Here is a 47,582-nt window from a genome sequence, read left to right on the forward strand (position 1 = left end):
TTGCAGTACCCAAACTGTTGTGGCAGTGCCCAGACCGTGGTGGCAGTGCCCCGACAAAGACCCCGACCCCGCCCCGGTAATGAAGAAAAGGCCGGGATCCATGTCCCGGCCCTCCCCATCAGCTGTGCAACGCGAACTCCCGGCGCGTCTCCTCGTGCGTGAGCACCCAGATCGAGTAGGCCCCGAACGCCGCGCCCCACGGCCACTTGAATAGGCGGAACGCCGACACCACCAGCATCACGTAACGCGCCCAGTTGCGGTGGTTGAGCAACGCGAACCCTGCGATCAGCCCGAACAGGCTGACCACGCCCACCAGCACCGCCGCAATCACACCCGTGACGGTGCCCACGATGATCGCGATCGGATTGAGCGTGGAGAGCGCTCCGAAGAGGCTGCCGAAGAGGACCCCGAGCGCGGCCAGCATGCCGAGGGCGCTGTAGAGCAGATTGACGAGGCCGACGACCTTGAGGTGTGTGCGCATCTGCGGGCTCCTGGTGAAGTGAGGACGCTCCCCCCTACGGCGCCCGTACCGGCAGGATTCACGGCGCGTCGAACGGGTGGAATCGACCCACCCCCTCGACGGCGTTACCCCGTTGCCCGCCGGCGCGCGTCCACGAGGCTCACCAGCGCCACGCCACCCACGATCACCGTCATCGCCACCCACGCGAGGCGCGGCAACCGCTCCCCGCCCAAAAGCACCCCCAGCAGCACCGCCACCACCGGATTCACGTAGGCGTAGGTGCCCACCGCGGCGGGGCTGGCCACCTTGAGCAGCCACATGTACGTGCTGAATCCAATCAGTGACCCGAAAGTGATCAGATAGAGTAGCGACAGAATACTCGTCAGCGACACCTCGCTCGGATGCACCCGCCCCCACTCGCCCATCGCCAGCGAGAGGATCGACAGCAGCACCCCCCCCGTCAGCATCTGCATCCCGATCGCGAGCCCCGCCGGCGTGGCCTGTTTCGCCGTGCGCGAGTAAAGCGACCCGACCGTCCACGACAGCGAGCCGAGCGCCAGCACCACCGCGCCGATCGGGTCGACCGCGGTGGATCGGGCACCGGCCGCGCCGGCGGCGGGGAGCACCAGCAGCGCCACCCCCACCAGCCCGATCGCCACCCCCACCACCTGCATCACCCGCGGCCGCTTCCCCTGGTAGGCCTCGCACAGCACCAGCCAGAGCGGCACCGTCGCCACCAGCACCGAGGTCAGCCCCGAGCTCACCCGCTGACTCGCCCAGCTCACCGCACCGTTCCCCACGAACAGCAGCAGCGCCCCCACGATCGCCGAGTCGCGCCAGGCGCGGCGCGTGGGCGCCGCGGCCCCTCGCCACCGAGTCCACGCGTACAGCGCCGACCCCGCCAGCAGAAAGCGTACCGCCCCCATGAAGAAGGGCGGGATCGTCTCCACCCCCCACTTGATCGCCAGATACGTGGAGCCCCACACCACGTAGATGATCAGAAAGCCGCCAATCAGCTGCCACCGCGGAACGGCAGGGGCAACGGCAGCACCGGAGGTTGGGCTCAACGACGGTCCTTGGCGCGCAGCGCCGCGCCGGCAGCAGACGTCTGATCGACCTCGCCCACGGCATCGTCTCTGACACCGGAGCGTGGGCGCAGTGCCCGCAGCGCGGCATCTCCGGCCGCGAGCCCACCGATCAGGATGTACAAGTAAAACGTATAGAAGCGCCACCACAGCAACGCGGCGGCAAAAATCCCCGCGGGGATCGCGGTGGAGAGCGTAGCCGCGAACGCGCCCTCGATGAAGCCGCCGCCACCCGGCGCCGGCACCACGACGCCCCCATAGAACAGGGCCAGGGGCCACAGCACCAGCGGCGCCAGCGTGTCCATCGTCACCGGAAACGACGGATCGCCAAGGAACACGAGCAGCGGCAGCGTGGCCACTTTGAACAGCACGTGCAGTACCGAGCCGCCAAAGGCGAGCCCCATCAACCGCGGGTTCGCATGCCGCAGCGACTCCACCGCCCCGCGCAGGGAGCGAAGTGTGCGCTGCACGGCGCGCCACCGGCCGCTCTCCATGCCGACACGCCGCGCCCACGACGGCACCGGCCCGTTGGCGTTGCGCCGCGAGAGGAACCAGCCGATCGCACCGACACCGAGAACCAACGTGCTGTACCCACCCACCAACGCCAGCAACCCGCTCACACTCGCCCCGCGCCCGCGGAACGCAATCGCCAGCACCGCGCACACCAGCACCAGCGACCACATTTCGAGAAAGAGCTCGAGAAAGAGCACCAACACGCGCCCCGCCGCATTCGTGCCACTCTCCGCCAGCACCAAAAAGCGCGACGGCTCCGCGCCCGCCCGCGCCGGCGTGATGGCGGCCGCAAGATCGCCCGCCAAGCACACGCGCAGTGCCGTGCCGAACGTCAATGGAATACCGCAGGCGCGCGCCGACGCCTGGATCTTGAACGCCCGGGTGCAGAGCTCCGCCGTCACCGTGGCCAGCGCCGCCGCGTGCACCGGCCACGCCAGCCACGGCATCCCCGTGCGTGGCCAGTGGCTCGACACCACCCACGCGGAGGTGCCGAACATGAGTGCAAACGAAAGGGCCGTGACCAGCCAGCGTTGCCAGGACATGGCGGCAAGATAGCCGCGTCCGCTGGCGAAGCGGACGCTCCGGGTGTCGATTATGCCCGTCGTCCCCATCTCCAACCCTTCGTCACCTCGAGGCGCCCGTGAGCTCCGTGTCCCGTCGTCAATGGCTTCGTACAACTAGCCTCGGACTCGGCGCCAGTGTGGCGCTTCCCGGTCTCCTCCCCGCGTCGGAAATGTCGCGCGTGCTCGGCGGCGGCGTGTCGTACGCCACGATGCTCGACCAGATGGAGCGCGACGTGACCGCCGCGCGTCGCGCCGCAGGACCCATCCGCCTCCACTTCAACGAGAACCCGTTCGGCATGTCGCCGAAGGCGAAGGATGCGCTCATGGGGAGCTGGGCGCAGCATACGTGGTACATGCCGCCCATCCGCGAGGAGATCCGCGAAACGTTCGCGAAGTATGTGGGCGTGCCGGCAGACCACGTGCTGGTGACGCAGGGCTCGAGCGAAGTGCTGTCGATCCTCGCACTCGCCTACAACATGCACGGCGGCGAGATCGTGGCGCCGTGGCCCACCTTCGAAGACCTGCCGCGCTGGGGCGAAACGCTCGGTGCCACCGTGCACAAGGTGCCGCTCGATCACCGGATGGATCACGATCTGTACCAGATGGAGCAGAAGATCAACGGCAACACCAAGCTCGTGTTCGTCTGCAACCCCAACAATCCCACGTCGAACCTCGCCGACGATCAAGCGCTACGCGAGTTCGTCACCAACTCGGCGCGCCGCAGCACGGTGATCGTCGACGAAGCGTACTTCGACTTCGTGAACGTGCCGGGGCACAAGTCGATGGTGGACCTCGTGCTCAAGGGGCAGCCGATCATCGTGTCGCGCACCGCCAGCAAGCTCCACGGGCTGGCCGGCTTGCGCTGCGGCTTCGCTGTGGCACGCCCCGACATCATCGCCAAGCTGCAGCAGTACGTGACGGGCGACCCCAACGTGTTCGGCCTCGTGGCTGGCAAGGCCTCCCTGCTCGACACCGAGTATCAGGCGTTCGTGAAGGCCAAGAACGCGGAAGGGCGCACCATGCTCATGGATGCGCTCAAGACGCTTGGCAAGAACGTGGCCCCGTCGCAGACGAACTTCGTGTTCTTCCAGGCCGGACGCCCGGTCGAGCAGATGCAGAAGTACTTCCTCAGCAAGGGCTTCGTGATTGGGCGCGCCTTCCCGCCGTACACGGACTGGTGCCGCGTCTCGATCGGCACGCCCGACGAAATGAAGCAGTTCGTGGCGGCGTTGCCGGGGGCGTTCGCGTAACGGCGACGCGCGGAGGAGGGGCCTACGTTCCCCGCGGCTTCGCTCTTCGCGTGGCCTCCGCCGTGAGCGGATCATCGGGCCACGGATGCCGCGGGTACCGCCCGCGCAGTTCCTTGCGCACCTCGAAGTAGCTGCTCGTCCAGAATCCCGCGAGATCGCGCGTGACCTGGACCGGCCGCTGCGCGGGCGACAGGAGATGCAGCGTGATCGGCACGCGCCCGTCGTACAGCATCGGGGTGGCGGTCCAGCCAAAGACTTCCTGCAGCTTGACCGCCAGCACCGGCGCCGCCGGCTCGCTGTAGTCGATTGCAATCCGTGAGCCGCTCGGCACCTCGAGATGCGTGGGCGCGAGGCGATCGAGTGCGGCGCGCTGGCTCCACGGCACCATCCCGGCAAGCGCCTCGTGCCAGTCGACCTGCTCCAGCTGCCCCCACGTGCGCACACCATCGAGGAAGGGGCCCAGCCACTCGGCACGCGATGCAACGAGGGCCTCGTCGCTCACATCGGGCCACGATGCATCGTGGTGATGCACGAACGCCAACCGCTCACGCAACCGCTGCGCGCCCTCGCGCCAGGGCCACGCGCTCACACCCATCCGTGCCAGTTGCTCCAGCAGTGCCGCGCGTACGAGCTCGGCGTCGGGGTCGCGCTGCGGTTTCTCCTCGAGCGTGATCGCGCCCAGCATGGTGCGCTCCACCGCCTTCACACCGCGGGGGCGCTCGTCCCACGCCACGACGGATTCGCGCACGATCTGATCACCGAAGTCAGCGCGGATCTCCTCGAGCTTGAGCGGCGCTGCGCGGGCAATGCGGTACTCCGGTGGTTGCCCCTCCAGCTCGGCCACGGCGAGATACGGTGCGTCATGCAGACTGTCGCCCTTGGGCAGTACGGCGCCGCTACCGTTGCGCAACAGATAGCGCGGTTCGGCGCCAGCGCGGCGCTGCGCCACGCGATCGGGGAAGGCGAGCGCGAGGAGCGCACCGGTTTCGGTATCCTCCCACGGCTGCAGGCGCGCGCTGTGGTCGATGCGGCGCACAAGATCCTCAGCGCTCTGCTTCACACGGCGCACGCCGTCGCGATCGGCATGCGCACCGTACATCGACAGCGCGCCCCCATCGCCGCCACGCTGCAGTAGCTCCGTACGCAACCGCAGGTCGGCCGGCGTGGTACCGAAGCCTTCACCGCGCACCACGTCGCGCTCCTCGAGCAGCGCAGCAATCGCGGCGCCCAGTGGCAACTGTCCGCGCGCCTTCGCGATCAACCCCAGATGCGCCAGCCGCGGCTGCAGCGGCAGCGATGCCATGCGCTTGCCGTGTGGCGTGATGCGCCCCTGAGCGTCGAGTGCACCGAGCTGCGCGAGGAGCTGCCTCGCCTGCGCGAAGGGACCCGGGCGCGGCACATCGAGCCAGCGGAGCTGTGTGGGATCGGCAATGCCCGCATCCGCCAGCTCCAGCGCGAGACTCGACAGATCGGCATCGATGATCTCCGGACGCGATGCCGCAAGAAAGCCATGCTCCTCGTGCACGTCCCACAGCCGGTAGCATGTACCCGGTGCCGTACGCCCGGCCCGCCCGCGCCGCTGGTCGGCCGAAGCACGACTCACGCGGACCGTGTGCAGCCGGGTGAGCCCGGCCACCGAATCGTAGCGTGGAATACGCGACCAGCCGGCATCCACCACCACGCGGACCCCTTCGACCGTGAGGCTCGTCTCCGCCACGCTCGTACTCAGCACCACCTTGCGACGCCCCGATGGGGCGGGTGCGAGCGCTGCATCCTGCTCGGCGAGTGGCATGCTGCCGTGCAGCACGTACACGTCTACGTTGGGCGGTACGCTCCCCTCCAGCCGTTCCGCCGTGCGACGCTGCTCACCCATCCCCGGCAGGAATACCAGCACATCCCCATCGCACGCGGTAAGCGCATCGCGCACGACGCGACTCGTGGCCGCCTCCATACGCTCGTCGCTGCGCGACGCACAATGGTGCGTGGTAATGGGGAACATGCGGCCACGGCTGCGAACCACCGGCGCCGCCCCTGCCCCATCAGCGATCAGCTGCGCCACGGCATCACCGTCGAGCGTGGCCGACATGACCAGCACGCGCAGGTCCTCACGCAGCTGCTGCTGGGTTTCGAGCACGAGGGCGAGACCGAGGTCCGCCTGCAGCGACCGCTCATGAAACTCGTCGAAGAGCACCGCGCCGTAGCCGTCGAGTGTGGCGTCGGCCGAGAGGAGGCGCGCCAGCACCCCCTCGGTCACCACTTCGATACGTGTCTCCTTGCTCACCCGCGTTTCGCCGCGTACGCGATAACCCACGGTGCCGCCCACCTGCTCGCCAAGGGTGCGCGCCATGTATTGCGCAGCGGCGCGGGCCGCGAGGCGCCGCGGCTCGAGCATCACGATCTTCTGCGTGCCCAGCCACGACGCCTGCAGCAGCGCGAGTGGCACGCGTGTGGTCTTGCCGGCGCCTGGTGGTGCCTCGAGCACCGCCACGGAGCGCGCCTGCAACGCCGCCTGCAGTGCCGGGAGCGCCTCGTCGATCGGCAACGCCCGCATCACGTAGCCCCGCGCGGTCGTGATGTCACCGCCGCCGCCGCGAACCGTCGAGCTGCTGCACGAGCCACTGCTGGGCACGATCGATCACTTCGTCGCTGCCACTGCGGTAACTGCGCAGGGTCATACGCGCGTCGATCAGCGGCGTCATGCCGATGCGCTGCCACTGACTGCCATCGGCACGGCGTAGCTCAGCCGCGGGCACACTCAGCGTGAGTCCGCCCGGCAGCGGAATGTCCACCGCCTCCGCTGGCGAACCCGCCGTAGCGGTGCCGATGAAGGTGAGCTCTGTACTCGCTTCGAGCGTGGCGGCGAGCCGCTCCATGGCACCACTGGTGCGTTCGTCGACCAGCGCCACGAGGCGCCCGGCAAAACCGCCGGCTGTGTCACCACGCACCACACGGGAGCGCCCCTCACGTTCGTCGGGGCACTGCTGCGTCGCCTCGCGCAACGTTGCCGCGAGGCAGGGCGCCGACTGGTACCGATGCAGTTCGCGCGCCACCACCGCTTCGGCACGCGTGCGCACGGCACGCAGCACGGCGGTCGCCACTCGGCTGGTGTCGGCAATGCCGCCACGCAGGTCGAGGATCCACGCACGGGCACCCCGATGCCGCTGCAGTTCGGCCTCCACCGTCTGTTCGGTGAGACGGTCCACGTCCAGGTAGGCGATGCCATTGGGCAGGGCCAGCGTGGCCGGCTGACGCGCCCGCTCCACCTGGGGCAGCAGCGCGGCATACGCCGCCGTGCGCGGCACCGGAAACTGCCGCTCACGCCCGGTCACATCGCGTACGCGGAACAGCGACGTGCCCGCGCGACCGCGCACCATGAGGTCCATGAGCTGGTGCTGGCGGGACCATTCATTGGGCGCCGACACGCTGCGACGATGCTCCAACATCCACGCCGGCACCGGATAGCCGTCGGCTGCCACCACCTCCTGCCCGACCGTGAGCCCCAGTGCGCGGGTGACCGAGTCCACAATCACGTCGCTGATGACCACGCGCCCGTCCACCCAGCGCACCCGGAAGGGCAGCATCGCGGTCCCGCGCGCACCGTCCACCGTGGCGCCCCGCAGGGTGACCTGGGCGTCGTCGAATGCACTCACCACGCTCATCATCACTGTCGTGTACTCACTGGCGGAGCGCGCCGCCTCGAGCCGGGGCAGCGCCCGCTCGAACACGCCGTCGATGTCCTCGTCGTACAGATCGCGGTGCGCATGGCGCGCGCGCATGGCGCTCCACGTACGTGCCCCCGCCAGCACGCGCGAGCCCAAATAGGGATAGGGATCGGTGTCGTAGTAACCCGGCAGCACGGCGCGTGGCCGCACCCGTGCCAGCCGCGACGCACGCACGAGGCGACCGGTTCGCAGCATCGCTATGGCCACGCGGATGGCCGGGGCACTGTCGGACGGCATGGCCCCACCTCGCCCTGCCACGAGCGTATCCGCCACGAGCCCGCTGCTGCCGTCAGCGTGCATCAGGTCACCGGTGCGGATGCGCGCCACAAGCCCCGCCCCGATCGGCACGCGCACGCTGGGCACGAGCGCCTCGTCGCTCACGCCGTCCTCGGCCACGAGCACGGCCCGACCGGTGGCGAGCAGTCCCATCACACCGCGCGGCATTACGGTATGCACATTGGCCAGCACGACGATGCGACGCGGCACGGGGGACCGCGGTTGCACCAGCGCACCATCACGCCCGAGCCACGCATCGTCGAAGGTCCAGCCAGTGGGGAGTTCACGCGCGCCCCCCACACGACGCACCCGGACGCCCGTCATGGTGAACGGTACGGATGCCAACTGCTCGACCAACTGGGTACGGGCCGCAAAGGCGTCCACGCTGTCCGGATCGGCGCCGGCAGCGGTCGTGCGCAGGTCGAGAATCACACGCGACGGCACCGTGCGCAGCGCATCACGCACGCCCACCGCCGCGCTCTCCTCGTAACGGCTCGACGACGGCAACTGCAAGACGAGAATGCTGTCGCGCGTACGCTCGGCGTTCACCGTCATGACGACCGGTGGCGGTGCGGAAACGGCCGCATCGGCCCGTTCCACGCGCGTAAGCGGGTCGTTGAGGGCAGCGAGGAACCGCGCGTATGCCACCTCCAACAGCGCCGGATCGCCGGCTCGGCGTACGAGCGTGACCGCACGAATGAACGCCGAGTCGAGCGGCGCCCCGCGTACCGCCACCGCGGGGTGATGGAGCGACGCGAGATGCCACACATACGCCAACCGCATGAGCCGCGCGGTGCCCGCCGAGTCCGAGGCCGCCGGTGGCGGCTCGGGATCGTCCGGAGCGGGCGGCATGCGCACGGCGGTGACCGGTGGGTCGACCTCGCGCGTATCCCCGGCGGGGAGCGGCGTGGTGCTGACCGGGAGGCAACCACCCATCCCAGCCAGCAGTACGCCGGTGGCCAACAGCTTCGGCAGGGCCCGCGTCATATTTGACGTCATACCGCACAAGATATCCCGCCACGGCATTCTTACCGAACCCTCACCGCCCCTGCATGTCCCGCGTTATGGCCACCACCCGCCTCTACTACGACGACGCCGTGCTGGCCGACTTCAGCGCCACCGTGACGGCCACGACGGATGGGGGCCGGGTGGTGTACCTCGACCGATCGGCATTCTACCCCACCTCCGGCGGGCAGCCGCACGATCTGGGGACGCTCGCCGACGTGGCGATCGTGGACGTGGTGGACGAGGAGGAGCGGGTGGCGCACCACCTCGCCGAGCCGCTGGATCTGGCCGCTGGTTCCATGGTGGTGGGACAGGTAGACATGGCCCGCCGGGTGGATCACATGCAGCAGCACACGGGCCAGCATCTACTCTCAGCGTTGCTGGCCGACGAATACGGCTGCCCGACGGTGAGCGTGCACTTCGGCGCGGACTACAGCACCGTGGACGTGGCGGGTACCGCGCTCACGCCCGACCAGCTCTCGGCGATTGAAGTGCGCGCCAATACCCTCGCCCTTGGCAACCATGCGGTGACCGTGTCCTATGAGGAGGCGGCGACGGCCACAGGGCTCCGCAAGGCGAGTGATCGCGCCGGTCTGCTGCGCATCGTGACCATCGAGGGGCTCGATCGCAGCGCCTGTGGTGGTACGCACGTGGGGCGCACCGGGGAGATCGGCGCCATCCTGCTCCGCCGGCTCGAACGGACGCGCGGCAACACCCGCATCGAGTTCCTCTGCGGATATCGCGCCGTGCAGCGTGCGCGCCTCGACGCCGAGCTGCTCGCGCGTTCGGCACGCCCGCTGTCAGCAGCGCCGTCCGATTTGCCGGAGCTGGTGGAGCAGCAATCGGTGCGCCTCACAGAGCTTGAGCGCGATCGCAAGCGGTGGCAGCAGGAGCTGGCGCGGTACGAGGCGCAGGCGCTATGGCAGTCCGCGGCGGTTGACCGCACCGGGATACGCCGGGTTCGCGTGACGGCCGTTGGTCCCGTGAAGGAGTCCGAGCCGTTGGCGCAGCAACTGATCGCCCTCGGACCGTGCACGGTGCTGGTGACGCACCTGGACAGTGGTGGGGCGCTGCTCGCCACGTCGGCCGACAGCGGGCTCGAGGCGGGGCCGCTGTTGCGCACCGCGCTGCAGGCGGTGGGTGGCCGTGGTGGCGGCTCACCGCGCGTGGCCCAGGGGGCGGTGAGTGATCCCACCTCGCTCGAGGCACTCGCCCATGCGCTCGGATTCTGACCCGTCCTATCTTTCGGCCATGCCCATTCATCGCCCCGATCCCACCGAACACGCCCCGTACGCCATCACGTACATCAATGCCACCGCCGACGCCCTTGCCGCTCGCGGCAGCGACGACGTGCTGGCGCTCCTCGAAGCACAGGCCCTGGAGTGGCCGTCGTTGCTGGCGGGCGTGGCCGAGTCGCGGGCGGCGTATGCATACGCGCCCGGCAAGTGGACGCTGGCCGAACAGCTGGTGCACGTGACCGACACGGAGCGGGTGTTCTCGTACCGGTTGCTGCGCGTGGCGCGCGGCGATCGCACGCCGCTCCCGGGCTTCGAGCAGGACGACTGGGTGCCGGAGAGCCGGGCGGCGCGCCGCGCGCTCACTGACATCCTGAGCGAACTGCTGGCCGTGCGCACGGCCACGCTGGCCCTGGCGCACTCGCTGGATGCGGAAGCGCTGACGCAGCGGGGGATCGCGAGCGGTCAGGAGGTCTCCGCCCGCGCGCTGGTGTGGATGATCGCCGGCCATATGGCGCACCACCTCATGCTGACGCGGGAGAAGTACCTGGGGTAGGACAATTCGTGCGCCGAAGGTGCGCCGTCCCTCCAGAAATCGGCTAGATTTCACGGCGGTGGCGCACCGTCCGCGCCGCCTCCTCGCCGAACTCTCCGGAGCGATCCGTGTCCGCTGCGTCACCCCTTGCTGCTTCCGCGTCGCCCGAGACCGTGCGTCTCGCGATCGACACCGTCCGCACCCTGGCCATGGACGCGGTGCAGGCCGCGGAGTCGGGGCACCCCGGTACGCCCATGGCGCTCGCGCCACTCGCGTACGCGCTGTACGCGAAGCACCTGCGCCACGATCCCACGGCGCCCGACTGGGCCGATCGCGACCGGTTCATCCTGTCGGTCGGCCACGCGTCGATGTTGCTCTACGGCACATTGCATCTTGCCGGCTACGACCTGCCCCTCGACGAGATCCGCAACTTCCGTCAGTGGGAGAGCCTCACCCCCGGGCACCCCGAGGTGCACCACACCAAGGGGGTGGAAACCACGACCGGCCCGCTCGGCCAGGGTGTAGCCAACGCGGTGGGCTTCGCTGTGGCCGAAGCAAGTCTCGCGGCGGCGTTCAATCGCCCCGGTCACCACATCGTCGATCACTACACGTACTTCATCGCCGGCGACGGCTGCCTCATGGAAGGCATCTCGCATGAGGCGGCGAGCTACGCCGGCCACATGCAGCTCGGCAAGCTGATCGGCTTCTTCGACGATAACGGCATCACGATCGACGGCAGTACCGCGCTCACCTGCAGCGACGATGCGGCGAAGCGCTTCGAGTCCTACGGGTGGCAGGTGCTGCACGTTCACGACGTGAACGACATGGCGGCTATCGACGCCGCGATCGCCGAGGCCAAGGCCGACGCCACGCGGCCCACGCTCGTCATCACCAAGACCCACATCGGCTTCGGCTCGCCCAACCGGCAGGATACCGCGAAGGCGCACGGCGAGCCGCTTGGCAAGGACGAAATCGCGCTCACGAAGCAGGCGTACGGCTGGCCGTCCACCGAGCCGTTCTTTGTACCCGCCGACGCGCTCGCGCACTGGCGTGAGCAGACGGCGCAGCGTGCCGCCACGCACGCCGAGTGGCAGACCAAGTGGCAGGCATATACGTCGGCGTACCCGGAGCTCGCCGCGGAACTCGAGCGCCGCATGCAGGGCGACCTTCCCGCGCAACTCGACAGCGCGTTCCCCCTGTTTGACGCGAAGAGTGGCAACGTGGCGAGCCGCGCCGCGAGCGGCGTGGTGATCAACGCCATCGCGCCCGTCGTGCCCGAGCTGCTTGGCGGCAGCGCCGACCTCACCGGCTCCAATCTCACCAACGTGAAGGGCGCGCAGCCGTTCAGCGCGACCGACCGCAGCGGCCGCAACTTCCACTTCGGCATTCGTGAGCACGCCATGGGCGCCATCATGAATGGCATGGGGCTGCACGGTGGCGTGATTCCGTACGGTGGCACCTTCCTGGTGTTCAGCGACTACATGCGCCCCGCCATCCGCCTTGCGGCGCTCATGGGTGTGCAAGCGATTTATGTGTTCACGCACGACTCGATCGGCCTCGGCGAGGACGGTCCAACGCACCAGCCGGTCGAGCATCTCGCAGCCCTGCGCTGCATTCCCAACCTGCTCGTGCTGCGTCCCGCGGATGCGGATGAAGTGAGCGAGGCATGGCGTATGGCGCTCAAGCATCGCACCGGTCCGTCGGCGATCATCCTCACGCGCCAGAAGCTGTCCTACTACAACGAGCCGTCGCGTGCCCGTGACGGGGTAAAGCACGGCGCGTACATCGTGGCCGATGCCGCCGGCCATGTGCCCCACGTGGTGCTGCTCGCCAGCGGTAGCGAAGTGGAGATCGCCCTCGCCGCACGCGAGCAGCTCTCGGGCGAAGGGATTCACGCGCGCGTGGTGAGCTGCCCGAGCCTTGAGCTGTTTGCGCAGCAGCCGGTCGAGTACCGCAACCATGTGCTTCCGGCTGGCGTCCCGCGTGTGGCGGTGGAAGCGGCGCATCCCATGAGTTGGTACCGTTGGGTGGGCGATGCCGGTACCATTGTGGGCATCGACACGTTCGGTGCGAGCGCGCCGGCACCGGTGCTGTACGAGAAGTTTGGGATCACGGCGCAGCACGTTGCCAAGGCCGCCAAGTCGGTGCTGCGCTAAGTCGCGGCAAGGCAGCAGGCTGTAATGACAAGCGGGCTCCGGCAGTTGCCGGAGCCCGCTTGTTCATTCCGACGTCTCGATTACTTGAGATTCGTGTTGGCGCCGATCTCTTCGAGGCTGATGGGCACGCAGGTGCTGCGTCCCTGCAGCGCCGTATTGCGGCCCGTCGCCAGCCAGCGACGGAGGTCCCACAGCCGACGCCCTTCGAGCCACAGTACCGCCCCACGCTCTCGCATGAGGATGGTCCACCCGGCATCCACCGTGGTGGCGGTCAACGCCGGCAATGTGGACACCGCACGCGCCTGATTGATCAACAACATGGCGTTCGTCACGTCGTTCGCGCGCAACGCGGCCTCGGCCCGGATGAGCAGCATTTCGGTGCCGCGCGCCAGCGCCACCGGGTCCCCAAGCGCGATGTACTTCCGCTGACGGAAGAACCGTGTGGCACCGTCCTGACCCGTCTGGAAACCGCCGGTTGCCGTACGCACCGTGTCGTACGGCACGCGCGGATCACGATCTGCCACCCACACGGTGTTGAACACCGTGACTTCGCGGCGATTGATCGTCTGGTTGGCGAGATCGAGATTCTCCCGCGCGGTGTTCGTCGAAAACACCGCGTTGTGGCGGAACGTGGCGGGAACCAGTGCGGCATCAGCCACCGCGGCATCCCACTTGTTCTGCCACGCCAGCACCTGGGCTCGTCCCGACAGCCCAGCGTTGAGGAGCGCCGTGTTGTTCTGCGCGCGCGCGAGGGTGATGGCCCGCGTGAACAGGCTCTCCGCGCGGACAAAGTGCTCCGAGCTGGGCAGCTTCGGACCACCATCGATGGTGGTCTCACACACGTTTTCGCCAAGGAAACGGTTGGCAAAGCCGGCGTAGAGATAGGCGCGAATGGTGAGCGGGTTGGTTTCGAACCCTGTACCCAGCACCGTCCGCATGCGCACCAATCCGTTCTCCGCCACCCAGCGGCGGTGTGCATACGGGCCCAATCGCCGTTCACGTCTTCGGGGCGGATGACGCCCGTGGCAAACTGACGTTCGGCGGCAAAGTTCCCCGAATGCTGAACTTCGAACGCGGCCAGCGAACCACGAGTGAGATAATTGCCAATGGCGTTGGAGAGATCGCCACCCATGCCGTTCACCAGCGCGGGCATGGCCGAGGCGTTGTTCAGATCGTCGTCGAGCAGCGGTCCCGGATTGGTGACCGTAAAGTCGCAGGCCCCCAGCACAAGACTGGCACCCACGGCCGCGCTGATGGCGCGTCGGGTTTTCGTGAGGAGTGTCGGCATCAGAAGTTCGTCCTCACGCTGAAGAGGAACGTGCGGTAGGGCGGGAAGTTGTAGTAGTCGCGACGCGAGAACGTGCTGGTGGCCTGGTCGGCGACTTCCGGATCGGTGCCGGTGTAGTTCGTGCTGCGGAACAGGTTGCGACCGGCGAAGGAGACCGTCATGCTGCGCGCGCCCGGCGTGAAGCGCTTCGGCACGTCGTAGGCGACGGAGATGTTGCGCACCTTGAAGAAGTCGGCGCTTTCTACCCAGTAACTGTAGTCACGCTCCGCTGCGGTGATCGAGCAGCGCATACGATCGCGCGCATTCACCGACGCGAGTGCGGAGGCGTCGCCGGCGGCAGCGGCGCGCAGTGCCTTCTGCGCGGCGAAGCACGGTTGCCAAATGCCGAGCCCCGCGTTCTGGAAGCCGTTCGCATTGAGCAGATGGCCACCGCGCTGGAACTCGCCAACCACTTCGAAGGACAGGTTGTTGAACAGCGACAGCGTCAACGACGGGTTGATGATCTTGTCGGCAAACGTCTGCCCCAGGAACTCGCCATCCACGACGACCGGTGTCTCGAAGGCGTCCGGGTTCTGCACCTTGCGACCGACGTACGCGGGCAAGGGCAGCCCTTCCTGCACGTAGCTGCGCGACAAGGCGTCGATGGTCAGAATGCGACCGCCGAGGTCCACCGCTTCACCCTGCATCTTGGTGAACTGCACACGCGCTTCCAGCTTGGCCCAGCTCGTCAGGTCGAGGTTGGTCGTGGCCTGCACTTCAAAGCCGGTGTTCTTGATGGACCCGACGTTCTCCGGCTGATTGGCGCTGAAGCCGTTGGACGGCGGATAGGCGACGTTGATGATGGCGTCGTTGGTCCGCGCGTTGAAGTAGGTGAAGACGAGTCCGAAACGACCGTTGAGCAGACCGGCGTCGAAACCCACTTCTGTTTCGCGGGTGCGCTCGGGGCCGAGGTTCGGATTGCCGAGCTGTCCCGGCGTGAACGCCGACAGCCCGCCTTCAGCCGCAATCGGGTTCCAAGTACGGGTCGCGTCGAAGGCGCCCGGGGCCTTACCCGACTCACCGATCGCACCGCGCAACTTGAACGTTTCGATGAGCGACGTGGGCCAGAACGACTCTTCGGAGAGCACCCACGAGCCGCTGACCTTGGGATAGGTCTGCAACCCGAAGCTTTGACCGAAGGCGCTATTGCCGTCCACGCGCGCGCCGGCCGTGATGAACAACCGATCGCGCCAGCCGATCATCTGCTGAGCAAACAAACCGGCGTTGATCACACGCTGCTGATTGACATCGGTGATTTGCCGCAGCGACGCCGACACAAGCGTGGGGATGCCCGGTCCGGCAAAGTTGTCACCGCGCAACTCCGTCGAGTTGAGACGGCTATCGAACAGCTGAGCGCCGAACGACGTGGTCCCGACAAAGTTCTTCGAGTAGGTCTGCTTCCACGTGGTCGCGTAGTCCACGGTGATGAGCTGACGATTCCACAACGTCTGGAAATACTGACCGGTCGGCGTGCGCGGATACCCGAACGGGTTGATCGTGCGCTGATCCGTGTTGTTGTAGTCAATACCAACGGCGAGACGATTAGTCAGGTTCTCGAAGGGCGTCCACGTGGCGGTTCCGCCGACGATGAAATGATCACCGCCAATGGTGTTCGCCTTGGAGAACATCGTGTCGTTCACCACGCAGGTCACCGTGGGGGTGCTGCAGCCGCCGCCACGAAAGTTCGACCCGGGCCCACGCGAGATGTTAAGTAGAATCGCATCGGCGCTATTGCCGTCGGAGATCATCGCCGTGTTGCGGCGCTGCCAGCTGCTGTTGAGCGCCAGCGTGACGGTCTTGGTTGGCGCGAACCCGAGATTCGTACGCAGGCCCCCCGTGCGGTTGTTGCCCACGCGCAGGACGCCTTCTTCATTTTCGAGATTGCCCGAGATGGCGTAGTTGATACCACCGCTGGCGCCGCGCACACCGAGGGAGTAGCGGCCCAGGTAACCGTTCTTCAACCACGAGCCGCTTTCGGGGCAGGTGGCATCTTCAAAGGGCACGCCGGCCGCATCCACCATGTTGGGGCCGCGACACTGCTTGAGGAACATGCCGGTGGGGTCCGACGCCGGCCCAAAGTCACCCATGCTATTGATGCCGCCCGACGCATCAAGCGTCCAGGACGCAGCGCCATCGCGACCGCGCTTGGTGAAGATCTGGATCACACCACCGGAGGCTTCCGTGCCGTACAGCGTGGTAGCCGCCGGCCCCTTCACCACTTCGATGCGCTCGATGTCCGAGGCCGGGATGTCATTCAGTGGTGAGACCGACTGACGCGAGGACACGCCCGTAGGGGAGTTGCCATTGAAGATACGAATGCCATCCACGTAGATCAGCGGACGATTGCCCTGCGTGATGGAGTTCACGCCGCGCAGGCGAATCGTGCCACCAGCGCCCGGCGTTCCACCGTTCTGCAGCACGGTGACACCGGTCGAACGCCCCTGCAGGATCTGCTGCGTGTTGCCGACGCCGGCCTTTTCGAAGTCCTTGCTGCTGACCGTCGTCACCGCGTTGCCGACTTCCTTCTTGCGCTCTTCACCGGTGGCCGTGACAACCAGGCCGGCGAGCGAGACGCTGCTCTTGGCCAGTGCGAAGTCCACCGTCACGGTGGCATTGGTCCCCACCGTGACCGTTCGCGACTGCTGCTGATATCCAATGCGGCGAACAATGACGGTCCGGGAACCGGCAGGAATACTGGAGAGCGAAAAGCGACCATCATCGCCGGTGGCGCGGCCAAACTGCGTACCGCTGATGGTGACCTGGGCGGCGGCGATGGGCTGACCGTTGTCGGCATCGACAACGCGGCCGGCAATGGCGCCGGTGCTCTGCGCCTGAGTGGTGGCCGCGGTGCCGATCAGCAGCGCACATGCCGGCACGGCACGACGCACGACCGATCGCCACGCGTCGAACCGACGAGGAAGGAATGCGATCACGGGAGGGGAGAGAGGGAGGGGAACGTCGGCCTGCATCGTTCGCGACACGACCGAGGGAAGGTAGAATCGGGACCGGGGGATGCACGAAGGCCGCGAACTTGCGTTCGCGGCCTTCGGCGTGCCTGAACAAGATCGGTCTGCGTTACATGCTAACCGCGGGACTGGGCATTGTCAGGGGCAGCGGGCGAGCCCAGCCACGGGGCAGCGCTCCGGATCACGCGCCGGTGCGCTTCCCGGAGCACCGGGACCACCAAAGGTGTAGTTCGGCAGCTGGAGGGTCGCCAGCTCACGTCCCGGAATGGGGAAGTGGACCGGCGTGTTCTCGGGAAGCGTCTGCCAGCCACGCGCGTCAAAGAATGCGATGACGCCGCTCATGCCGAGCCCCTCGATCCCCTTCTCGTAGCGCAGGGCGTCCCACAGGCTGCCGCACGCGCCGCCCTCCTTGCGCGGCACGCATCCGGCCTCGTTGGGCGGACCGTCGACCGTCACCGGCGGCAGCTCGCCGTTGGCAACGCGCGACTTGTTGATGAGGGGCACCGCCTCGGCTGCACGCCCAAGACGAATAAGCGCTTCGGCCTTGAGCAGGTCCATCTCCGCCACGCTCATCGCGAGCTGCGGACCGGTCTGCCACGTCAGATCGACACCATTACGGCGGTAGAAGTAGTGCGACCAGCGGAAGGTGCCGCGATCGGCCGCGAAGATGTTGTTGAGATTGTACCCAACGTACTTCCCGACCGACGCCGGACCCGTCGTTCCCTGAATGCGCCGATCCCGCGTCCGCATCTGGAACGGCTGACGGCTGTCGTTGGCGGCCGCGACCCAGTTCACCCAGCCGTTCGTCGAATCGGCCGGACCGATCAACCAATAGCTCGGACGCCCGAAGTCGGAGGGGCGGCCAGTCGTGCGAAGACGCGCCACCAGACGCTTCCAGTCGTCGAACAGGATGTCCGGCTGCGCCCCGGGGGCAAAATCGGTCTGGATGCCAGCGTCGATGCGACGGATCACCTCGCCCCAGTTCACCGCCGCCCGCTCGGCCCGCGTGCGCGCCGAGTAGACCATGACCCGCGCAGCGAACGAGTTGGCCAGACGGACAAACTGGTCACGCGTCATGCTCTGGAAGAACCAGGCATCAGCCGGGAAGGTGATCCCGGCCTGCGTCTGCGCGACGGCGATCGCCGAATCGAGCTGGCGGACGGCATACGTGGAGACCGTCCGGTAATCGGTGAACTGCGGCGTCTTGACCGTGTCGAGCTTCGTGAACTCGTCGATGAGGGCGGCTTTGTCGAAGTAAAAGCCGAGATAGCCGTACGACACGCCCTGCATGAACTTGCCCATCGCCTTGGCGCGGGCCGTTCGCACGGGATCCTGAATCACGAGTCCACGATTGATCGCGCCGACCACGTCGTTGACCGACGACACGGTGCGGTACAACTGATACCACGGGGTCTCGTTGACGAAACGCCGCACGTTGACCGGGCTGTTGTTCCACCCCTGACGTGGCTCGGCGCTGAGCTCCAACTGGCCGAAGTCGGCAAACCCCGACGTGATCTCGCGGGCCATCGTCGAGAGCGCCCAGGAGGGATAGTCGTCGTGGCCCGCCACGGGCCACCACGTACGGAACGAGGTCGCGACGAAGGTTTCGGTCGTGAGCGGCTGCGCCGTGGCGCGGACCGCGTCGGGCCGGTTCGGGTTCACCACGTCCAGGTCTTGGCACGAGGCGGCCACAAGGGCCAGACCGACCGGCAGCGCAATCTTCTTGAGGTAGTTCATATGGAGTGGCTCGCCGGTCAGAAAATGATCTCGACGCTGCCCGTCAGCGTGCGGTAGCGCGGATAGTCGAAGCTGTCGATGCGATTCAGCACCGATCCGACCTCCGGATCGTAGCCGGAGAAGCGAGTGAAGGTCAGCAGGTTGCGGCCGATGAGCGAGAGGCTCGCCTGCTCAGCGCCGAGGCGCGCCAGCGCCACGTTGAAGCTGCGCGGGAGGCGATACTTGAGCGACAGTTCACGCAGCTTGATGAAGCTGGCATCCTCGACGAACCAGTCCGTCGGACTGGCCGCCGCATAGAGCGCCACGTAGTAATCCGTGGTCTTCTTCAGCTCCTGCGGCTTTCCGGCCTGATCCACATCGGTGTGGCGGGCGTACTGGTACATGCGCTGACGCGTCTGGTTGTACACGTCGCCACCGACCTGCGCGTCCCACAGCATGAACAGCTGCACACCGCGCCAGCCGATCGTGTTGGACCACCCCATACGGAAATCGGGGTTGCCGTCACCGATGCGCGCCACCGCGGCGTTGCCGAGCGAGTCGACGGCCGTGATGGGCTGGCCCCAGCGGTACACGCCCGTGCCGATCGTCGTGCTCGTGCCCCAGAGCTGCTTGGTCTGCCCGTCGGTGAACGTGTTGCCCGCACCGGTCCACACGAGCAGGCCATCGTCGTTGACCTGGAATTCGCTGGCCCGCGCACCGACATTCGCCGGCAGTTGTTTGGCATCACGCATGAAGCGGAAGCCGTACATGTTGCCCAGTGTTTCACCGGCGCAGCGGAAGCCGATGGTCCCCGTGACAAAGCACGGCCGGTTGAACTCAGTGATGCGGTTGCGGGAGCGATCCGCGACGAAGCCGGTGCGCCACGTGAAGGTCGGGCGGCGGATGACCTGCGCCTCGAACGTCCCTTCCCACGTGTTGCCGGTCACGGTACCCGCATTCTGCCACTGGTTGGCGTAGCCGAAGTAGCCAGCCAGCGGAATCAGGATGAGCTGATCGGTGGTCGTCTGACGGGCGCGGGACAGCTGAATCGAGTAGCGGTTCTTGATGATCGCGTCGATACCGAATTCGGTTTCCTTCGAGTATTCGGGACGGAGGAACTTGTTGCCGAGGTTCGCCTTCACGAGGCCACCACCCTCAACGAAGTTGAACGTCTCGAACTGATCGTTGAAGTCCGGGCGTCCACCCGCCGTGCCCTGCGAGGCGCGGAGTTTGAACTCGTTGAAGAAGGACTTGAACGGGAACCACGATTCTTCGGACAGACGATACGCGGCCGAGCCACGATAGTACCAGTTCTCCTGCTCCTCAGGGCCGAACAGGGAGCTGCCGTCCATACGCGCCAGCCCGTCGACAATGAGCTTCCCGCGCCAATCCGCCGCGCCGCTCACGAAGTAGGAATTGGTCTTGATCGTCTCACTGGTGCTCGAGACGAAGCGGACCGTGGCGTTGTTGAGGCTGTTCACACCCGGCGTCGCAAAGATCTGGCCGCTGGCGTTCACGAGATCGTTGGTTTCGCGCTCGAGGAGACCACGGATCGAGCTGCGCAGGGTGATGTCGCCCACCTTCTTGAGCAGGTTGGCCGACAACGACGCGTTCAGCGCATTGGTGACGCCGTTGAAGCGAGAAATTTCGCCGGGCCCACCATTGCCGTAGCCTTCCGTCTTGAGACCCTGATCGAGGAAGAAGTCCGTCGAACGATCGGATCGGTCGTACGACAGGTTGGCGTCGACCGTCAGCCACGACCGCGGCGTGTAGCGCGCCTCCATGCTCCCCTGGCTACGGGCCCGATTGCGATTCCGCTTTTCCGTCGAGAGCACGTACAGCGGATTCTCCTCACGCCCCTCGAAGTCCGGCTGGAAGATGTAGGGTGTCCCGTCGGCATCCGGCTTCCGAAGGTCCACGTCCGGGGCCTGATTGATCAGGTCGAAGAAGACGTCGTCATACAGGTTCAGACGCGTCGACCGGCTGTGGTACGCACTGAAGCTGACGCTCAGATCGCTGCGCGGACGATGATCGAGGTTGAGGCGGAAGTCGTTCTGGTCGTAGCGTCCGCTATTGAGCACCACGCCGTCTTCGCGCTGATTGACGAACGAGAAAAACCAGTTCGTCTTGCCGCCATTTTGCGCAATGTTGAGCGAGTTGCGGGCGAAGTTGCCCGGATCGAAGAACCGATTGACCTGATTGAAGGCCGTGCCCGGCGCATAGGGGCGATCCTGGAAGCGCTCGAAGGCCGGACGCGGCACGCGCTGCTCACGGGCCACCCGCTGGCCGGCGGCATTGACGTAGGCGCCGGTCGAATCGGCCAGGAAGAAGTGCTGCTGTGACCAATCCACCGTGCGGGCCAGTGAATTCGACCCGTACTCGGAGCGGACGGTGAACTTGGTGGTCCCTTCGGCCACGTTCGTGCCGCGCCGGGTGCGGATCTGGATGACGCCGGCCGATGCCCGGGCCCCGTACAGCGACGCCGCCGCCGCGCCCTTCACCACTTCCACGCTTTCGATGTCCATGGACTGCAGATCGGCGCTGGCCGCGTCGAAGGACTGCGACTGAATCACCCCGTCCACCACCACGAGCGGCGAGTTGCCCTTGCTGATCGACGTGGGCGTGCGCAGCTGGATGTTCGTCCCGCCACCGGCCTGCCCCGTCGGAATCACGCTCACCCCGGCAATCTTTCCCTGGATGGTCTCGAGGGCGTTGGTCGCCGGCACAGGCGCATCTTCCGCGGCCACGCGACCCACCGTGAACGGCACGCGCGTACCGCTCGCCGGATCCACCACACCAGTGGTGACGACCGCCTGCAGGTTGAGCGCAGCCGCCATCAACTTGAGGTCATACGTGAGCGTCTGCCCCGCCGCGACCGTGATGTTGGCACGCACCACCCGGCGATACCCGAGGCGGATCGCCTCTAGGCCGTAGCTGCCGGCCGGGACGTTAGGGAACAGGTAGCGGCCTTCGGCAGACGTACGGGCCTCGAGGCGGGTCGTGCCTCGGGCCAGGAACAGTTGCACGGCTTGCAGCGGCTGGCCGGTTGCAGAATCCGTCACGACACCGCTCACGCGGCCGGCAGTGCCACTTTGCGCCAGTACAGGCGCGGGCGTGGACATACCAAGCAGCAGTGCCGCGAATGCGAATGCCGCGGCAAGTCGAGTAACCATCAGGCCTCCAGGCGGGGAAAAGGTACGAGCGCAAACAGAGGGTATACGCACGTCCAGTCAACCGTGTTGCCCCCCGAATCGCCTGGGTTTGCGTATTTGGGAAAGGATGGTCAGTGCTTGCGCAGCGCCCGGCCGGCCAGGGCATTGGTGGGGACGCCACGATGCACCGCCGCGACGCCATTGACGAACACCCACGCCATGCCGCTCGCCAGAGCGCGCGGATTCGTGTACGAGGCCTCCTCCCGCAGAGCGCGCGGATCGAACACGATCACATCGGCGAAGGCCCCCACCCGCAGCGTACCGCGATCGGCGAGGCCATAGCTGTCGGCCACCTGCGAGGTGGCCGAGGCGATCATGCGCGACATCGACAGCACCGGCTTGTCGAGCACGTAGCGACGGATCTTGCGCGGGTACGTGGCAAAGAGCCGCGGATGCCCATCGGACCCATCGCTGCTGGTCATCACGTAGGGATCACGCATGAACGTCTCGATGTCGGCCTCGGTCATGTTGAAGGAGGCGACCCCCATATCGAGGCCGCGAAGCACCAGGTCGAGGGCCGTCTCCACGGCCGGCTGGCCCGCGCCCATGGCCACGTGGGCCAGCGTCTTCCCGATGTAGGGCGCCGCCTCAGGCCCCCCGTCGATCAGCAGCAGCGTGCTGTCCCCGCCGCGTCGACGGAGGTTCTCGCGCATGTCTCCCAGGATCCGTGCGCGGGTTCCGGGATCGGCCGCCCGCAGACGCAAGGAATCACGACCGCCGGCCTGTGCCCATCGGGGCAGCAGCGCAGCGCTCAGGCCGGTGCCGCTCGCGGTCCACGGGTACTGGTCGGCCACCACCACGCACCCCGTGGCCCGAGCCTCGCGCATGATCGCCAACACGCTGTCGGCCTTCCCCCAGAGGTCCACACCGAGGGTTTTGATGTGTCCGATATTGGTGGTGAGGCCGCTCTCGCAGCCAATGCGGATGGCCTCACGAGTCGAGGCGAACAGGCCGATGCTGTAGCTGCTCTCGTCGCGTTGGTGCGTATCGTACACCCCGCCGAATGGTTTGGCGGCGGACACGACACGCAACACCTCGTCGGTCGTGGCATAGCTCTGCGGCACGTAGAACAGCCCCGATCCCACCCCGTAGGCTCCCTCTGCCATGGCGTTCGCGATCAGCGTGCGCATGGTAGCGATCTGGGCCTCGGTGGCCGGTGCCGACGAATTGCCCATCACGCGAGCGCGTACGGTGCCGAAGCCGGTCAGCGCGTAGGTGTTGGTGCCGAGGCCGGCAGCCTCCGACGCCGTAAGCACGTCACGCACGTCGAGCGGCCCGCGCCCGTCGGCCCCCAGGACGACCGTGGTGACCCCCTGCATCAGGGACGAGAGATTGCGCCGCCGTTCAACGCCGAGCCTCGGCAGCCCCTCGTACGCGTGCGTGTGCGGATCGATGAACCCGGGCGCCACGATCATGCCGGTGGCATCCACGTGGAGGCGTGCGCGTACGCGCGCGCGTACGCGTGTGCGCAGGGGGGCGCCCTGACCCGCGTGTACGGTATCCATAAAGACGATGCGGTCGCCACGTACCCCGATGTCCAGGGAGGCCGGGGCCGCCGTACGCCCGTCGTACACCAGCCCACCGGTGATGAGCAGGTCGAGCGTGTCCGCCACCGCGCCCGTGCCCGTTTCCGTGCCCGTTCCCGGCATGCTGCCGGCACCGCCTCGCACGCCGCATGACACCAGCACGGTGCATGCCGCCGTCAGGACCGGCCGCGCGCCCAGGAGCACTCGTCTCATCATGCCAAGCCGAAACATCCGCGCCCCTCCTATGGTGCCGCTGGTATGGACTGATCGAACACCACGGTCGCGGCCGCGAGATCCTCGAGCGCGTGCCCCACCGACTTGAACAGGGTAATGTCGCGGTCGCTGCGACGAGCGATCACCTCGCCCCGCAGCACCATCCCCAGATCACCCACAAGGCTCGCCCGCGTGATCACGCCCCGCTCGAGCGGCTGTACGAGATCGCCGGCCTCCCGCAACGCGCTGTCGAGACTGTCCACGACGATGCGTGCGCGCGCCACCGCGGCATCATCAACCTCCCGCATCCCGGGGGTGAATCCCCCCACGAGGTCGAGATGCGTACCGGCGCGCACCCAGTCGCCGTGCACCACCGGGGCGGTGGCGGTGGTCACGCAGCAGACGATCTGCGACGACGCCACCGCGTCAGGAAGGGATGGTGCCGGACTGACCGGCACCCCCTCGTCCAGCAGCGACTGCGCTAGCCGTGCCGTGGTCGCGGCATCCCGCCCCCACAGCTGCAGGCGGGTGAGCGACGGCAGGAGCGCCCGGTAGGCGCGCAGCATCCACGGCGCGAGTCGTCCCGTGCCCACCACCAGCAGCGACTGGGGCTGGGGGACCGCCAAAGCGCGCGCCGCCAACGCGGAGGCGGCAGCGGTGCGGCGCACGGTGAGCGCCTCCCCGTCCATGAGCGCGCGCGGCGCCCCCGTGAATCGATCCAGCAGGAGGTACGACGCGTCCACCGTGTGCCCACCATGCCGTGGCGCCGACGGAATCACCGTCACGAGCTTCAGGCCGATCGCCCGGTCGTTCCAGGCCGGCATGAAGAGCAGCGTGTCGGAAGGCGACAGGGCATGCGCGGTGCGCACCGGGGCCACCGGCGGCGCCATGAACGCCGCCTCGAGCGCCGCAGCCAGCACCGGCCACGGCAGGGCCGCGTGCACCTGTTCAGCCGTGAGTTGAGGAAGCACGTTTCCGTCCGCGTTGAATTCGCGCCGGAAGCTACCACTCCTTCGTACATCCTGCAGGACGGACTCGCATGCGCAGCCAGCAGACCTGGGACACTCGTGAATGGCAGCGTCCCCTCCACGTGGTGATCGTGGGCGGCGGCGTGATGGGCGCCGCGACCGCCTGGTTCCTCACGCGCGAACATGGCGTGCGTGTCACCGTCCTCGAACGTGATGCCTCGTACATGCGCGCGTCGAGTGCACTCTCCGCCTGCGCCATCCGGCAGCAGTTCTCAACGGCGATCAATATCCGCGTCTCGCAGGACAGCCTCGCCTTCTACCGCAACATCGGGACCGAGCTGGCCGTGGGTGACGAGCGCCCCACCATCGGGCTGGTGGAGCCGGGCTATCTCTATCTCGCCGCCACAGCCGCCGGTGCCGCCACGCTACGCGAGCAGCATACGCTGCAGGCGGAGCACGCCGTGCATACGGCCCTCCTCACCCCCAACGCGCTCTCGTCACGCTTCCCGTGGATCAGCACCGATGGACTCGTGCTGGGATCGCTGGGCCTGTCCACCGCGACCAGCGGTGAGGGGTGGTTCGACGGGTATGCCGCCATGCAGGCCTTCCGCCGGGCCGCCACGGCGATCGGTGTGCAGTTCCTCGAGGAAGAAGCGGTGGGTTTCGAATCCTCGGCGAACGACCACACGTCGCGCGTACAGGCCGTGCACACGGCCAGCGGGCAGCGCATCGCCGGTGAGGCCTTCGTGATCGCGGCGGGGGCGTGGTCAGCAGGCGTCGCCAACATGCTCGGCCTGACGCTGCCGGTATACGCCCGCAAGCGCGATGTGTTCGCCATCGAGACCACCTTCGACCCGGCCGACCCGGCCCACCTGGCCCTCGGCCAGGCGCCGCTCGTGATCGATCCGAGCGGCGTGTGGTTCCGACCGGAAGCACAGCCCGGGCAGTTTCTCTGCGGCGCGCCGCCGCGCGGCGACGACGTGAATGATGCACCGCTCGATCAGGTCGACCACGGCCTCTTCGACGAGATCATCTGGCCAGCACTCGCGGCGCGCGTGCCCGCCTTCGATACACTGCGCGTGACGTCCAGCTGGGCGGGCTACTACGAAATGAACACCTTCGATCACAACGGGCTGGTCGGAGCGCTCGGCGGCTATGCCAACGCCTACACCGCCTGCGGTTTCTCCGGGCACGGGCTGCAGCAGGCGCCAGTCGTGGGGCGTGGACTCGCCGAGTTGATCGCCACCGGCGAGTATCTCACACTCGACCTCACGCCGCTCCGGGTGTCGCGCCTGGCGGAGGGGCGTCCCCTGCTTGAGAAGAACGTGATCTGAGTGCAAGCACCGCGGCTCCCGCCACCGCGAGGGCGGCGAGCGTGAGGAACGCCGCCGCCGAGCTGCCGGTGGCAGTGCGCACTCGGCCAATGAGGTCGGGCCCGAAGTGGCCGCCGAGATTGCCGATGCTGTTGATCCAGGCAATGCCGGCCGCCGCCGCGGTGCCACGCAGGTACGCGGTGGGGATCGCCCAGAAGGTGCTCATGCTCGAGAGCACGCCGGCGGCTACGAGCGACAGCGCCAGCAGGCTTGGGACGACCCGCGTGCCGGTCACCGCCAGCAGCGCGAGTCCGCAGGCGGTGGCGAGGAGCGCACCCACCACATGCCACCGACGTTCACCAGTGCGGTCGGAGTGTCGGCCCCAGAGCAGCATGCTCACGCCAGCCACGCCCCAGGGAATCGTCGCAAGCAATCCCACCCGCAAGTAGTCGGTGCGCGGAATGCCCAACTCCTGGATGATGGTGGGCATCCAGAAGTTCACGCCATAGAGCGCCAGGGCCATCGTGAAGTACACGAAGGCCAGCGCCCACACACTCCCGCTCAGTAGTGCCTCGCGCGTGGTGGCCGGCGCCCCGCGTGCCTTTTCGCTCGAGGTGGTTCGCGTCGCATCGTCGCTTTGATCGGCGGCCAACGCTCCTGCCACAATCCGGCGTTGCTCGGCAGTCAGCCAGGACGCGTCGGCCGGACCATCGGGGAGCAGCAGCAATACCACGACGCCCATCATGAGACTCGGGAGACTCTCCAACACGAAGAGCCAGCGCCAACCGCTCCAGCCGCTCGTGCCGTCGAAGGTGTCCATGATCCACCCCGAGAGCGGGCCACCCAGCACATTGGCCACGGCCACCGCCGTCATGAACAGGGCGAACGCGCGCGCCCGCCGTGCCGCGGGGAACCAGTACGTGAGATAGAGCACGATGCCGGGAAAGAAGCCGGCCTCGGCCATGCCAAGCAGCAGTCGCAGCGCATAGAAGCCGAACACCGACGGCTCCACGCGGAACAGCGCCGGAAGCGGCCCCCACGGAATGACATCGACGAAGGCGAACGCCCCCGAAACGATCGCCCAGGTGACCATGATGCGCGCGATCCAGCGCCGTGCTCCCACCCGCTCCAGCAGCAGGTTGCTCGGGACCTCGAAGAGGAAGTACCCCACAAAGAAGATGCCGGCACCAAATCCGTAGATCGCGTCGGACCAGCGCAACTCCGTGACCATCTGTAGCTTCGCGAACCCCACGTTCACCCGGTCCAGATAGGCCACGATGTAGCAGGTGAACAGCAAGGGGAGGAGTCGCCACGCGATGCGCGTGAAGAGCGCGTCGTGCACGGTAGCCGGCACGGTAGCCGGCACGGAGGGCGCGGCGGTGGGCGAGGCAACATGGTTGGCCATGCCGCGAAGATACCCGTCGCGCGACAACCTGCCACGTGACAGTATTCGGCCATGCCTCAGGTGTCCGTCACCAAGCGCGCAAGCCGCTCCGCCAAACTGGTCACCCAGTCACTGCGCACGCAGGTGACCACCTTGGGCACCACGCTTGGCCTGTTCTGGATGACGTTTGTGGTCAACAGCATGCTTGGCGGGGCCCTGTTTCAATTCGGCATCGTGCCCAGAAACACCACGGGCCTGCGCGGCATGCTCTTCGCGCCCTTCCTGCACGGAAACCTGAACCACCTCGTGGCCAACACCATTCCATTCGTAGCACTGGGATGGATGGTGATGCTGCGCGATGCACGGCTCTTTTTTCCCGTCACGCTGTTCTCGATGCTTGGCGCGGGCCTCGTGGCGTGGACGCTTGGTGCCCCGGGCTCGGTCCACATCGGCGCCAGCGGTGTGGTGTTCGGGTATCTGGGCTTCCTGCTGCTGGCGGGCGTGTACACGCGCAGCTTCTGGAGCATCGTGCTGAGCATTGCCACTGCCGCCACGTGGGGCGGGCTCATGCTCGGCATGGCCCCCGGCACAGCCGGCGTCAGTTGGCAAGCGCACGTGGGGGGATTCATTGGCGGTGTGTTCGCCGCGCGCTGGTTCCGAGGCCGCTGATCCGTCGGTGCCGTACGGATCGTTCGCAACCATGCCAACTTTCGTCCGAGAGGACAGATTTGCCGGGCCATCTCTTCAGCTCTCTGTGCGCCTCCCGTTCCTGCCACACTTTCCCCGACCGCCATATGGCCCGCACGTCCACCCACAGCGCTCACGCCCCCAAGGCCATCGGTCCCTATTCTCAGGCTATCTGGGCCGGTGACCTGCTCTACTGCTCGGGGCAAACGCCCATCGACCCCGCTGTGGGGACCCTGATCGACGGCAACGTCGAGGCGCAGACCCAGCGCTGCTTTGACAACCTGCAGGCGGTTGTCGAGTCGGCCGGTCTCACCATGGACGATGTGATCAAGTGCAACGTGTACCTGATCGACATGGCCGACTTTCCCCACATGAACACGGCATACGGGACGCGCTTCTCGGAGCCGTATCCCGCGCGCACCACGGTGGCCGTCGCGGCGCTGCCGCTTGGGGCGCGGGTGGAAATCGAGCTCGTCGCCAAGCGCCCCTAGTGGGGCGCAGCGCGATGGATAGCTCCCCCAACGCACCGGTACAGCCGAGCACCCAGCCCTCCGTGTGGCGTGACGTTCGTGACGCCATTCGCGGCGCAGAGCACGACTACACGCAGGGACCGATCGGACGCGCCATCTTCCTGCTTGCCGTGCCGATGGTGCTCGAGATGTCGATGGAGAGCATCTTTGCCGTCGTCGACGCCTGGTACGTGGGTCGCCTCGGACCGGCCGCGGTAGCGACGATCGGACTCACCGAGTCGCTGATGGTGGTGATCTATACCGTGGCTATGGGGCTCAGCATCGGCGTCACCGCGACGGTCTCCCGCCGCATCGGCGAGAAGGATCCCGATGGCGCCGCGCGCGCCACGGTGCAGGGGTTGCTCCTCGGTCTCCTGCTCTCGGCCCTGCTGGGTGTGATCGGTGCGACATTCGCGGGTGAGCTGCTCGCGCTCATGGGTGCCGACGCCAGCGTGCAGTCCATCGGGACCGGGTTCGCAAGGATCTCGCTCGCATGCAACAGTGCAGTGTTTCTGCTCTTCCTCATCAACGCCGCATTTCGCGGGGCTGGTGATGCGGCCGTCGCCATGCGCGTGCTGGTGCTGGGCAACGCCATCAACATCGTGCTCGCACCGCTGCTGATCTTTGGCGTGGGGTTCGTTCCTGCGCTTGGACTCGAAGGCGCGGCGTGGGCCACCGTAGTGGGACGTGCCACCGGGTTCGTGTGGGCGTTGTGGCACCTCAGCACCGGCGGGGGGAACCTCCATGTGCACAAGCATCATGTGATGGTGGAACCCCGCACCATGCTACACATCGCGACGCTCTCCGGGTGGGGCACCGTGCAGGTGGCGCTCAGCTCCATGAGCTGGGTCGTGCTGGTGCGACTCATATCGAGTTTCGGCGGGATAGCGGTGGCGGGCTACACGATCGCCATCCGCGTGCTGCTCTTCGCGCTCATGCCGGCCTACGGGGTGGGCGCGGCTGCCGCCACCATGGTGGGACAGGCTCTTGGCGCGCAGAATACCGAACGTGCCGAACGTGCGGTGTGGGTGGCAGCGCGCATCAACATGCTCGTGCTCGGGCTCACCGGTGCGCTGTTCTGGGTCTTCGCACCCATCATCGTGAGCTGGTTCACTGAGGCGCCGGAGGTGCGCCTCGTGGGCACCAACGGGCTGCGCACGATGTCGCTCGGCTTTCCGCTCTACGCACTCGGGATGGTACTCGAGCAGTCATTCAACGGCGCGGGAGACACGCGCACGCCGAGCTGGATGAATTTCGTCGTGTTCTGGCTCTTCCAACTGCCGGTGGCGTGGTACCTGTCACAGCATACCACGCTCGGGTATCGCGGCGTATTCACCGCCGTGGTTATGGCCTACACGGCCCTCGCGCTGGTCAGTGCCTTCTTCTTCCGGCGCGGGACATGGAAGAACAAGCAGGTGTGACGGGCGGTTCGTAGACGGTACGCAGCGGCCGCCGGATTGGACACGGTAGGGTCGCAGTGGCCCGGAGAAGTGCGGCATCGCCTCCTGGCATCAGGTGGCCGGTGCGTTGGGGTTCAACCGATCGCGCCGATACCGTTGCCGCAGACCGCCAAGTACCCACGGGGCGTACTTGAGCAGGAACACAATCAGCTTGAACCGCTTCCCCGGCACGCACACCGAGGGGCCACGTGCTGCGGCCTGTGCGAGACTCTCGTCTACCACGCGCTCGGCCGGGAGCCACGCCCAGGTGGGGATTCCCTTGCGCCCGCCACCCAGACGGTCGTGAAACTCGGTGTACGTGAAGCCGGGGCAACAGGCCTGCACATGCACACCGGTATCTGTCAGCTCGTACGCGAGCGCCTCGCAGTACATGCGCTGGTAGACCTTGGTGGCGTTGTAATTCACGTTCCCGGCCGTGGGTGACCAGCTGGCCACACTCGCCACCACGATGATCGTACCATGCTGCCGCTCCAACATCCCGTGCAGCGCCGCGCGCACGAGTTCATGCGTGGCCTGTACATGTAGCCGCAGCATGCGTGCCTGTCCGTCAGGATCGGCCGTCTCGATCGTGCCACGCGTGCCGAAGCCGGCGTTGCTCACCAGCGTGGCGAGCCGCGATTCGGCGCGCAGCCGCTCCGCCACCATGGCGATATCGGCATCGGTGGAAAGATCGGCCACCAGGGCCGTGGCCTGCACGCCATGTGCAGCCGACAGCTCGGCACAGACACGCACCAGACGATCGGTATCGCGCGCCACGAGCAGCAGGTCATGTCCGCTGGCAGCGAGTCGTTGTGCGTACACATTGCCGATGCCGGAGGTGGCACCGGTGACGACGGCAAGGGGGCGTGTGGAGGTCATGCCCTCAACCTAGGGAGCCCCCGCGCGCCCGGCGAGGGAACCGCCTCGGCCGGCCGCTATGTTTCTCGTCGTCAGCGCCACAGCCCCTGCCCGTACACTGGTCTCCATGCTGCTTCGTCTCGTAGTTCCCGCCATGCTGGTGCTGTCGGTCATCGCCTGCACCGACGGCGCGTCGTCCGACACGCCGAAACGGTCTTCCGGCCGTGCGGCCGCGGCCATCGTCCCCGGCGGTACCATCACCGGCACGGTGCGGGAACGCATCCCCGTGGGACCGTACGTGTACGTTCGCCTCGACACGGACGGTGGCGAACTGTGGGCCGCCGTCAACGAAGCGCCGCTCACCGTGGGCGACCCCATCACCGTGCACAACGTGATGCTCATGGAGCAGTTCCAGTCGCAGACGCTCAAGCGCACCTTCGCGCGTATCTACTTTGGCTCGCTGCAGCCCGTTACCGGCGCCGGTCAGCCGGCGGACGGTGCCGCACCGTCGGTCAGTCAGCCGTCGGGTACCCCTGATATGGCGGCATCACCCGGTGCGCCGGCCCCGATCGATGCCATGGTGAGCCCCTTGGCGAAGGCCTCCGGCCCCAATGCCTTCGCGATCGCCGAGCTGTGGGCCCGAAAGGAGCAGCTGGTCGGCCAGGCCGTGTCGATTCGCGGTGTGGTGGTGAAGTACAACCCCGGTGTCATGGGGAAGAACTGGATTCACCTGCAGGACGGCAGCGGCGACGCCACGCGGGGTACGATCGATCTCACCGTCACCTCACAAAACACCGCCGCGGTTGGCGACACGGTGGTGGTCACCGGGACGGTGCGCATCAACCAGGATCTCGGCGCTGGCTACCGCTATGCGCTGCTCCTCGACGGAGCCACGGTGAAGGCGGGGCGCTGAGCCCGATCGGTCAACTCACCGACGCACCGGTTCCTGCCATCCGTCTCGCACACCGCGCGCGATATCGTCGTTGCTCACGCGCACGTAGCGCGCCGCGATGGCCACCCCCGTGATCAGCACGATGAGCTGAAGCACCCGCACCAGCCAGCGACGCGACGCGAGCGCGACCGGCGGCATGGCGCCGAGTTGGCCACGCAGTGCCGCGTTCTCCGCCTGCAGTGCATGGAGCTGCGCGGCGAGATCAACCGGAACCGGCGCACGGGAATCGCCGGCGTCAGTTGGGCGAGGCGAGTTGTCGGGCATAATCATCTGAGTCGAAGAAGCCGAGGGATGTACCGATGGCGCCCGCGTCGTCGAACGTCCATTGCTCGTACCCGTGGATGCGAACGGGGCGACCGGTGCCGGCCGGGCCGGTGTTGGTACCGATCAGGGTCCACTCGTAGCGCGCCGAGTTCCCGTCCACGTGCAGGGCGTCGAGCAGCACCATCAAGTCGGGAAACGCCGTCATGAACGCTCGCGCAGACGCCGCGATCGCCTCTCGTCCAACCGACGGCCTTCCCGCATTGATAGTAAGCACGCCATCCTCGGCAAAGAAGGATGCCACGCGCGCTGGATCCTGACTGCACCAGGCAGCGGTGTACGCCTCGGCCATCTCGGCGATTGCAGCAGCGGTCGTCATTTCGGAAAGCTGGTCACTGGAGTGATGGCATCACGATCAGTCGGGTGGGTAGAGCGCCCTCCGTACGCCGCCTGATGCAGCGGGGACGGTCTGACCGCCTGAATGTCGCGGCCGCCCCAAGCTTACCACAGCGACCGGGGGGCACCAGAGGCAGATTTGCCCATGGGACGAATCAATCCCCCATCAGTCGTGATGAGGTCGTACGTTTCCCCCATGATGCACTTTCCCCTGCCCGGCCGCGTCGTCTCCCGCACGCTGGCCATCGCGCCGCTGATTGCCGCGCTGTCTCTCATCGCGACCGCTTGCTCGCCGACCGGTGGGAAGGCGCCTGCCGCCGATCTCGTGCTGCACAACGGGCGGGTGTACACCCTCACCTGGCCAGAGCCGTCGCGCGACGGGGTTCCCGCCGCCGGTGCCCCGTTCGACTCCGCAGCCGGTTGGCATCATGATGCCACGGCGGTCGCGGTCCGCGATGGGCGCATCGTGTACGTTGGCACCGACTCGGGCGCCCTCGCCCTGCGCGACAGTGCCACGCAGGTAATCGACCTTGCCCGGCACGTGCTACTCCCTGGGCTGGTCGATGCGCATACGCACGTGGCCGAGTTGGGCGAGTCGCTCGAGCGGATCAACCTCACCGGCATCGCCACCGAGGCGGAAGCTGTGGCGCGCATCGCGGAGCGCGCCGCGACCACGCCGAAGGGGGAGTGGATCCTTGGATACGGATGGGATGAGGGCGCCTGGGCGAACCGCTATCCGGACAAGCGGCTGCTGTCACAGCGTGTACCGGATCATCCCGTGGTGCTGCGCAGTCTGCACGGCTTTGCCTCGTGGGCCAACGAGCGCGCGCTCGCGCTGGCGGGTATCACCCGCGACACGCCGGCCCCCGCCGGTGGTGAAATCCGCAAGGATGCGACGGGTGAGCCCACCGGGCTGGTACTCAATCGCGCCGTACCGTTACTGGACAACGCTGTACCGCGCCCCTCGCCCGCGCAGCGTGACGCGCAAGTGATGCGTGCCCTGCACGTGATGGCGCGCGCCGGGTACACCGGCGTGCATGAAGCCGGCGTGGCCCCCGACGTGATGGAGAGCTTCGAGCGGTTGGCGGAGCGCGACTCCCTGCCACTCCGCGTGTACGCCATGCTGAGTGCGCGCGACTCGGCACTGATCCGCCGTTGGATCACGCGCGGGCCCTACACGTCGGGTAACGGCATGCTCACCGTGCGCGCCGTCAAGGCATACTACGACGGTGCGCTTGGCTCGCGCGGCGCCCAGCTGCTCGAGGATTATGCTGATCGCCACGGGCATCGCGGGGTCAGCGGCGGCAACTACGGCTTCGATCAGCGTCTGGTAGCCGACATCATGAGCGCCGGTTTCCAGGTGGGCATCCATGCCATCGGTGACGCCGGCAACCGCGCCACGCTCAATTTCATCGACTCCGTCATGCAGGCGGCGCCGAAGGCGCGCGCGCTGCGCCATCGCGTGGAGCATGCGCAGGTGGTATCGGCGGCCGACATCGCGCGGTTCGCCGCGCTTGGCGTGGTGGCCTCGGTGCAGCCGCCACACGCCGTCGAGGACAAGGGATGGGCGGAAACGCGTGTCGGTCCCACCCGTATTCAGGGCGCGTATGCCTGGCGCACGCTGCGGCAGGCGGGGGCGGCGCTGGTGTTCTCGTCGGACCTGCCTGGCTCCGACTGGAGCCCGTTCTACGGACTGCACTCCGCCATCACGCGGCAGGACACGAGCGGGGCGCCGCCGGGTGGCTGGTACCCTGCGCAGCGCATGTCGGCTGAGGAGGCGGTGCGCGGCTATACCACGTGGAGTGCGTTTGCCGGCTTCGATGAGGGGGAGGCCGGCGTGCTCGCGGTGGGCAAGCGCGCCGATTTCACCGTGATGACGGTAGATCCCTTCCGCGATACCCCGGCGTCTTTGCTGCGGGGCGACATTGCCTTGACCGTTTCGCGCGGACGCATCAGCTATCGGCGATGAGCCAGATCGTACCCGTTCGTGTCCACCGCAGCCCTGGAGCGCGTCGTATCGTGAATATCCGTTCGAGGATCAAGCCCCTGCGTGCGGCGACGATGAGCATGCTCGTCGTTGCTGCATCCGTTCAGGCGCAGCAGCCCACCACCCGTGCCGATCTGGCGTGGCGCTACCTGCTCATGGATGCGCGGTATGCGACCGCAGACTCGACCGGGCGTCTGTCTGACAGTACGCGCGCTGCGCTCAACCGCATCTTCGATCGATCCACGCTGAGTTTCTTTGGTGGCCGGTTCGCCATGACGGCGGCGATGATGGATACGGCCATCACGCTCGCGGATCCGTCGTATCGCTATGAGCGCCGCGCTCTTCCGGTGGATGTGAGGATCGGTGGGCGCCCCGTTCGCCTCGTGCGCGATGAACTGCTTTCGCGGCTCACGCGGCTGGACAGTGCGGGGGCACCCACCGCATCGCTAGTCCAACCACTCGCAGCGGCACGGTCGCGGGTCATGTTGCTCGTCGATACGGTATCGGCTGAACGGAGTGCTGAGTTTCTCGCCGAGCCGACGGCGCTGGCGCGCGCAGTGACGGCCGAAGTGGCCGCGCTGGAGAAGGGGCGCAATCCGTACGCGCGTCGTGAAGGTGACCTGTGGCGCAGCTATCGTGGCACCAACGGATCCACCGTTCCGGTGCGCGTGATTGCGCCCCCGGGAGCAGCGTCAAAGTCGATGGGCGTCCTCATCGCCCTGCACGGCGCCGGCGGCGACGAGAACATGTTCGCCATGGCGTACGGGCAGGGTGTGGCTGCGCGTTTGGCGCGCGAGAACAACCTGCTCTTCGTATCGCCGGCCACGACGCCCTTCATGAGCAGCGCCGTGCAGTTCGATTCGCTGATGGCCGTACTCGGGCGCGATTACCGCATTGATCCGGCGCGCGTGTATCTGATGGGGCACTCCATGGGCGCGGGCGCCGCGGCGCGATTGGTGCAGGAACGCCCGCAGGCGATTGCCGCGGTGGCCTGTCTCGCCGGTGGGAGCGCCGTCACCGCGGCCGGTGCGCCGCCGATGCTGTTCATCGGCGCCGCGCTCGATCCCATCATTCCTGCCGCGCGCGTGAAGGCCGCCGCGGCCGGCACGCCCACCGGCACCTACGAGGAGCGCGGCAACGAGGGGCACACGCTTATGGTTCGCGGCGGCGTGCTGCGGGCGGTCCCATGGTTGCTGCAGCACACCCGCAAACCATAGCCGCACATGTCACTCGATCTGCAAAACGCGCAGCTGCTCTCTGTCACCGTGATCTTCGCGCTCTTTGCCTGCGCGGAGCTGGTCATGGGTCATTTCTTCCCCTCCACTGCCTCGGCCGAAGACAATCGGCTCGACGTGGCGGTAGGGGTGACCTTTCCGGTCATCTCGGGCACGGTCTTCGCGACCTCTAAAATGCTGTGCGCGTGGCTCTTCCCCGATATGCGCGATGCGTGGGCTAACTGGCCATGGTGGCAGATGGTGCTGGTGCTGCTGCTCGCCGACGACCTCACTCAGTACTGGTGGCATCGGCTGTCGCACACGTCGGTGATGTGGCCGCTGCACCGCGCCCATCACTCCGCGGCGTACATGAGTGTGCGCGTCGTGTACCGCAACAATGCGTTCTACTACGCACTCATGCCGGGGCTCTGGTTCAGTGGTGCGCTGTTGTACCTGGGCTTCGGCTGGGTGTTCGTGGGCTATAGTGTGGTGAAACTCGCGGTGATCATCGGCGCTCATTCGGCCGTGCGCTGGGATCAGTGGCTGTATCGCTACCACGCGCTGCGCCCCGTAGCGTGGGTGCTCGAGCGCACCATCTCCACGCCGGCCACACACTTTGCGCATCATGCCCTCACGCAGGACGACGGCATCGGTCACTACATGGGGAACTACGGCAACCTGCTCTTCCTCTGGGATGTGCTGTTCGGGACCGCCCGCATCACCCGGCAGTATCCGCCGGCGTACGGACTCAAGGACGACCAGCGCCATGGCCCAGAACGCTGGTACCACCAGATGTTCTTTCCGATCTTTCGCTCACGACGTGCTGAGACGGTACTGGGGCACGACAAGCACATTCCGATCGATTGAGCGGAGACGCGCTGCCGTCCCCAGCGCCAGACGTTACTTTCCCGCGGCCTGCTCCACAGTCTCTCGCCCCCACGCCCATGGACAGACGCGCCGCGCTCCGCTCGATCGCCACGGCTTCGCTAGGTGTGATCGCCGCACCCGCCCTGCTGCGTAACCGGTACCAGCTCTTCGCGCACACGCCCGCCGAGTATTCGGCGCGCACCATAGCGCTCATGCGGGAGAGCACCGTCATCGATATGCTCTGCCAGTTCGCCTTCGACGACTTCCGCACCGACAACGTGCCCAAGGCGCTGCGCTGGCGGCGCGATCCGTCGTCGTTCACCGAGGTGGACTTCGCGCAATTCCGTGACTCCGGCGTGAACGTGCTCGCCCTCGGCAGCGGTCCGGCGAACTACGATGGCATGCTGCGCTTCTTTGCGGAGTGGAACGGCTTCGTCGCCTCGCACAGCGAATGGTTTACCCGCATCGATGAACCGCGCGACCTCGCCAGCATCAAGCGCTCGGGGAAGGTGGGCATCCTCATGACCACGCAAACGTCGGATCATTTCCGTACCGCCGACGATGTGGACACCTTCTACGCGCTCGGACAGCGCGTGTCGCAGCTCACCTACAACATGCAGAGCCGCACCGGGGCCGGGTTCCTCGAGAATCGAGACAGCGGGCTCACGGCATTCGGGCAGGAGATCATTGCGCGCATGGAGAAGGTCGGCATGGTGGTGGACCTGTCCCACTGCGCCGATCAGACCACCCTCGATGCGCTGCAGATCGTGACGCGTCCGCCCGTGTTCACCCACGCGTCGGCCCGTACCCTGCTGCCCGAGTGCACGCGCTGCAAGCCGGACGAGGCCCTCCGTTTGCTCGCCGATAAGGGCGGGGTGGTGGGCATCCCGATGATTCGCTTCATGATCCGCCCGGCGCCGCCGGTTACCGTGCAGCACGTGGCCGATCATGTGGAGCACCTGATCAGGCTGATCGGCCCCGAGCATGTAGGCGTGGGCAGCGATCTCGACATGGCCGGGCTGGCCAATCCCATGACGAAGGAACCAGGAATCGGCGCCATCGCCAACCAGCCCAACTTCTCGCGCTATAACGCGTACTTCGCGGCAAATGGTGGCGCCCATGTGGACGGGCTCGATCATCCCAAACGGCTCTTCGACCTTACTGAGGCACTCGTGCAGCGCAAACACTCCGACGCGACGATCAGGCTGGTCCTTGGCGGCAGCTTCGCCCGCGTCCTCTCGGCGGTGTGGAAATGAGCGACTCGTCCATGCCTCGCCGCACCTTCCTGCATGCCGCGAGTGCACCGATCGGTCTCGCCGCCATGCAGCGGCTGGGGCTCACCGCCAGCACACCGCGTAGCCCTGCGGTACACGTGGGGATGCGCTCCTCGATCGTCGTGATCGGCGCCGGCGCGTTCGGCGGGTGGACCGCCCTGCACCTGCGCGAGATGGGACACGATGTGACCCTCGTCGATGCCTACGGCCCTGGCAACTCGCGGGCCACATCGGGCGACGAAACGCGTCAGATCCGCTGCGGCTACGGTGACCGGTTGCTCTACGCCCGCTCGGCACTGCGTGCGATGACGGCGTGGCGCGAGCGCGAGCGGCAGTTTGGCGTGTCGCTCCTCAACCCCACCGGGCGATTGCAGCTTGCTCCAAACTGGACGCCCTCATTGCGTGCCACGCAGGCCACGCTCACCACACTCGGCGTACCATTCGAAGCGATGACCGACGGGGACCTGCGGAAGCGCTATCCGCAGATGAACCCCGATGGCATGGGCGTAGGCCTGCTCGAACCGGGGGCAATGGTGATCCGCGCCAAGCAGGCCATGATCGGAGTGGGTCAAGCGTTCACGCGCGCCGGCGGCACGGTACGCATCGCACGCGTCCATCCCGGATCTGTGCAAGGTGGCAAGCTCGTAGACCTGCAGACCGACGACGGCGAGCGTATCGCCGCCGACGCCTTCGTGTTCGCGTGCGGCCCCTGGCTCCCCAAGCTCTTCCCCGCGCTGCTCGCCCCGCGCATTCAGGTGCCGGGACGCGACGTGCTCTACTTCGGATTGCCCGCGGGAGATCATCGCCTCGCCTTCCCGAACTTTCCCAACTTCTCCGAAGAGCGCTACTACGGCTTCGCCAGCATCGACGGCCGTGGCTTCAAGGTGTGCCCCACCACCGGCACCACGAGCTTCGACCCCGACGTGGACGAGCGCATCATCAGCGCCACCGAAGTACGCCGCGCCCGGGCGTTCCTTGCGCAACGCTTCCCATCGCTCGCGAATCAGCCCATCACCGAGTCGCGGGTGTGCCAACTGGAAAACACCGCCGACGAGCACTTCATCATCGACCACCACCCGGAAATGAGCAACGTGCTCATTGCCGGTGGCGGTTCAGGGCATGGTTTCAAACATGGGCCGGTGATCGGCAACTACATCGCCAAGCGCGCCCTCGGTGAGCAGACCGACGGCGACTTCGATCACATGGTGCGGTTGGCGCGCTGACCCTCGAGCCACAGGCGCAGCTCGGTGAGCTGCGCCTGGACTGCGTCGGGACGGGTGGACTGCGGGGTCCGCTTCGCGCGCACCGACGACTGCGCGGTTACCACGCGCATCACATCGGCGCCGAATTGCGGATGGAAGCTGCGCCACTCGGCGGCGGAGAGATCTTCGAACGTCCGCTGCTGGCGCAGCAGGTCCCGCACCATGCCGCCCACCGCTTCGTGGGCGGTGCGGAACGGCACGCCCTTCGACACGAGATAGTCGGCGACGTCCGTGGCGAGAAGGAATCCCGAGGCGGCACGCTCAGTGCGCGCCCGATCGAGCGTGAGCGTACGCACCACGGTGGCGGCGGCACCAGCAGATCCCATGACCGTGTCCTCCGCGTCGAACAATGATTCCTTGTCTTCCTGCAAATCCTTGTTGTACCCGCTGGGCAACCCCTTCATGGTGGTGAGGAGCGCCGTGAGGTGGCCAATGGTGCGCCCCGTCTTTCCCCGCACGAGTTCCATGGGATCGGGGTTCTTCTTCTGCGGCATCAGGCTGCTGCCGGTGGCGACCGCGTCCGACAGCCCGAAGAATCCGAACTCTTCGCCCGTGAACAGCACCACATCTTCAGCGAGACGGCTCAGATGCACCATGGCGAGTGACGACGCGTGCAGGAAGCTGCTCGCGTAGTCACGATCCGACGTAGCATCGATGCTGTTGGCCACCACACGGGAGAAGCCGAGCCGCTGCGCGAGGAAGTGCACATCCACGGCGTAGTTGGTCCCGGCAATGGCGCCCGATCCCAGCGGCAGCGCATCGGCCTCGGCGCGCACGGCATCGAGGCGCTGCACATCACGGCGCAGCGCCTGGGCGTGCGCCAGCCAATAGTGGGACACGAGAATCGGCTGCGCCCGACGCACGTGCGTGTACGACGGCATCACCGCATCACCAGCGGCCGCCGCCTGACCCACCAGTGCATCGATGACCGCCAGTAACGAGCGCTGCACCTCGGGGATACGACGGCGCACATACAAGCGCAGATCCACGCCTACCTGATCGTTACGCGAGCGCCCGGTGTGCAACCGGCGGCCAGGCTCGCCGATGCGTTCGATGAGGACGCGCTCCACAAACGAGTGTACGTCTTCATCGCTGCCGGTCAGGAACGCCGGATCAGTACGACCGCGCTCGAGAATGGCTGTGAGTCCGTCCCGAATGGCCGTTGATTCCGCGGTATTCAATACGCCCGCACGCGTGAGCGCCTCCGCCCAGGCGAGGCTCCCGGTCACATCGTCCTCAAACATGCGCCGATCGAACGAGAACGAGGAACCCCACGCCAGCAGCGCCTTGTCGGGGGCCGTGTCGAATCGGCCCGACCAGAGTGGCGTGGTAGCGGGTTGCGCATCAATCCGGCCACCTGGCGCAGTAAGCGCGATGCAGGTGACCAAAGTGGCAATCGCTGTGCGGTACGTAGTCAACATGGGGCGTATGGGTCTGGGCAGGCGCAACGACTGGCGAGATGAATGATGAACAGCAAGGTGCGTACGCGCCGGCTTACCGGCGGGATTTCAGGAACGATACGCCTTCCATTTCACGCGCCACGGCCGACGGCGGCGCAATCCGAAGGTGCTGCAGAATCGACGGGGCGATATCCACGATCGCCGACTGGCCTGTGGTGAAGCGCGGCGTGAGTGCGGGCTGATTGGTGACGATCCACGTGGTGCGTTCGCGTGTCGACTGAAGGCCGTGCCCCTTGCCGGTGCGCGGGTCGCGACCATGATCGGTGGTGACCACGATCATCCACTCTTCGCCCAGCGCCTGGCGCTGTTTCACCGCGTTCCAGATGCGCCCTACCATCTGATCGGCTTGACGAATGGCAGCATGGAACGCCTCACTGTCACCATGCGCGTGTCCGGCGTCGTCGGTGTGCTGCAGGTATACCCAGCTGAGATCTGGGCCACGCGCGGCGATGTGCTTTGCGGCCTCGCCCGATACCCGCTCGTCAATCGCGAGGATGTAGCGCGACGCCTTGTCGTGCGGGTAAGCAACGGTGTCGTGCTCGAACCCATCGACGGCATGATCGAGCCGGAAGGTCCCCGCGCCGGGACGCCCCTCCCCGATCAGCACCGTACGGTTGTCGAGCCACGTGGAGAAGATCGCGGTCCTGCGCGTGGAGTCGGCGGTCTCGACGATACGGAAGAGGTTCCAGTAGTCGTAATTGGGCGACTGGTTGCTGTTGCCGCGCACGTTGTGCTTGTCGGCCCACGTGCCGGTGATAAGGCTCATGTAGCCCGGCGCGGATACAGTGGGCGTCTCGGTGCGCCCCCTAAGTTCGCCACCCACGTGTGCGCGCGCGTGACCGCCGGCGGCGGCAATCTCGTCGAGCACCGGCGTGTTGACCTGTTCGATCACATCGGCGGGGATGCCGTCGAGGAGGATGAATACCGCCTTTCGCGCGCGCTCACTGCTGCGCACACCTGATACTCGGCAGCCGGACAACAGCAGCGCCGTGCAGATGAACAGGGCAATCGATCGCATAGGATCGGATATGGCGACAGTAAAGGGTCGGGGGCTCCGCACCGGCGGCGTGCCCGGTCGTGATCGTACAGTCGTCCAGACGTGCGGATCACCCGCCAATGAGTGGCGCATGTGCCGCTACGTCCCGCGGCAGTTCACCCACCAAACGCGGGTCGAGGGCCACCTCCACAGCACGACGGATAGGCGTGAATCCCGAACGCACGTAAAACGCCACGGCATTGGGATGATCGAGCGTACAGGTGTGCACATGGAAGCGCTGGATTGGCCGGCTCCACGCGCGGACGATGGCCTGATCCATGAGCCATCGCCCGACACCCTGCCCCACCTGCTCTTTCACGAGACCGAGGAACGCAAGCTCGCAGCCCTCTCCCTCGCGAAAGTCGAGTTCCAGCAGCCCAATGTCTCGGCCATCAAGACACACCACATACGCTTCGACTTGTGGATCGCCAATGATCGCGCGCAGGGCGCTATCGTCCATGCGCAGACGGGAGAACCAGAGCCACTCCGAACCCACGGCACGGTACACCGCCTGGTACCGCGTGTAGTCGGCGGCGCCGAGTCGCTCGAGCGTGTGCCGGGCCGGATGATCGCGCTGACCGTTCGGCGCAGGCGGCGCGGTCATCTCGAGGTACGTCACGACGCTCGCCACGTGTCCTTGGGGCACGGGTGAGTATCCGGGCGGCAGCGAAGGAAGGCTCGACATGACGGGAAAGTACACTCGGAAACGACCCGTCGGTCAACTCGACGCGATGGCCAGTGCGACCACGTCGATGAGCGACGCCCGCAATTGGTCAGCACGTACCGCGAGCGCGCGCTGGCGCCGCTGATATTCGTCCCGCCCGGCCGGCGTTTCGATCGGTACCGGCGTCACGCCGAACGCTCGCAGATCGTACGGCCCCGCCTCCATATCGAGGTCACGAAGCGCCATGGCCAGCGCGAAGCACTCCGCCAGCAGGTCGCTCCCTACCCACGGCATACTGCTGTACGCCCAGCGATAGAGATCCATGTTGGCGTGAATGCACCCCGGCTGCTCCGCATCGTAGCGCGTGGCCCACGCCAGCGGCAGACGATTCATCGGCTTCGCCGCCGGGGCAAAGAAGCGGAACGCGTCGAAGTGGCTGCATGCCACCGGGCGGCTCTCCACCAGCGCGTCGATCTCCGCCTGGGGCAATCGCAGCGGCGCCACCCCCGCGTGCCGTACGTCGTGCCCGCCGTACACCATGGCCCACTCGTGCATGCCGTGGCAGCCGAAGTGCGCGGTGCGCTCGCGCGTGGCCCGCAGAATCTGCAGCACCTCACCCAGCAACTCCCGCTTCGACGCCGTCAGCGCGCCGACATCACGCCGGATCACTCCGCTCTCCACACGATACACGGGCGCACGAAACCGCTCGCGGGCTTCCGTGCTGGCAGCGATCCCCTCGTGCGGGGCTGGATGCCACGTTTCGAGCTTGCCCGCTGAATAGCTGTAGTACTGGAAGAGGAAATCGTGCACCGGGTGCGACTCCCCACGCGCACGCCGCTCACGACGCGGCTGGGTGTACGGTCGTACCCGCTCGAGGTGCGCGGAAGCGCGCGCCTGCCACTCGGCCGTGCTCAGCACGATCGAAGCACTTCGGGCGGACGCGATGGGCTCGGGCATCCTCAAAACTATCGGCGCCACCGGCTCGGCAGACAGCCTGTCCGCGTCTCAGAACGGGGCCGGTTGCTCCACCACGACCGGCGCCCCCGTTACCGGGTGCCTGAACGCCAGTCGCTCCGCGTGCAGTAGCAAACGCGCGTCATCGTCGGGCGGCGTTCTGCCATACAGTCGGTCGCCCACGATGGGCGCATCGAGCCCCTCCGGATGGGCGGCGTGCACCCGCAGCTGGTGCGACCGGCCGGTGTGCGGCGTGAAGCGCACCCGCGTGCGTGGCTGTCCCTGCACCATCTCACGCGACAGCACCTGCCACTCGGTATGCGCCGGCTTGCCATGCACCGGGTCGTGAATGTTGCGGGGCCGGTCGTCGATGTCGGGGCGCAGCGGCAGCGTGATGTGCCCGTGCTCACCCGTCACGTGCCCGTCGAGCAGTGCCACGTAGTGCTTGTCGATTTCGCGCAGGGAGAAGAGCCGCTGCAGCGCCTTCGCCACCTCGAGCTCCTTGGCCACCAGCAACAGCCCCGAGGTATCCATGTCGAGGCGATGCACCACCAGCGGGCCGGTGGCATCAGGGTACCGTGCACGCAGTCGCGATACCGCACAGTCCTGCAGCGAGGCGCTGCGCCCCGGCACCGTCAGGAGCCCGCTCGGCTTGCTCACCACCAGCAGATGCTCGTCTTCGTACACCGCCGCCGGCTCGTGTGCGGGAATGGCCGCGGCGCCAAACAGTGGCGGCGGATCGGCGGGCAGCCCTTCCAGCATGTGCGTGAGAATGGGGAGGCATTTGCCGCGACAGGCCGCATAGAACACGCCCGCACGCTTGTCACCGGTGGCCGACGGCGCGCCCCACCAGAACTCCGCGAGCGCCAGCGGGGTGAACCCCAGCCGGTACGCCGCTGCAAGCAGCTTAGGCGCGGCGCAGTCACCCGCGCCCGCGGGCGGCTCGGCCGGCGCGAAGATCTCGCGCAGTGCGCGCACCTCACCCCGCGCGTTCGCGAAGTGGTAGCACTCCTGGATCTGCGCCATGAGCATGCGTGAACGCGCCGTGCGCGTGTCGTCGAGTGTGCGCATGGCTGCCGTGATGCGCCCCGCCTCGGCACTCGTGCTGTCCTGCGGCATGCTCGCGAGCAGGTCGGAACGCTGTGCGGCATACGCCAGCATCTCGGTTTCGCCCGGAATCCACACCACATCACGCGCAGCCCGATCGTAGGTGGGCGGCGCCCACCCCTCGATCTCCCACTGGGCATCGATCATCCCGGAGAAGCCGCGCAGGTAGCCGAGTGTGCCATCGGGCGCAGCAACCACGAGCACGCCGAACATCTTGCCGTTCCCCGGGTCGTCCAGCCGCCATGCCAGTGCGTACGGCGACGCCAGCTGCTCCATGAGCGCCGCCGCAGCGCGCTCCGCGAGCGGGTGCACCGCCTTGCGATCGAACGGCGTGGGGAAGCGCGAGGGACGCTCGGCAGGGGTGGGGGCGGGCTCGAACGGCGAGAGCATCGGCATGGGCGAACCTGCTCACCGCCCTCCGAAGTACAGCACGTTCGGCGCGTCCGACCGTGCTACGACGATGTCCAGCAGCCCATCGTTGTCGAGATCGGCCACGGCAAAACCATACGCGATCCCCCGAGCATCGCCGAACGGCACGGCGCTGAACTGTCCCGGACCGTCGTTGAAGAACACGATCGGACGCGCGTTGGTGTAGCCCACGATCACGTCGGGGCGCCCGTTGCGATCCACATCGTGGACCGTGATGGCATAGGGGCGGGCATTGAGTGGACCGAGTGGTGCAGGGGCGGCAAACCGCCCGCCACGTTCGCCGCGCATGAGGAGCGCGCTGGCCCGTTCGTCGATCGCCACGAGATCGGTGAGGCCGTCGCCATCGAAGTCGGCGGCATGCGCCGCGCGTAGGCTCCCCGTCGGCGGGCCAAACAGCACCCGCGTTTCGAAGCGGCCGCGCCCATCGTTCACCAGTACGAGGCTCTGCCCACCATCCCGGTGTGGCACCAGCAGATCCAGTGCGCGGTCGCCGTTCACATCGGCCAGCGTGATGGTGGTGGCAGAGCCCTGAGAGACCACCTGGCATGGTTCGACCACGCGCCCACCGCCGGCACCGAGGCACAGATAGCTCTCCGTCGTACCGCGACCATTGCGGTTGGCAAGCACGAGATCCGGGATGGCATCGCCATTGACGTCACCCACGGCCACGTGCCGCGTATTCCAGTCCGGGCTCCCGAATGTGGTAACCCGCGTAAAGCGCCCGCGCCCGTCATTGCGATAGATGGTCTTGGCGTCTGGGGAATCGTTGCTGACCACGACGTCGAGCGCACCGTCGCCATCAAGATCCACCAGAATACCGGAATACGAGCGATCTGCGACCGTATCGATGGGATAGGGTGGCAAGAATGTACCGGCGCCGGTGCCCAGAAGCACGAGATTGCGGAGCGGCCAGTGCCGCCCCTTTACGAGCAGAATGTCGAGGTGACCATCGCGATTCACGTCGCCCACGCTGGCACTGGCCGACGTGTAGCCTGAGTCTTCGAGCGTGAGGACGCGGTCGAATCGGCGTGCGCCGGACACCGTGGACTGCGCGTGAGCGTGCGACACGCCCGCCACTGCGACGGCAACCAGAAGTGCGACAACGTTCCGGACCGTACCCCTCAACACAGATCCGATCATCCGTCGAGCTTCTTCCGAGCCTCGGAGAGAAACGCCGGCTCGAGCTGCAGCAGGTTCGCGAGCTTTCTGATCAGGTAACTCTCGCGCTCGGCCATCACACCGTCGGTGAGCACCACTTGCCACATCAGCTCAGCCAGCACCAGTCGCTGTGCCAGGTCGTACTCCTTCACCACTTGTCGCGTGAAGACGAAGTCGTCGACCGCGTCACGGGCAGCACTCGCCGCCACGCCCATGAGCGCCTCGGCCCCTGCGGCATCCACCCCGAAGTGGCGCTGCAGAATGTCGAGAATGCGCTCCCGCTCGGCGGCGCTGAACTCCCCATCGGCGTGCGCGAGTTCGAGCAGGAGAGCGCAGGCCGCCACGCGCACATCGTGCGTGTAGACCGGTGTGTGCTCAGGGACAGACCCCTGAACACTGTCGCGAACAAGCCGGCGGAGTGCGTCGAGCATGAGGTGGACCAAGAGGAAGTGTTCGGACCGCGCACAGTGGTGGCTACCGAGATGATGGCCTCCCGTACGTAAGCTGAGTGCGAGGAGCGCGACGGGCAAGCGACCGCAAGAGACCTCCACACGCATTACCTTGTCGCATTGAATCCATCGCAAAGCGCTGCCGTACCTCCCACCGGTACTCGTGACGTCGCATGTCCAAGCCTTTGGTTGCTGCCCTTGCTCTGCTGGCGCTGTTGACCCCGTGGCGCCACCCCATCGCACAGCGTGCCCCGCAAGACGTGGAGCGACGTGCGGCACGTCAGGCACTACCGAACATCATTCTGTTCGTGGTGGATGATCTGGGGTGGCAGGACACGCAGGTACCACTCACCGGCGTGCCCAATGCGCTGAACCAGCGCTACCGCACCCCCAATGCACTGGCGCTCGCCGCGGGCGGGATGACCTTCACCGACTTCTATGCGGCGTCCCCGGTGTGTTCGCCGACGCGGGTTACGCTCATCACGGGACAATCGCCAGCCCGAACGCGTGTGACCAACTGGACCCAACACGAAAATGAGGAGACATCCGAACCCTTTCCGCAGCTTCTGCCTCCAGATTGGAATCGCAACGGAGTGAGCCCAAGCCCCATGGCGCACGCGTTCACCGGGCCGCTGCTGCCAGGCCTTCTTCGTGAGGCGGGCTATCGCACGATTCACGTCGGTAAGGCCCATTGGGGGGCGACAGGGACGCGCGGCGAGGATCCCATGGCCCTCGGGTTCGACGTGAATATTGGTGGAACCAGTGCAGGACAGCCGGGCTCCTATCTCGGAACGCGAAACTACAGTTCGGGTACCGCGCAGGGGGCCTTCCGCGATGTTCCTGGCTTGGCGAAGTATCACGGTACCAACACCTTCCTGACGGAAGCACTCACGCTCGAGGCGAATCGCGCAATTGACGAGGCGGTGGCGCTGCAGCGGCCGTTCTTTCTGCACGTCGCGCACTTTGCGGTACACACCCCCATTGAGCCCGACGCACGATTCCTGCAGCGGTATCTCGACGCCGGACTGCCGCTGGTGGAGGCTCGCTATGCGTCTCTCATCGAAGGCATGGACAAGAGCCTCGGCGATGTCCTCGCCAACGTAGAGCGACATGGGCTCACACGAAACACCCTCGTGATCTTTCTCTCCGACAACGGCGGACTGTCCGCGCATACCCGGGCGGCGCCGCTGCACT

The 47,582-nt window shown here is 66.9% G+C and carries 37 protein-coding genes; 15 read left to right on the forward strand and 22 right to left on the reverse strand.

All coding sequences use genetic code 11. The features are described from left to right. Positions 1–118: 118 nt before the first annotated feature. The 3 genes from ACIQ51_RS08080 to ACIQ51_RS08090 form a co-directional block, all read right to left on the reverse strand. Complete coding sequence (locus ACIQ51_RS08080; protein WP_396204525.1) at positions 119–481, reverse strand: hypothetical protein; 363 nt, start codon at positions 479–481, stop codon at positions 119–121. A gap of 104 nt (positions 482–585) precedes the next feature. Further along, positions 586–1,527: a drug/metabolite exporter YedA gene (yedA, locus tag ACIQ51_RS08085; RefSeq protein ID WP_396204526.1), complete on the reverse strand. Its 942-nt coding sequence runs from the start codon at positions 1,525–1,527 to the stop codon at positions 586–588. Continuing rightward, the gene (locus ACIQ51_RS08090) at positions 1,524–2,600 is read right to left on the reverse strand and encodes a YbhN family protein (protein ID WP_396204527.1); all 1,077 of its coding nucleotides are present in this window, start codon (positions 2,598–2,600) and stop codon (positions 1,524–1,526) included. The genes yedA and ACIQ51_RS08090 overlap by 4 nt, the downstream gene beginning before the upstream one ends. Before the next feature lie 98 nt (positions 2,601–2,698). Between ACIQ51_RS08090 and ACIQ51_RS08095 the strand changes: the two genes are divergently transcribed. Next, positions 2,699–3,871, forward strand: a complete 1,173-nt coding sequence (locus tag ACIQ51_RS08095; protein WP_396204528.1) for a pyridoxal phosphate-dependent aminotransferase — start codon at positions 2,699–2,701, stop codon at positions 3,869–3,871. A 22-nt stretch (positions 3,872–3,893) separates the two neighbouring features. On the opposite strand, the gene hrpB is transcribed toward ACIQ51_RS08095, so the two are convergent. Both hrpB and ACIQ51_RS08105 read right to left on the reverse strand, forming a co-directional pair. Continuing rightward, on the reverse strand, positions 3,894–6,500 hold the full coding sequence (gene hrpB, locus ACIQ51_RS08100; RefSeq protein ID WP_396204529.1) for an ATP-dependent helicase HrpB: 2,607 nt from the start codon (positions 6,498–6,500) through the stop codon (positions 3,894–3,896). Next, on the reverse strand, positions 6,448–8,868 hold the full coding sequence (locus ACIQ51_RS08105; RefSeq protein ID WP_396204530.1) for a S41 family peptidase: 2,421 nt from the start codon (positions 8,866–8,868) through the stop codon (positions 6,448–6,450). The genes hrpB and ACIQ51_RS08105 overlap by 53 nt, the downstream gene beginning before the upstream one ends. A gap of 53 nt (positions 8,869–8,921) precedes the next feature. Between ACIQ51_RS08105 and ACIQ51_RS08110 the strand changes: the two genes are divergently transcribed. From ACIQ51_RS08110 to tkt, 3 genes are all read left to right on the forward strand, one after another. After that, positions 8,922–10,106, forward strand: a complete 1,185-nt coding sequence (locus ACIQ51_RS08110) for a DHHA1 domain-containing protein (RefSeq protein ID WP_396204531.1) — start codon at positions 8,922–8,924, stop codon at positions 10,104–10,106. Positions 10,107–10,125: 19 nt separating this feature from the next. Then, positions 10,126–10,665 (forward strand): DinB family protein, encoded by a 540-nt coding sequence (locus tag ACIQ51_RS08115; protein ID WP_396204532.1) that lies wholly within the window; start codon positions 10,126–10,128, stop codon positions 10,663–10,665. Between the two features lie 107 nt (positions 10,666–10,772). Further along, complete coding sequence (gene tkt / locus ACIQ51_RS08120; RefSeq protein ID WP_396204533.1) at positions 10,773–12,800, forward strand: transketolase; 2,028 nt, start codon at positions 10,773–10,775, stop codon at positions 12,798–12,800. Between the two features lie 80 nt (positions 12,801–12,880). Here the strand turns inward: tkt and ACIQ51_RS08125 are convergent, their stop codons facing one another. From ACIQ51_RS08125 to ACIQ51_RS08150, 6 genes are all read right to left on the reverse strand, one after another. Further along, positions 12,881–13,738, reverse strand: coding sequence for a RagB/SusD family nutrient uptake outer membrane protein (locus tag ACIQ51_RS08125; protein ID WP_396204534.1), 858 nt, complete (start codon positions 13,736–13,738; stop codon positions 12,881–12,883). Positions 13,739–14,087: 349 nt separating this feature from the next. Continuing rightward, on the reverse strand, positions 14,088–17,060 hold the full coding sequence (locus ACIQ51_RS08130; RefSeq protein ID WP_396204535.1) for a TonB-dependent receptor domain-containing protein: 2,973 nt from the start codon (positions 17,058–17,060) through the stop codon (positions 14,088–14,090). Positions 17,061–17,231: 171 nt separating this feature from the next. Next, entirely contained in the window at positions 17,232–18,830 is a 1,599-nt protein-coding gene (locus ACIQ51_RS08135; protein ID WP_396204536.1) for a hypothetical protein, read from the reverse strand. A gap of 17 nt (positions 18,831–18,847) precedes the next feature. Next, positions 18,848–21,982 carry a SusC/RagA family TonB-linked outer membrane protein gene (locus ACIQ51_RS08140; RefSeq protein WP_396204537.1) on the reverse strand — a complete coding sequence of 1,045 codons (3,135 nt, stop codon included), beginning with the start codon at positions 21,980–21,982 and terminating at the stop codon, positions 18,848–18,850. A gap of 110 nt (positions 21,983–22,092) precedes the next feature. Next, the gene (locus ACIQ51_RS08145) at positions 22,093–23,763 is read right to left on the reverse strand and encodes an amidohydrolase family protein (RefSeq protein ID WP_396204538.1); all 1,671 of its coding nucleotides are present in this window, start codon (positions 23,761–23,763) and stop codon (positions 22,093–22,095) included. A 26-nt stretch (positions 23,764–23,789) separates the two neighbouring features. Then, a complete protein-coding gene (locus tag ACIQ51_RS08150) occupies positions 23,790–24,731 on the reverse strand; it encodes an ornithine cyclodeaminase family protein (protein WP_396204539.1) in 942 nt (313 codons plus the stop codon). 68 nt (positions 24,732–24,799) lie between these two features. Here ACIQ51_RS08150 and ACIQ51_RS08155 point away from each other — a divergent pair, with 68 nt between their 5' ends. Beyond that, positions 24,800–26,062, forward strand: a complete 1,263-nt coding sequence (locus ACIQ51_RS08155) for an NAD(P)/FAD-dependent oxidoreductase (RefSeq protein ID WP_396204540.1) — start codon at positions 24,800–24,802, stop codon at positions 26,060–26,062. On the opposite strand, the gene ACIQ51_RS08160 is transcribed toward ACIQ51_RS08155, so the two are convergent. Then, the gene (locus ACIQ51_RS08160; protein WP_396204541.1) at positions 25,998–27,446 is read right to left on the reverse strand and encodes an MFS transporter; all 1,449 of its coding nucleotides are present in this window, start codon (positions 27,444–27,446) and stop codon (positions 25,998–26,000) included. The genes ACIQ51_RS08155 and ACIQ51_RS08160 overlap by 65 nt on opposite strands. A 51-nt stretch (positions 27,447–27,497) precedes the next feature. Here ACIQ51_RS08160 and ACIQ51_RS08165 point away from each other — a divergent pair, with 51 nt between their 5' ends. The 3 genes from ACIQ51_RS08165 to ACIQ51_RS08175 all read left to right on the forward strand — a co-directional run bounded on the left by ACIQ51_RS08165 (position 27,498) and on the right by ACIQ51_RS08175 (position 30,042). After that, the gene (locus tag ACIQ51_RS08165; protein WP_396204542.1) at positions 27,498–28,094 is read left to right on the forward strand and encodes a rhomboid family intramembrane serine protease; all 597 of its coding nucleotides are present in this window, start codon (positions 27,498–27,500) and stop codon (positions 28,092–28,094) included. 125 nt (positions 28,095–28,219) lie between these two features. Beyond that, positions 28,220–28,603: a RidA family protein gene (locus tag ACIQ51_RS08170; RefSeq protein WP_396204543.1), complete on the forward strand. Its 384-nt coding sequence runs from the start codon at positions 28,220–28,222 to the stop codon at positions 28,601–28,603. A 14-nt stretch (positions 28,604–28,617) separates the two neighbouring features. Next, on the forward strand, positions 28,618–30,042 hold the full coding sequence (locus ACIQ51_RS08175; protein WP_396204544.1) for an MATE family efflux transporter: 1,425 nt from the start codon (positions 28,618–28,620) through the stop codon (positions 30,040–30,042). Between the two features lie 90 nt (positions 30,043–30,132). On the opposite strand, the gene ACIQ51_RS08180 is transcribed toward ACIQ51_RS08175, so the two are convergent. Then, positions 30,133–30,939 (reverse strand): SDR family NAD(P)-dependent oxidoreductase, encoded by an 807-nt coding sequence (locus ACIQ51_RS08180; protein ID WP_396204545.1) that lies wholly within the window; start codon positions 30,937–30,939, stop codon positions 30,133–30,135. A 106-nt stretch (positions 30,940–31,045) separates the two neighbouring features. Between ACIQ51_RS08180 and ACIQ51_RS08185 the strand changes: the two genes are divergently transcribed. Continuing rightward, positions 31,046–31,831 (forward strand): hypothetical protein, encoded by a 786-nt coding sequence (locus ACIQ51_RS08185; RefSeq protein WP_396204546.1) that lies wholly within the window; start codon positions 31,046–31,048, stop codon positions 31,829–31,831. Between the two features lie 15 nt (positions 31,832–31,846). Here ACIQ51_RS08185 and ACIQ51_RS08190 read toward each other — a convergent pair whose 3' ends face one another. Next, positions 31,847–32,140, reverse strand: coding sequence for a hypothetical protein (locus ACIQ51_RS08190; RefSeq protein WP_396204547.1), 294 nt, complete (start codon positions 32,138–32,140; stop codon positions 31,847–31,849). Further along, a complete protein-coding gene (locus ACIQ51_RS08195) occupies positions 32,106–32,510 on the reverse strand; it encodes an ester cyclase (protein ID WP_396204548.1) in 405 nt (134 codons plus the stop codon). The genes ACIQ51_RS08190 and ACIQ51_RS08195 overlap by 35 nt, the downstream gene beginning before the upstream one ends. Positions 32,511–32,723: 213 nt before the next feature. Between ACIQ51_RS08195 and ACIQ51_RS08200 the strand changes: the two genes are divergently transcribed. The 5 genes from ACIQ51_RS08200 (at position 32,724) to ACIQ51_RS08220 (ending at position 39,092) form a co-directional block, all read left to right on the forward strand. After that, positions 32,724–34,496 (forward strand): amidohydrolase, encoded by a 1,773-nt coding sequence (locus ACIQ51_RS08200; RefSeq protein ID WP_396204549.1) that lies wholly within the window; start codon positions 32,724–32,726, stop codon positions 34,494–34,496. Positions 34,497–34,546: 50 nt separating this feature from the next. Beyond that, positions 34,547–35,731 (forward strand): hypothetical protein, encoded by a 1,185-nt coding sequence (locus ACIQ51_RS08205; RefSeq protein WP_396204550.1) that lies wholly within the window; start codon positions 34,547–34,549, stop codon positions 35,729–35,731. A 6-nt stretch (positions 35,732–35,737) separates the two neighbouring features. Then, the gene (locus ACIQ51_RS08210; RefSeq protein ID WP_396204551.1) at positions 35,738–36,595 is read left to right on the forward strand and encodes a sterol desaturase family protein; all 858 of its coding nucleotides are present in this window, start codon (positions 35,738–35,740) and stop codon (positions 36,593–36,595) included. 77 nt (positions 36,596–36,672) lie between these two features. Beyond that, on the forward strand, positions 36,673–37,851 hold the full coding sequence (locus ACIQ51_RS08215) for a membrane dipeptidase (protein WP_396204552.1): 1,179 nt from the start codon (positions 36,673–36,675) through the stop codon (positions 37,849–37,851). An 11-nt stretch (positions 37,852–37,862) separates the two neighbouring features. Further along, the gene (locus tag ACIQ51_RS08220; RefSeq protein ID WP_396204553.1) at positions 37,863–39,092 is read left to right on the forward strand and encodes an FAD-dependent oxidoreductase; all 1,230 of its coding nucleotides are present in this window, start codon (positions 37,863–37,865) and stop codon (positions 39,090–39,092) included. Here the strand turns inward: ACIQ51_RS08220 and argH are convergent. The 7 genes from argH to ACIQ51_RS08255 form a co-directional block, all read right to left on the reverse strand. Beyond that, the gene (gene argH / locus ACIQ51_RS08225; RefSeq protein ID WP_396204554.1) at positions 39,068–40,519 is read right to left on the reverse strand and encodes an argininosuccinate lyase; all 1,452 of its coding nucleotides are present in this window, start codon (positions 40,517–40,519) and stop codon (positions 39,068–39,070) included. The genes ACIQ51_RS08220 and argH overlap by 25 nt on opposite strands. A gap of 106 nt (positions 40,520–40,625) precedes the next feature. Beyond that, positions 40,626–41,609, reverse strand: a complete 984-nt coding sequence (locus tag ACIQ51_RS08230) for an alkaline phosphatase family protein (protein ID WP_396204555.1) — start codon at positions 41,607–41,609, stop codon at positions 40,626–40,628. An 88-nt stretch (positions 41,610–41,697) separates the two neighbouring features. After that, positions 41,698–42,312 carry a GNAT family N-acetyltransferase gene (locus ACIQ51_RS08235; RefSeq protein WP_396204556.1) on the reverse strand — a complete coding sequence of 205 codons (615 nt, stop codon included), beginning with the start codon at positions 42,310–42,312 and terminating at the stop codon, positions 41,698–41,700. Positions 42,313–42,345: 33 nt separating this feature from the next. Beyond that, on the reverse strand, positions 42,346–43,248 hold the full coding sequence (locus tag ACIQ51_RS08240; protein WP_396204557.1) for a 3-methyladenine DNA glycosylase: 903 nt from the start codon (positions 43,246–43,248) through the stop codon (positions 42,346–42,348). A 48-nt stretch (positions 43,249–43,296) separates the two neighbouring features. After that, positions 43,297–44,748 carry an RluA family pseudouridine synthase gene (locus tag ACIQ51_RS08245; RefSeq protein WP_396204558.1) on the reverse strand — a complete coding sequence of 484 codons (1,452 nt, stop codon included), beginning with the start codon at positions 44,746–44,748 and terminating at the stop codon, positions 43,297–43,299. Between the two features lie 12 nt (positions 44,749–44,760). Continuing rightward, positions 44,761–45,849 (reverse strand): FG-GAP repeat domain-containing protein, encoded by a 1,089-nt coding sequence (locus tag ACIQ51_RS08250; protein WP_396204559.1) that lies wholly within the window; start codon positions 45,847–45,849, stop codon positions 44,761–44,763. Between the two features lie 68 nt (positions 45,850–45,917). Further along, positions 45,918–46,370, reverse strand: a complete 453-nt coding sequence (locus ACIQ51_RS08255) for a TerB family tellurite resistance protein (RefSeq protein WP_396204560.1) — start codon at positions 46,368–46,370, stop codon at positions 45,918–45,920. Positions 46,371–46,561: 191 nt separating this feature from the next. Here ACIQ51_RS08255 and ACIQ51_RS08260 point away from each other — a divergent pair. Next, a partial coding sequence (locus ACIQ51_RS08260; protein ID WP_396204561.1) for a sulfatase-like hydrolase/transferase occupies positions 46,562–47,582 on the forward strand: 1,021 nt, incomplete at its 3' end.

Source organism: Gemmatimonas sp. (assembly GCF_044344655.1).
Taxonomy (GTDB): Bacteria; Gemmatimonadota; Gemmatimonadetes; order Gemmatimonadales; family Gemmatimonadaceae; genus Gemmatimonas.

Excerpts from the sequence above, each read along its gene's own strand:
- ACIQ51_RS08080 (WP_396204525.1), bottom strand. The coding sequence starts at position 481 with ATGCGCACACACCTCAAGGTCGTCGGCCTCGTCAATCTGCTCTACAGC.
- ACIQ51_RS08090 (WP_396204527.1), bottom strand. The coding sequence starts at position 2,600 with ATGTCCTGGCAACGCTGGCTGGTCACGGCCCTTTCGTTTGCACTCATG.
- ACIQ51_RS08105 (WP_396204530.1), bottom strand. The coding sequence starts at position 8,868 with ATGACGTCAAATATGACGCGGGCCCTGCCGAAGCTGTTGGCCACCGGC.
- ACIQ51_RS08110 (WP_396204531.1), top strand. The coding sequence starts at position 8,922 with ATGTCCCGCGTTATGGCCACCACCCGCCTCTACTACGACGACGCCGTG.
- ACIQ51_RS08115 (WP_396204532.1), top strand. The coding sequence starts at position 10,126 with ATGCCCATTCATCGCCCCGATCCCACCGAACACGCCCCGTACGCCATC.
- ACIQ51_RS08125 (WP_396204534.1), bottom strand. The coding sequence starts at position 13,738 with ATGCGGACGGTGCTGGGTACAGGGTTCGAAACCAACCCGCTCACCATT.
- ACIQ51_RS08135 (WP_396204536.1), bottom strand. The coding sequence starts at position 18,830 with ATGAACTACCTCAAGAAGATTGCGCTGCCGGTCGGTCTGGCCCTTGTG.
- ACIQ51_RS08140 (WP_396204537.1), bottom strand. The coding sequence starts at position 21,982 with ATGGTTACTCGACTTGCCGCGGCATTCGCATTCGCGGCACTGCTGCTT.
- ACIQ51_RS08145 (WP_396204538.1), bottom strand. The coding sequence starts at position 23,763 with ATGATGAGACGAGTGCTCCTGGGCGCGCGGCCGGTCCTGACGGCGGCA.
- ACIQ51_RS08155 (WP_396204540.1), top strand. The coding sequence starts at position 24,800 with ATGCGCAGCCAGCAGACCTGGGACACTCGTGAATGGCAGCGTCCCCTC.
- ACIQ51_RS08160 (WP_396204541.1), bottom strand. The coding sequence starts at position 27,446 with ATGGCCAACCATGTTGCCTCGCCCACCGCCGCGCCCTCCGTGCCGGCT.
- ACIQ51_RS08165 (WP_396204542.1), top strand. The coding sequence starts at position 27,498 with ATGCCTCAGGTGTCCGTCACCAAGCGCGCAAGCCGCTCCGCCAAACTG.
- ACIQ51_RS08170 (WP_396204543.1), top strand. The coding sequence starts at position 28,220 with ATGGCCCGCACGTCCACCCACAGCGCTCACGCCCCCAAGGCCATCGGT.
- ACIQ51_RS08175 (WP_396204544.1), top strand. The coding sequence starts at position 28,618 with ATGGATAGCTCCCCCAACGCACCGGTACAGCCGAGCACCCAGCCCTCC.
- ACIQ51_RS08180 (WP_396204545.1), bottom strand. The coding sequence starts at position 30,939 with ATGACCTCCACACGCCCCCTTGCCGTCGTCACCGGTGCCACCTCCGGC.
- ACIQ51_RS08185 (WP_396204546.1), top strand. The coding sequence starts at position 31,046 with ATGCTGCTTCGTCTCGTAGTTCCCGCCATGCTGGTGCTGTCGGTCATC.
- ACIQ51_RS08190 (WP_396204547.1), bottom strand. The coding sequence starts at position 32,140 with ATGATTATGCCCGACAACTCGCCTCGCCCAACTGACGCCGGCGATTCC.
- ACIQ51_RS08195 (WP_396204548.1), bottom strand. The coding sequence starts at position 32,510 with ATGACGACCGCTGCTGCAATCGCCGAGATGGCCGAGGCGTACACCGCT.
- ACIQ51_RS08200 (WP_396204549.1), top strand. The coding sequence starts at position 32,724 with ATGATGCACTTTCCCCTGCCCGGCCGCGTCGTCTCCCGCACGCTGGCC.
- ACIQ51_RS08210 (WP_396204551.1), top strand. The coding sequence starts at position 35,738 with ATGTCACTCGATCTGCAAAACGCGCAGCTGCTCTCTGTCACCGTGATC.
- ACIQ51_RS08215 (WP_396204552.1), top strand. The coding sequence starts at position 36,673 with ATGGACAGACGCGCCGCGCTCCGCTCGATCGCCACGGCTTCGCTAGGT.
- ACIQ51_RS08220 (WP_396204553.1), top strand. The coding sequence starts at position 37,863 with ATGCCTCGCCGCACCTTCCTGCATGCCGCGAGTGCACCGATCGGTCTC.
- ACIQ51_RS08230 (WP_396204555.1), bottom strand. The coding sequence starts at position 41,609 with ATGCGATCGATTGCCCTGTTCATCTGCACGGCGCTGCTGTTGTCCGGC.
- ACIQ51_RS08235 (WP_396204556.1), bottom strand. The coding sequence starts at position 42,312 with ATGTCGAGCCTTCCTTCGCTGCCGCCCGGATACTCACCCGTGCCCCAA.
- ACIQ51_RS08240 (WP_396204557.1), bottom strand. The coding sequence starts at position 43,248 with ATGCCCGAGCCCATCGCGTCCGCCCGAAGTGCTTCGATCGTGCTGAGC.
- ACIQ51_RS08245 (WP_396204558.1), bottom strand. The coding sequence starts at position 44,748 with ATGCCGATGCTCTCGCCGTTCGAGCCCGCCCCCACCCCTGCCGAGCGT.
- ACIQ51_RS08255 (WP_396204560.1), bottom strand. The coding sequence starts at position 46,370 with ATGCTCGACGCACTCCGCCGGCTTGTTCGCGACAGTGTTCAGGGGTCT.